The 57,671-nt window shown below is 65.2% G+C and carries 53 protein-coding genes, 4 tRNA genes and 4 pseudogenes (1 of these 61 running past the window's edge); 27 read left to right on the top strand and 34 right to left on the bottom strand.

Annotated features, from left to right (window positions below; genetic code table 11):
- Positions 1-461: the 5' portion of a MarR family winged helix-turn-helix transcriptional regulator gene (locus tag DL991_RS31885; protein WP_125788058.1), read on the bottom strand. Its footprint begins 82 nt before the window's first position; the window shows 461 of its 543 coding nt (coding positions 1-461); the start codon lies at positions 459-461; the stop codon falls past the left edge of the window.
- Between the two features lie 117 nt (positions 462-578).
- Here DL991_RS31885 and DL991_RS31880 point away from each other — a divergent pair, with 117 nt between their 5' ends.
- Positions 579-1,121 carry a YceI family protein gene (locus DL991_RS31880; protein ID WP_125788057.1) on the top strand — a complete coding sequence of 181 codons (543 nt, stop codon included), beginning with the start codon at positions 579-581 and terminating at the stop codon, positions 1,119-1,121.
- A gap of 441 nt (positions 1,122-1,562) precedes the next feature.
- Here DL991_RS31880 and DL991_RS31875 read toward each other — a convergent pair whose 3' ends face one another.
- The 5 genes from DL991_RS31875 to DL991_RS31855 form a co-directional block, all read right to left on the bottom strand.
- Positions 1,563-2,099 (bottom strand): HIT domain-containing protein, encoded by a 537-nt coding sequence (locus DL991_RS31875; protein WP_125788056.1) that lies wholly within the window; start codon positions 2,097-2,099, stop codon positions 1,563-1,565.
- Positions 2,096-4,156: a threonine--tRNA ligase gene (thrS, locus tag DL991_RS31870; RefSeq protein ID WP_125788055.1), complete on the bottom strand. Its 2,061-nt coding sequence runs from the start codon at positions 4,154-4,156 to the stop codon at positions 2,096-2,098. Before thrS ends, DL991_RS31875 begins: the two co-directional genes overlap by 4 nt.
- A gap of 139 nt (positions 4,157-4,295) precedes the next feature.
- Positions 4,296-4,910: a malonic semialdehyde reductase gene (locus DL991_RS31865; RefSeq protein ID WP_125788054.1), complete on the bottom strand. Its 615-nt coding sequence runs from the start codon at positions 4,908-4,910 to the stop codon at positions 4,296-4,298.
- A gap of 108 nt (positions 4,911-5,018) precedes the next feature.
- Entirely contained in the window at positions 5,019-6,545 is a 1,527-nt protein-coding gene (locus tag DL991_RS31860) for a sugar transferase (RefSeq protein WP_199746759.1), read from the bottom strand.
- An 892-nt stretch (positions 6,546-7,437) separates the two neighbouring features.
- Positions 7,438-7,509: transfer RNA gene (locus tag DL991_RS31855), tRNA-Val, on the bottom strand.
- A 400-nt stretch (positions 7,510-7,909) separates the two neighbouring features.
- Between DL991_RS31855 and DL991_RS31850 the strand changes: the two genes are divergently transcribed.
- The 4 genes from DL991_RS31850 (at position 7,910) to DL991_RS31835 (ending at position 8,716) form a co-directional block, all read left to right on the top strand.
- The gene (locus tag DL991_RS31850; protein ID WP_005159130.1) at positions 7,910-8,335 is read left to right on the top strand and encodes an SsgA family sporulation/cell division regulator; all 426 of its coding nucleotides are present in this window, start codon (positions 7,910-7,912) and stop codon (positions 8,333-8,335) included.
- 136 nt (positions 8,336-8,471) lie between these two features.
- Positions 8,472-8,544 (top strand) — tRNA-Gly (locus DL991_RS31845).
- A gap of 25 nt (positions 8,545-8,569) precedes the next feature.
- Positions 8,570-8,640 (top strand) — tRNA-Cys (locus DL991_RS31840).
- A 1-nt stretch (position 8,641) separates the two neighbouring features.
- Positions 8,642-8,716 (top strand) — tRNA-Val (locus tag DL991_RS31835).
- Between the two features lie 49 nt (positions 8,717-8,765).
- Here DL991_RS31835 and DL991_RS31830 read toward each other — a convergent pair.
- Both DL991_RS31830 and DL991_RS31825 read right to left on the bottom strand, forming a co-directional pair.
- Positions 8,766-10,001: a site-specific integrase gene (locus tag DL991_RS31830; RefSeq protein ID WP_233599109.1), complete on the bottom strand. Its 1,236-nt coding sequence runs from the start codon at positions 9,999-10,001 to the stop codon at positions 8,766-8,768.
- Positions 10,002-10,188: 187 nt separating this feature from the next.
- On the bottom strand, positions 10,189-10,500 hold the full coding sequence (locus DL991_RS31825) for a helix-turn-helix domain-containing protein (protein ID WP_233599107.1): 312 nt from the start codon (positions 10,498-10,500) through the stop codon (positions 10,189-10,191).
- An 85-nt stretch (positions 10,501-10,585) separates the two neighbouring features.
- Between DL991_RS31825 and DL991_RS31820 the strand changes: the two genes are divergently transcribed.
- Together DL991_RS31820 and DL991_RS31815 are read left to right on the top strand one after the other, a co-directional pair.
- Positions 10,586-11,302 carry a DUF5753 domain-containing protein gene (locus tag DL991_RS31820; protein ID WP_199754161.1) on the top strand — a complete coding sequence of 239 codons (717 nt, stop codon included), beginning with the start codon at positions 10,586-10,588 and terminating at the stop codon, positions 11,300-11,302.
- 93 nt (positions 11,303-11,395) lie between these two features.
- Positions 11,396-11,584 carry a DUF397 domain-containing protein gene (locus tag DL991_RS31815; protein ID WP_199754159.1) on the top strand — a complete coding sequence of 63 codons (189 nt, stop codon included), beginning with the start codon at positions 11,396-11,398 and terminating at the stop codon, positions 11,582-11,584.
- A gap of 62 nt (positions 11,585-11,646) precedes the next feature.
- Here the strand turns inward: DL991_RS31815 and hisS are convergent, their stop codons facing one another.
- The 10 genes and pseudogenes from hisS to DL991_RS31775 form a co-directional block, all read right to left on the bottom strand.
- Positions 11,647-12,948, bottom strand: a complete 1,302-nt coding sequence (hisS, locus tag DL991_RS31810) for a histidine--tRNA ligase (protein WP_125788052.1) — start codon at positions 12,946-12,948, stop codon at positions 11,647-11,649.
- A gap of 77 nt (positions 12,949-13,025) precedes the next feature.
- Positions 13,026-14,087 carry a hypothetical protein gene (locus tag DL991_RS31805; RefSeq protein ID WP_199754157.1) on the bottom strand — a complete coding sequence of 354 codons (1,062 nt, stop codon included), beginning with the start codon at positions 14,085-14,087 and terminating at the stop codon, positions 13,026-13,028.
- Positions 14,088-14,291: 204 nt separating this feature from the next.
- Positions 14,292-14,471: a hypothetical protein gene (locus tag DL991_RS31800; RefSeq protein WP_125788051.1), complete on the bottom strand. Its 180-nt coding sequence runs from the start codon at positions 14,469-14,471 to the stop codon at positions 14,292-14,294.
- Between the two features lie 108 nt (positions 14,472-14,579).
- Positions 14,580-15,470, bottom strand: coding sequence for an aminoglycoside phosphotransferase family protein (locus DL991_RS31795; RefSeq protein WP_125788050.1), 891 nt, complete (start codon positions 15,468-15,470; stop codon positions 14,580-14,582).
- Positions 15,471-15,475: 5 nt separating this feature from the next.
- Positions 15,476-16,048, bottom strand: coding sequence for a hypothetical protein (locus DL991_RS31790; RefSeq protein WP_199754155.1), 573 nt, complete (start codon positions 16,046-16,048; stop codon positions 15,476-15,478).
- The gene (locus tag DL991_RS43080; RefSeq protein ID WP_199754153.1) at positions 16,024-16,323 is read right to left on the bottom strand and encodes a hypothetical protein; all 300 of its coding nucleotides are present in this window, start codon (positions 16,321-16,323) and stop codon (positions 16,024-16,026) included. The genes DL991_RS31790 and DL991_RS43080 overlap by 25 nt, the downstream gene beginning before the upstream one ends.
- A protein-coding gene (locus tag DL991_RS31785; RefSeq protein ID WP_125788049.1) for an IS5 family transposase occupies positions 16,320-17,188 on the bottom strand; the annotation gives its coding sequence in 2 pieces (ribosomal slippage) (positions 16,320-16,814 and positions 16,817-17,188; 867 coding nt in all). The genes DL991_RS43080 and DL991_RS31785 overlap by 4 nt, the downstream gene beginning before the upstream one ends.
- Positions 17,189-17,279: 91 nt before the next feature.
- Positions 17,280-17,651: an AfsR/SARP family transcriptional regulator gene (locus DL991_RS43540; protein WP_233599105.1), complete on the bottom strand. Its 372-nt coding sequence runs from the start codon at positions 17,649-17,651 to the stop codon at positions 17,280-17,282.
- A 15-nt stretch (positions 17,652-17,666) separates the two neighbouring features.
- Positions 17,667-17,969, bottom strand: a pseudogene (locus DL991_RS44090) (winged helix-turn-helix domain-containing protein); the annotation flags it as partial.
- A 42-nt stretch (positions 17,970-18,011) separates the two neighbouring features.
- A complete protein-coding gene (locus tag DL991_RS31775) occupies positions 18,012-19,058 on the bottom strand; it encodes an amidohydrolase family protein (RefSeq protein ID WP_125788047.1) in 1,047 nt (348 codons plus the stop codon).
- Between the two features lie 374 nt (positions 19,059-19,432).
- Here DL991_RS31775 and DL991_RS44085 point away from each other — a divergent pair.
- Positions 19,433-20,711: pseudogene (locus tag DL991_RS44085) on the top strand (IS1380 family transposase); the annotation flags it as partial.
- 47 nt (positions 20,712-20,758) lie between these two features.
- Here DL991_RS44085 and DL991_RS31765 read toward each other — a convergent pair.
- On the bottom strand, positions 20,759-21,514 hold the full coding sequence (locus tag DL991_RS31765) for a hypothetical protein (protein ID WP_233599100.1): 756 nt from the start codon (positions 21,512-21,514) through the stop codon (positions 20,759-20,761).
- Positions 21,515-21,930: 416 nt separating this feature from the next.
- Here DL991_RS31765 and DL991_RS31760 point away from each other — a divergent pair, with 416 nt between their 5' ends.
- The 3 genes from DL991_RS31760 to DL991_RS31745 all read left to right on the top strand — a co-directional run bounded on the left by DL991_RS31760 (position 21,931) and on the right by DL991_RS31745 (position 24,315).
- Positions 21,931-22,815: a hypothetical protein gene (locus tag DL991_RS31760; protein ID WP_233599098.1), complete on the top strand. Its 885-nt coding sequence runs from the start codon at positions 21,931-21,933 to the stop codon at positions 22,813-22,815.
- A gap of 645 nt (positions 22,816-23,460) precedes the next feature.
- Entirely contained in the window at positions 23,461-23,898 is a 438-nt protein-coding gene (locus DL991_RS31750; RefSeq protein ID WP_125788046.1) for a hypothetical protein, read from the top strand.
- A gap of 222 nt (positions 23,899-24,120) precedes the next feature.
- On the top strand, positions 24,121-24,315 hold the full coding sequence (locus tag DL991_RS31745; RefSeq protein ID WP_125788045.1) for a hypothetical protein: 195 nt from the start codon (positions 24,121-24,123) through the stop codon (positions 24,313-24,315).
- A 620-nt stretch (positions 24,316-24,935) separates the two neighbouring features.
- Here the strand turns inward: DL991_RS31745 and DL991_RS31740 are convergent.
- Positions 24,936-25,229 (bottom strand): hypothetical protein, encoded by a 294-nt coding sequence (locus DL991_RS31740; protein WP_199754151.1) that lies wholly within the window; start codon positions 25,227-25,229, stop codon positions 24,936-24,938.
- 494 nt (positions 25,230-25,723) lie between these two features.
- Positions 25,724-27,667, bottom strand: coding sequence for a HEAT repeat domain-containing protein (locus DL991_RS31735; protein WP_125788044.1), 1,944 nt, complete (start codon positions 27,665-27,667; stop codon positions 25,724-25,726).
- A gap of 1,579 nt (positions 27,668-29,246) precedes the next feature.
- Between DL991_RS31735 and DL991_RS31730 the strand changes: the two genes are divergently transcribed.
- Positions 29,247-29,456 (top strand): hypothetical protein, encoded by a 210-nt coding sequence (locus DL991_RS31730; RefSeq protein ID WP_199746807.1) that lies wholly within the window; start codon positions 29,247-29,249, stop codon positions 29,454-29,456.
- A gap of 96 nt (positions 29,457-29,552) precedes the next feature.
- Here DL991_RS31730 and DL991_RS31725 read toward each other — a convergent pair whose 3' ends face one another.
- Positions 29,553-30,680 carry a helix-turn-helix transcriptional regulator gene (locus DL991_RS31725; RefSeq protein WP_125788043.1) on the bottom strand — a complete coding sequence of 376 codons (1,128 nt, stop codon included), beginning with the start codon at positions 30,678-30,680 and terminating at the stop codon, positions 29,553-29,555.
- 136 nt (positions 30,681-30,816) lie between these two features.
- Complete coding sequence (locus DL991_RS31720) at positions 30,817-31,227, bottom strand: NUDIX domain-containing protein (protein WP_125788042.1); 411 nt, start codon at positions 31,225-31,227, stop codon at positions 30,817-30,819.
- A gap of 25 nt (positions 31,228-31,252) precedes the next feature.
- Between DL991_RS31720 and DL991_RS31715 the strand changes: the two genes are divergently transcribed.
- The 3 genes from DL991_RS31715 to DL991_RS31705 all read left to right on the top strand — a co-directional run bounded on the left by DL991_RS31715 (position 31,253) and on the right by DL991_RS31705 (position 32,650).
- Positions 31,253-31,915 carry a hypothetical protein gene (locus tag DL991_RS31715; RefSeq protein ID WP_125788041.1) on the top strand — a complete coding sequence of 221 codons (663 nt, stop codon included), beginning with the start codon at positions 31,253-31,255 and terminating at the stop codon, positions 31,913-31,915.
- Entirely contained in the window at positions 31,912-32,145 is a 234-nt protein-coding gene (locus DL991_RS31710) for a hypothetical protein (protein ID WP_158634474.1), read from the top strand. The genes DL991_RS31715 and DL991_RS31710 overlap by 4 nt, the downstream gene beginning before the upstream one ends.
- A 370-nt stretch (positions 32,146-32,515) precedes the next feature.
- Entirely contained in the window at positions 32,516-32,650 is a 135-nt protein-coding gene (locus DL991_RS31705) for a hypothetical protein (RefSeq protein ID WP_125788039.1), read from the top strand.
- Here DL991_RS31705 and DL991_RS31700 read toward each other — a convergent pair.
- A complete protein-coding gene (locus DL991_RS31700) occupies positions 32,647-33,279 on the bottom strand; it encodes a hypothetical protein (protein WP_125788038.1) in 633 nt (210 codons plus the stop codon). The genes DL991_RS31705 and DL991_RS31700 overlap by 4 nt on opposite strands.
- 350 nt (positions 33,280-33,629) lie before the next feature.
- Here DL991_RS31700 and DL991_RS43075 point away from each other — a divergent pair, with 350 nt between their 5' ends.
- The 4 genes from DL991_RS43075 to DL991_RS31680 all read left to right on the top strand — a co-directional run bounded on the left by DL991_RS43075 (position 33,630) and on the right by DL991_RS31680 (position 39,028).
- Positions 33,630-33,956 carry a hypothetical protein gene (locus tag DL991_RS43075; RefSeq protein ID WP_199754149.1) on the top strand — a complete coding sequence of 109 codons (327 nt, stop codon included), beginning with the start codon at positions 33,630-33,632 and terminating at the stop codon, positions 33,954-33,956.
- A gap of 110 nt (positions 33,957-34,066) precedes the next feature.
- On the top strand, positions 34,067-35,245 hold the full coding sequence (locus tag DL991_RS31690; RefSeq protein ID WP_125788037.1) for a tetratricopeptide repeat protein: 1,179 nt from the start codon (positions 34,067-34,069) through the stop codon (positions 35,243-35,245).
- Entirely contained in the window at positions 35,187-38,462 is a 3,276-nt protein-coding gene (locus DL991_RS31685; protein ID WP_158634473.1) for a CHAT domain-containing tetratricopeptide repeat protein, read from the top strand. Before DL991_RS31690 ends, DL991_RS31685 begins: the two co-directional genes overlap by 59 nt.
- Positions 38,459-39,028 carry a hypothetical protein gene (locus tag DL991_RS31680; protein WP_125788035.1) on the top strand — a complete coding sequence of 190 codons (570 nt, stop codon included), beginning with the start codon at positions 38,459-38,461 and terminating at the stop codon, positions 39,026-39,028. The genes DL991_RS31685 and DL991_RS31680 overlap by 4 nt, the downstream gene beginning before the upstream one ends.
- A gap of 207 nt (positions 39,029-39,235) precedes the next feature.
- Here DL991_RS31680 and DL991_RS31675 read toward each other — a convergent pair whose 3' ends face one another.
- The gene (locus DL991_RS31675) at positions 39,236-39,697 is read right to left on the bottom strand and encodes a hypothetical protein (RefSeq protein WP_125788034.1); all 462 of its coding nucleotides are present in this window, start codon (positions 39,695-39,697) and stop codon (positions 39,236-39,238) included.
- A gap of 1,340 nt (positions 39,698-41,037) precedes the next feature.
- Between DL991_RS31675 and DL991_RS31670 the strand changes: the two genes are divergently transcribed.
- The 6 genes from DL991_RS31670 to DL991_RS43525 all read left to right on the top strand — a co-directional run bounded on the left by DL991_RS31670 (position 41,038) and on the right by DL991_RS43525 (position 45,560).
- Positions 41,038-41,535, top strand: coding sequence for a hypothetical protein (locus tag DL991_RS31670; protein ID WP_125788033.1), 498 nt, complete (start codon positions 41,038-41,040; stop codon positions 41,533-41,535).
- 126 nt (positions 41,536-41,661) lie between these two features.
- Entirely contained in the window at positions 41,662-41,835 is a 174-nt protein-coding gene (locus tag DL991_RS42730; protein ID WP_158634472.1) for a hypothetical protein, read from the top strand.
- A gap of 79 nt (positions 41,836-41,914) precedes the next feature.
- Positions 41,915-42,445 carry a hypothetical protein gene (locus DL991_RS31665; protein WP_125788032.1) on the top strand — a complete coding sequence of 177 codons (531 nt, stop codon included), beginning with the start codon at positions 41,915-41,917 and terminating at the stop codon, positions 42,443-42,445.
- A 311-nt stretch (positions 42,446-42,756) separates the two neighbouring features.
- Positions 42,757-42,996, top strand: a complete 240-nt coding sequence (locus tag DL991_RS31660; protein ID WP_125788031.1) for a hypothetical protein — start codon at positions 42,757-42,759, stop codon at positions 42,994-42,996.
- A 256-nt stretch (positions 42,997-43,252) separates the two neighbouring features.
- A complete protein-coding gene (locus tag DL991_RS31655; RefSeq protein ID WP_125788030.1) occupies positions 43,253-43,456 on the top strand; it encodes a hypothetical protein in 204 nt (67 codons plus the stop codon).
- Positions 43,457-44,960: 1,504 nt separating this feature from the next.
- Positions 44,961-45,560, top strand: coding sequence for a carbonic anhydrase (locus DL991_RS43525; protein WP_370308418.1), 600 nt, complete (start codon positions 44,961-44,963; stop codon positions 45,558-45,560).
- Here the strand turns inward: DL991_RS43525 and DL991_RS31645 are convergent.
- Genes DL991_RS31645 through DL991_RS31635 form a run of 3 tightly spaced genes read right to left on the bottom strand, consistent with a single transcriptional unit; the run spans position 45,444 to position 50,213 of the window.
- A complete protein-coding gene (locus tag DL991_RS31645; RefSeq protein ID WP_125788029.1) occupies positions 45,444-46,397 on the bottom strand; it encodes a hypothetical protein in 954 nt (317 codons plus the stop codon). The two genes, DL991_RS43525 and DL991_RS31645, sit on opposite strands and share 117 nt — an antisense overlap.
- Positions 46,398-46,401: 4 nt before the next feature.
- On the bottom strand, positions 46,402-46,932 hold the full coding sequence (locus DL991_RS31640; RefSeq protein WP_125788028.1) for a hypothetical protein: 531 nt from the start codon (positions 46,930-46,932) through the stop codon (positions 46,402-46,404).
- Between the two features lie 35 nt (positions 46,933-46,967).
- Positions 46,968-50,213, bottom strand: a complete 3,246-nt coding sequence (locus DL991_RS31635) for a CHAT domain-containing protein (protein ID WP_125788027.1) — start codon at positions 50,211-50,213, stop codon at positions 46,968-46,970.
- A 94-nt stretch (positions 50,214-50,307) separates the two neighbouring features.
- Between DL991_RS31635 and DL991_RS31630 the strand changes: the two genes are divergently transcribed.
- Positions 50,308-52,140, top strand: coding sequence for a hypothetical protein (locus tag DL991_RS31630; protein ID WP_125788026.1), 1,833 nt, complete (start codon positions 50,308-50,310; stop codon positions 52,138-52,140).
- A 74-nt stretch (positions 52,141-52,214) separates the two neighbouring features.
- On the opposite strand, the pseudogene DL991_RS31625 reads toward DL991_RS31630, so the two are convergent.
- From DL991_RS31625 to DL991_RS44080, 3 genes and pseudogenes are all read right to left on the bottom strand, one after another.
- Positions 52,215-52,604 (bottom strand): annotated as a pseudogene (locus DL991_RS31625) (SAM-dependent methyltransferase); the annotation flags it as partial.
- A 225-nt stretch (positions 52,605-52,829) separates the two neighbouring features.
- Positions 52,830-53,360, bottom strand: coding sequence for an RICIN domain-containing protein (locus DL991_RS31620; protein ID WP_125788024.1), 531 nt, complete (start codon positions 53,358-53,360; stop codon positions 52,830-52,832).
- Between the two features lie 574 nt (positions 53,361-53,934).
- A pseudogene (locus DL991_RS44080) lies at positions 53,935-53,988 on the bottom strand (hypothetical protein); the annotation flags it as partial.
- A 71-nt stretch (positions 53,989-54,059) separates the two neighbouring features.
- On the opposite strand from DL991_RS44080, the gene DL991_RS42725 reads away from it, so the two are divergent.
- The gene (locus DL991_RS42725; RefSeq protein WP_158632702.1) at positions 54,060-54,224 is read left to right on the top strand and encodes a hypothetical protein; all 165 of its coding nucleotides are present in this window, start codon (positions 54,060-54,062) and stop codon (positions 54,222-54,224) included.
- Between the two features lie 520 nt (positions 54,225-54,744).
- Here the strand turns inward: DL991_RS42725 and DL991_RS31610 are convergent.
- The 3 genes from DL991_RS31610 to DL991_RS31600 all read right to left on the bottom strand — a co-directional run.
- Positions 54,745-55,140 carry a hypothetical protein gene (locus DL991_RS31610; protein WP_125788022.1) on the bottom strand — a complete coding sequence of 132 codons (396 nt, stop codon included), beginning with the start codon at positions 55,138-55,140 and terminating at the stop codon, positions 54,745-54,747.
- Complete coding sequence (locus DL991_RS31605; RefSeq protein ID WP_125788021.1) at positions 55,133-56,437, bottom strand: pre-toxin TG domain-containing protein; 1,305 nt, start codon at positions 56,435-56,437, stop codon at positions 55,133-55,135. The genes DL991_RS31610 and DL991_RS31605 overlap by 8 nt, the downstream gene beginning before the upstream one ends.
- A gap of 965 nt (positions 56,438-57,402) precedes the next feature.
- On the bottom strand, positions 57,403-57,671 hold a 269-nt coding region (locus DL991_RS31600), incomplete at its 5' end, for a hypothetical protein (protein ID WP_233599097.1).

Below are 57,671 nucleotides of genomic sequence, written 5' to 3'. Positions count from 1 at the left end.
GCACATTTCGGCGACAACCGCTCCAGCACGGCGGCGCTGATCTCGCCGAGCGCCTTCACCTGTTCGGGGGTCAGCGGGTCGAAGAGGCTCTCGCGGACGGCCTCGACGTGCCCGGGCGCGGCCTCCTCCAGCGCGGCGAAACCGGCGGGGGTGAGCACCGCCCAGGAGCCGCGTTTGTCAGTGGGACAGGACTCACGGCGTACCCAGCCGTTCGCCTCGAGCCGCGCGACCGCGTGCGAAAGCCTGCTGCGCGACGCCTTGCGCGCGTCGGCGAGTTCACTCATCCGCAGCCGCCTTTCCGGCGCCTCGGACAGGGCCACGAGCACTTCGTAGTAGGTGTGGGGCATGCCCGCCTCGTGCTGGAGCTGGCCTTCCAGATGCGCTTGCAGCATCCGCGTGGCCGCGGAGAAGTCGCGCCAGACTTTTTGCTCCTCGTCGGAGAGCCATCGGGGTTCGGACATGCCACCCATTCTACCCCTGGTTGAACGCTCAACCAAATTGCGCTACAGTCACGGTTGAGCGCTCAACCAGCTGAGGGTTCACCACAGCCGCACCCAGACTTTTGGAGATCGACTTTCATGACCACCACCGAGATCCCCGGCTACGTCACCGGCAAGTGGACGATCGACACCGCCCACTCCGACATCGCCTACACCGTGAAGCACCTCGGCCTGGCGAAGTCCCGTGGCAACTTCACCGCTTTCACCGGCGAGGTCGTCACCGCCGACAACATCCTCGACTCCTCGGTCACCGTCGAGATCGACGCCTCTTCGGTCGCCAGCGGTGTCGACGGGCGTGACACGCACCTCAAGTCCGAGGACTTCTTCCACATCGACGAGCACCCGGTCATCACCTTCCGCTCGACCGGCATCCGCGAGGACGGCGGCGACTATGTCATCGACGGCGAGCTCACCTGGCGCGGCAAGACCGTCCCGGTCGCGCTCGAGGCCGAGTTCAACGGCATCGGCACCAACCCTGCCAACGACAACGCCACCACCCTCGGCGTCTCGGCCAGCGCCACCGTGAACCGCCGCGACTTCGGCATCGGCCCGGAGGGCAACACCTTCCTGTCCGAGAAGGTCAAGATCGACATCGAGCTTCAGGCCGCACTCAACGCCTGAGTCCCGCTTCGGCTTCAGTGCAGAGATGTCAAAAAGGGTCGTTCAGGACGTTTTCCGTCCTGAACGACCCTTTCATGGCACTCGCGACCCGCCCAGAGCCCAGACCTGGAGCCATTGAGAGGTACGGCAAGGGTGGCGCGATGGACCCGGCGGCGGGAGCGGGCTCGCTAAGCGACTTGGCGCGGCCTGGACTCTCCAAACGGACACATCCCGACTTGCAGTGCCCGATTTGGGGCCTCGGTACTTTTCCGCACCGGGGGTCGTGAGTGGCAATGAGGGTTAGAACCCTCATTGCCACTCACGACCTTCACGCGGAACCGCTCAGATGTGCATCAAACGGACATTCAGTCGCCATGAACTGCCCAATGTGCAGACCACGTCAGCACACACTTCGCCGTAAAGGCCCCCTGCCTGCGGTCACCTACCGCAAAAGCCGGGGAGCTACCAGGCGTCCGCCAGCAGCTGCCGCGTCTCCCCCAGCAACTGCGGCAGCACCTTCGTATGCCCGATCACCGGCATGAAGTTCGCGTCGCCGCCCCATCTCGGCACCACGTGCTGGTGCAGGTGCGCGGCGATTCCCGCGCCGGCGATCACGCCCTGGTTCATCCCGATGTTGAACCCGTGCGCCGAGGACACCTCGCGGATCACCCGCATCGCACGCTGGGTGAACTCCGCCACCTCGACGGTCTCTTCCGCCGTCAGGTCCGTGTAGTCCGCGACGTGGCGGTACGGCACGGCCATCAGGTGGCCGGGGTTGTACGGGTACAGGTTCAGCACCGCGTACACCGTCTTCCCGCGCGCGAGGATCAGCGCGTCCTCGTCACTCTTCTCGGGGAGACGGCAGAACGGGCAGCCCTCGTCGGGTTTCTTCGCCCCCTGCACGTAGGCGAGCCGATGCGGGGTCCACAGGCGCTGCAACGCGTCCTGGACTCCCACACCGTCCTGTCCGACGACTTCAGGGCCATCGGGACCCGTCACCGGAGGACCGCCTCCAAGGCCGCCACGGTCGGCGAGGAGTTCTCACGGCGCTGGACCCAGCCGGCGATCGCCTCGACGGCGTCGGCCACCGGGACACCGTTGATCTGGCCACCGTCGCGGAACCGGAACGACACCGCGCCCGCCTCGACGTCCTTCGCGCCCGCCAGGAGCATGAAGGGCACCTTCTGCGTGGTGTGGGTGCGGATCTTCTTCTGCATCCGGTCGTCGCTCGCGTCGACGTTGACCCGGATTCCCTTGGCCCGCAATGCCTTCTCGACGCCGCGCAGATGCTCGACCTGGTCCTCGGTGATCGGGATGCCGACCACCTGGACGGGCGAAAGCCACGCCGGGAACGCGCCCGCGTAGTGCTCGGTCAGCACGCCGAAGAACCGCTCGATCGAACCGAACAGCGCTCGGTGGATCATCACCGGACGCTGACGGCTGCCGTCGCCCGCGGTGTACTCCAGTTCGAACTTCTCGGGCAGCATGAAGTCCAGCTGGATGGTCGACATCTGCCAGGTGCGGCCCAGGGCGTCCTTCGCCTGCACGGAGATCTTCGGCCCGTAGAACGCGGCGCCACCCGGATCCGGCACGAGCTCCAGGCCGGAGTCCACGGCGGCGGTGCGCAGCACCTCGGTCGCCTCGGCCCAGACCTCTTCGGACCCGATGTACTTCTCTTCGTTCCGAGTGGACAGTTCGAGGTAGAAATCGTCGAGACCGTAGTCGCGCAACAGGTTCAGCACGAAGTCCAAAAGGGACTTCAGCTCACCGGGGACCTGCTCCAGGGTGCAGAAGATGTGCGCGTCGTCCTGCGTCATACCGCGCACGCGGGTCAGGCCGTGGATCACGCCGGACTTCTCGTAGCGGTACACGGAGCCGAACTCGAACATCCGCAGCGGCAGTTCCCGGTAGGAACGTCCGCGCGACCGGAAGATCAGGTCGTGGAACGGGCAGTTCATCGGCTTGAGGTAGTAGTCCTGGCCCGGCTTCCGGACCGAACCGTCCTCGTTGTGCTCGGCGTCGAGGTGCATCGCCGGGTACATGCCGTCGCGGTACCAGTCGAGGTGGCCGGAGGTCTCGAAGAGCGCGCCCTTGGTGATGTGCGGCGAGTAGACGAAGTCGTACCCGGCTTCGACGTGCCGCTGGCGCGAGTAGTTCTCCATCTCCTGCCGGATGATCCCGCCCTTGGGGTGGAACACCGGCAGCCCCGAACCGATCTCGTCGGGGAAGGAGAACAGGTCCAGCTCGACACCGAGCTTGCGGTGGTCGCGCCGCTCGGCCTCGGCGAGGCGCTCCAGGTAGACGTCCTGCGCCTCGGTGGATTCCCAAGCGGTGCCGTAGATCCGCTGCAGCTGCGGGTTCTTGTCGTCACCGCGCCAGTACGCGGCGGCGACGCGGGTGAGCTTGAACGCCGGGATGAACTTGGTGGTCGGCACGTGCGGGCCGCGGCAGAGGTCGCTCCACACGCGCTCCTTGGTGCGCGGGTCGAGGTTGTCGTAGATGGTCAGCTCGCCGCCGCCGACCTCCATCACCTCGCTGGTGTCCACATCGGACTTGAGGTCGACGAGCTCCAGCTTGAACGGCTCGTCTGCCAGTTCCTTCTTGGCCTCGTCGACCGAATCGAAGACGCGGCGGGAGAACTGCTGCGCGCCCTTCACGATCTGCTTCATGCGCTTTTCGAGCGCCTGCAGGTCTTCCGGGGTGAACGGGGTGTCGACGGCGAAGTCGTAGTAGAAGCCGTCCTTGACCGGCGGCCCGATGCCGAGTTTGGCCTGCGGGAACTGCTGCTGCACGGCCTGGGCGAGCACATGGGCGGCCGAGTGGCGGATGACGCTGCGGCCGTCCTCGGTGTGGGCGGCGACTGCCTCGACCTCGACCTCGGACTCCGGCGCCCAGGACAGATCGCGGAGATTCCCCTCGGCGTCGCGCACGACGACGATCGTGTCCGGCCCCTTGGTCGGCAGCCCGGCTTCGCGGACCGCGGTGCCCGCCGTAGTGCCCGCCGGTACCACCACGCGCGGGGCGGTTGCGGCTGCTACTGACGACGGCTGGGACACGATGGACTCCTCGCGGTGCAAGCGGATGTTTCGTGTGATGTTAGTCGTCACCCGCCGCACGGCTCACGCGCATTACCCCTAACACACGCGTTGGCCTCCTTCCCATCGGAAGAAGGCCAACGCGTATCGCGGAACGAGGTCAGACGGTCTCGACGACCTCGTCGAAGTCCAGCCGCGGCAGGCGGTCGAACCAGGGGTTGTCGCCCGGCTTGCCGACGTTGATCACGACGAGGGACTTCCACGGCTTGCCCGCGAAGAACTCCTTGTCGATGCCCTCGGCGTCGAAGCCGGTCATCGGGCCTGCGGCCAGCCCGGCGGCGCGGACGCCGATGATGAAGTAGCCGACCTGCAGCAGCGCGTTGAGCTTGGCGGTCTCGACACGGCCCGCCTCGTCGGCGAACAGGTCCTTGGCGCCAGGGAAGTGCGGGAAGGTGCGCGGCAGGTTCTCGTGGAACTCGGTGTCGGCGGCCAGCACGACGGTCACGGGCGCGGCCTCGGTCTTGGCGCGATTGCCTTCGGCCATCAGCGGGGCCAGGCGCTGCTTACCCTCTTCGGTGCGGATCACCAGCGCGCGCAGCGGCTGGTTGTTCATCGACGTCGGCGCCCACTTGACCAGCTCGTAGATCGCACGGATCTGCTCGTCGGTCACCGGCTCGTCGCTGAAGTTGTTCGCGGTGCGTGCCTCGCGGAACAACAGGTCCTGAACGTCCTGCGGGAGATTCAAGGCTTCGGTCGGCTCAACGCTGGTGGTCATGGGTGGATCTTCCTTCCGTACGCGTCCTGTACCCGCCTCAACCTAGTTGAGCGCTGAACTATTTCTCGTTCAACTATCACCGCGTGTGGTTCCGGTCACAGGAACGCGTCAGTAGGCTCCTCGCCCCTGCACCACGGCACGGAAGGTCTTCCAGAGGATCACCAGGTCGAGGGCGAGAGACCAGTCCTCGACGTAACGCAGGTCGAGACGGATGCTGTCGGCCCAGCTGAGGTCGCTGCGGCCACTGACCTGCCAGAGCCCGGTCAGCCCCGGTTTGACGAGGAGGCGACGTCGCGCGTCGGGGGCGTACTTCGCGGTCTCCTCCGGGAGCGGCGGCCGCGGGCCGACGAGCGACATCCGTCCGCCCACGACGTTGAACAACTGCGGCAGTTCGTCGAGCGAGTACCGGCGAAGCAGACCACCGACCCGTGTGATCCGCGGATCCTTGCGCATCTTGAACAGCGGGCCCGCGCCTTCGTTGTCCGCCTGGAGATCCTGCTTGAGCTTGTCGGCGTTCGTGACCATCGTGCGGAACTTCAGCATCGTGAAGGTGTGGCCGTCACGGCCGACGCGCCGCTGCCGGTAGATCACCGGCCCGCGGTCGTCGAGTTTGATCGCGACCGCGATCACCAGCAGCAGCGGGGAAACGAGAGTGAGGAGCAGGGCGGAGCCGAACCGGTCGAGCGCTTCCTTGACCAGGCGGCGGCCGCCGGTGAACATCGGCGCGGTGACCCGCAGCAGCGGCATGCCGAGCACACCGGAGACGTTCAGCCTGGGGCCGGCGACCTCCATCAGCACCGGCGCGACCACCATCTCGGCGGACGTTCCTTCGAGGTCCCAGGCGAGCCGCTGCAGGCGTTTCGGGTTCCAGTGCTGATCGGCGGTCACGGCGACCACCCGGTAGCCGCCACGGCGGACATGGCTTGCCAGGTCGTCGAGCTTCCCGACGACCGGGACGCCTTCCACCTCGCCGCTCCCCCGCTCCGCGCCGGCACCGGAGTACGTGCAGACGGCTTCGACCCGCCAGCCGACATGGGGGTCGGCCTTGGTACGGGTGATCAGATCGGCGACCGTGTCCGGACTTCCCGCCGCGAGCACCGGCAGCAGGCATTCACCGAGTCGTCTTCGCCGGTGCAGCACCTGTCTCAGCGCGTACCGCTGCAGGAACATGAAGACCGAGATCATCGGGACGACGATGAAGACCCAGGGCTGCACGGCGAGTGCGCCGAAGAGCAGGCCGCCCAGGGCGACGAGGACAGCGGTGGTCACCAGTCCCCGGCCCAGCGTCCGATACTCCTCCGCGCCTTCGCCCAGCACGCGCGGACTCCAGGCACGGCAGACCGACAGCCCGAAAAGGAAGGCCGCGGCGGTACCGAGCGCGTGCATGTCGTGCGGATCCGATCGATCGATCAAGAAGGCGCTCATCACGATGAGCACGAACGCGGTGAAAACGTCACTACCGATGACCCAGGCGCGGTAGCGCGATTCCCAAGCCGCGTACGGCGGCCGCGCCGACGTGGTGTCGACCGCGGCGACATCGCCCGCACCCCGTCGAGGGGCGGGCGGGATCGACTGAAGGTCGATGTGCTGCGGCGTCCCGTTGACAGTGGACGACGGCCGCACCGACTCTTCCATCAGACCTCCCGGAGAGGGAATTCCCGAACGCCGGATCAGCACGCTGAGTAAATGAGAGCGATTTCGAAGAGTGATCGATTCTCGAGATCCTTCAGCGGCCGATGGGGCGACACACGCCAAGGTATCGGCCACTCTCCGGCCATCGTTACAAGGATTTCCAGCCACACCCTGCGCGAGCATCCGGCAAATGAATGCCCTGTTGATAACAAGATGGTGACGATGCGTAATAGACCGTATCCGCCGAACAACTACTTAAAGTAGTCACGAATTCGCGGCCCGCACGGCCACTTGGAGCACCGCGTCCCCGATCGGCCGAGCAGCCCGGAAAACTCCACAGTGGACGGTCTCGGGAAGTCGATCTCCGGCCGGTCCATTGTGGATTTCACGGGCCCGGAGGACCACGGCCGAGCGGTCAGGTTCACCGTGCACGGACCCACCTTGTCAATCGGTCACCGGAGTGGCGTTTCGTCACATCACGTCAGCATCACGGCGGCCCCGCCGCCGGAGCCGGACGGGTGAGCCCGCCCGCCATGCCCCACATCACTTTCCTCATGGTCTGAACCTTTCGACGGCCGCTTCGTGCCGAGGATCACAAAGATGTCTCGATAGCCGGACGATGCGACACTTTCGCGGCGCGACACGAGGCTCTAGACGAATGTCCACACCGGCCGGACAGGCGGGCCTCGTCGATCTTCGAACCGGCGGCCCACCGCGACCCCCGCCGCACCCGATGGATTCAGCCGTGCCGCCCGCGATCTCCGCGACGGCAGAAGTACCGTCCCCACATAACCCGCGTCCGACCTGGGGATCGAATGCCGCCGGACGGCTCACCGCCGACGGTCCCCGGAAATGAATCAAGGCCCCGGACCGATGGTCCAGGGCCTTCATCCGGTGGGCGATACTGGGATCGAACCAGTGACCTCTTCGGTGTGAACGAAGCGCTCTCCCGCTGAGCTAATCGCCCGCTCGCGGTGTCCGGCAGACTCTACCCCAAGACTTTAGGGGGCCTGCAAATGGGTGGTTCCCGCCGACCACACTCCGCTCACCAGCAAATACGGAGCGAACAACCACGAGCTAGCCGGGGTTGTCACGGCCGGGGGGCGCCCGCGACGCGTTTCGACATTCATGCGACGGTGCTATCGCGTGACGACTAAACCGCGCAGTATGTACATGTGGACTGCCTGCAGGGCGCATGGATGGCTGCGCGTCGCGCGGGTGATGATGGGGTGACGGAGCATGGACCCGGGGTCCGATGACCCCGTCCGGGTGATCTGCGGCAAAACCGCGTTCCGATCAGCCGGCCGATACGTCACATCATCGCCACTCGGTTCGACCGGGCCGGGAAGGAGACGAAGGGTAGGACGATGCGCAACGATCACGTGACGCTCCGCTCGACGGCGGTGTTCGACCTCCTGGCGCCGCGGACGCCCGCGGTCCCTGTCAAGGTGGAACTGCGATACGACACTCGCGACCCCTACGCGGTCGTGGCCGCCTTCCGCACCGGCCGCGCCGGCTGGGTCGAGTGGGTTTACGCGCGCGACCTCCTCGCGGACGGCCTCCTGGCCGACGCGGGCGACGGCGACGTACGCATCCGCCCCTCCGTCGAAGACCCCGAGTCCGTCCTCATCGAACTGAACTCGCCCTCCGGGCACGCCATGTTCGAGGCGTCCGCTCAGGAGCTGGCCGATTTCCTCGACCGGACCTACGACGTCGTGCTCCCGGGCAACGAGCACCTGTGGGTCGACGTCGACGACGCCCTGACCCACCTGATCCCCAACGATCTGGCCTGATGACGGGCTTGCGAACAGCAAGTGGCACCCCGGTTGCAGGGGCGATTTCGGGGTTCGATAGTGTTCACACACACCACGGCGACGGGGTGAGAGACAGAACCATGAGGATCTGAGCTCCCATCCAGACCGAGGATGTGCGGATGTAGCGCAGCTGGTAGCGCATCACCTTGCCAAGGTGAGGGTCGCGGGTTCGAATCCCGTCATCCGCTCGGAAGGCCTTCTCGGGCCTGACACGGTGGAGTGGCCGAGAGGCGAGGCAACGGCCTGCAAAGCCGTGTACACGGGTTCGAATCCCGTCTCCACCTCGCGCGATTAGCTCAGCGGGAGAGCGCTTCCCTGACACGGAAGAGGTCACTGGTTCAATCCCAGTATCGCGCACCATCTGTTTTCGCAGGTCAGAAGCCCTGCTCCTCCTCGGAGGGGCGGGGCTTCAGTCGTAAAAAGGCGATGAAAAGGCGATGGCCTTCGGAGCCGTCTCCAACTGCCCGTCACGGAACGTGGCGTGCAGGTACGGGAACCACTCCCCCAGCCTCGTCCGCTCACTCGGGGTGAGCGCGACCAGCGACCCGATCCACCGGGTCTCCAGTGCTTGCAGGATCTGGCGGCGCATCAGCGGAGTCACGTGGTCGTAGACCCTCGCGATGCCCTTCATCTTCTGACCCAACCGCGCCCGACGGGCGACCTCGGGGATGCCGTCCTCTGCGAGCCAGGTGCTATGGCTGTGCCGCCCTTCGTGGAAGGTGAACGTCGGCAGGATCGGCTGAACCACTTCCGCAGACCGCGTGTGTTCTGCCTCACTGCCGTCCCACACCGGGCGCCAGTAACGGTTGCGGAAGTTCGACCGCCGCAGCGGCGCCCCCTCTGCGCTGCACAGCACGAACGGGAAGCTGTGACTGTCGATCAGCTCTTCGTAGAAGACCGCGATGCTCGGAGGCAGCTCCACGCTTCGCGTACCCGCCGGGGTCTTGGTCCGGCCCTTCTTCGCCCGGCCACCCTGCCGCCTCGGCGTCACCGGACGAGTCGGCCGCGGACCGAGATCGGCCAGCCTCGAGGTGTCGACCCGGCGACCGCCTTTGAAGAGGCGTCCGCCGATCTCCTTCAACGGCTCGCGGATCTGGATCGCCCGGGCCTCGCTGTCGTACTCGTGCCGCTGCTGCCCGACCAGCTCTCCCCACCGAGAACCGGTGTAGAAGTCGAGCAGCCCGAGCACGAAGCCGGCGAGCCCGAGCCCGCTCTCGTAGAGGCGCATCGACGCCCGCAGCGCCTGCACCGGCGTGGCGACAAGGTTCTCGATCTCGAACTCACCCGAGGTGACCCGGATCCCGGCGCATGGGTTCGCCGGGATCTTCCTCGCCTTGACCGCGGCACCAAGGATGGTGGAGAACAGCGAGAAGATCGACGCCACCGACGAGTCGGCGTAGTCCTCGTGCAACTTCGAGAGCCACTTCTCGATCTCGACGTAGCTGTTGAAGATCCCGGCCAACGGCCAGGACGACCACTGCGGCACCAGATGGTTGTCCAGAAAGGACCGGTACTTCGCCAGCGTCGTCGGCTCCAGCCGCGGGCCAACCGCGTCCATGAACTCCTCGGCGAACACTCTGAACAACGTCTCCGCCTCACGCGGGTCCAGCCACAGGTTGCGCCGGATCAACGCCTCCTGCTCCACGCCCCCACGCCTCGGCCGCCTTCTCGGTGTTGAAACCCGACCTGCTTCCCCACGTCCCGTCAGGACGTTTGAACCGAGCACGCCAGCCCGGCGGATCACCGTCGGTTGGTTGTGCGTAGGCCACGACGGATACCTCTCTTTCTTTGGCGAGCGCCCCGGCCAGTTCCGGGACGTGATGGGCCGACGCTCACGCAGCACGCATGCCACCGCGGTACGGACGCACCTCGCTCTTCGTCAACTGCACGATCTCCGCGACGTCCTCCTGGCTGAACCGGTAGTGCTTGCCGAACCGGCGATGCGGGAACGCCCCGGCCGCGGCCCGGTCCTTCAATGACCTCGGCGACAAGCCGAGCAACGCACCGACGTCCTCGGCCGTAAGCAAGGCGTCGGGATCGCGAGGCGCGTGCGCTGCCAACGCACGGATCGCGTTGGCGAGCTCCCGGATCGACGCCGCCAACACAGCACCGTCATCGACAGGCTCCGGGGCGGAAGCGCTCATCCGCAAAGACTCGTCCGTCACAACAATTCACCTCCTCCAGCGATGCGGGCAGCACGGTTCAGCCCTGCCACGTCTGCGGCACCGGATGGTTCTGGCACCCGCAGACGTGAACAAGCTGATCGAGCTCAACGTGCTACTCGACCGCTATGACGCGAACGAGTCGGACCGGGCCTACGCGCGGGACCTTCAAGCCGAGAGCAACCGCCGGACCAAGCGCGGCGCCTTCAGCACCAGGTTCCGCCAGTACCTGCGGTTGCTGGTCGACATGGAACCGAGCTGCACCAGGTACTCCTCATACCAAGCACTCGTCGTCCCCGGCCTTCTGCAGACGGAGGACTACATGCGCACCAACGCGCGTGCCTGGCGGCCTTCGCTGACTCCCGAGGAGATCGACAAGTACGCCGCCAATCGGCTGGCGCGGCAACGAGTGCTGGACAACACCGACCAGCAGTTCTGGTTCATCCTCGACGAGGCCGCGCTCCATCGGACCGAAGGTGGTCCGGTCATGAAGGCGCAGATCACGAAGCTCATCGAGACCATCGATCGCCCGAACATCGAACTGCAGATCGTGCCGTTCGCCGCCGGCTACTACATGGGCCAAGGGCACGACTACACCATCTTCGGTTACGACACGAACCCCGCGGTTGACATCATCTATCTCGAGCAACACGACGGCGGCGAGTACGTCGACAACAGCAAGCGGACGGCGCGGTACCTGACGCTCTGGGACCACCAGAAGGCAGCTGCCAGTGGGCCAGAGCAGACGCGCCGCACCTTGCTCGACATCGCCTCGTCGCTGTAGCCGGTTGCGGCCTCGTCGAGAGCAGAAAGGCACGAGCAGATAGATGGACATCCAGGACGCTCATAAAGACCACCTCGATACCGATTTCAAGGAGTGGAAGAAGTCCCCCTGAGCAATCCTCCGGACAACCAGTGCGTCGAGGTCTCGATCACCAAGGACGCCGTGGGCCTCAGGGACAGTCGGAACCCGGACGGCTTCGTGCTGGTTTTCGATCACGGCGAGTGGGAAGCGTTCGTCGGCGGCGTGGCCAACGGAAGCTTCCGCCTGCCGAGCCCGAGCTGACAGCCGGCCGCGGATCCGCGGAGAACGGGCCTCGTTCGGCCCGTTCTCCGAAGACCTCGGGCCTACGGTTTCGGCGCCATCCGTTCCGTGAGGTTCGCGGCGACGTCGTCGAACGCGACCTGGCTCTGTTCACCGGACTCCATGTCTCGCACGGTCACCGTCCCCCGTTCCTGCTCGTCCGAGCCGTAGAGCAGGACCCAGCGGGAACGCTGCTCGTTGGCCCACTTCATCTGCTTGGCCAGCTTGCCGGAGGAGCCGAGGTAGACGGCCGTGCGCAGGCCGCGGGCGCGGAGCTGGCCGGCCAAGCTCACGATCTCGCGTTCAGCTCCGAGGACGGTCAGGGCGACGTCGAGGCCCTGTTCCATAGGCGCTTCGGCCTCCTGGATCGCGAGGATGCGTTCCAGGCCGATCGAACCGCCGCAGGCCGGCATGTCCGGCCCGCCGAGCTTGGCGACCAGCTGGTCGTAGCGGCCTCCTGACGCGATCGAGCCGGGGTACCCCACTGCGGAGACTTCCCAGATGGGGCCGGTGTAGTAGTCCAGGCCGCGCACCATGCGCGGGGTGAACCGGACACGGCCAGCCGGGAGGTCCTCGGTCAAGGCGAGCAAGCGGTCGACCTCGGCCAGTCCGGCGCGGCCGCGCTCGGTGGTGCCAAGCTGCTGGCGCACCCGCTCGCTGTCCGGGGCGATCACGTCAGCGACCAAACTCTCGGCGACGGTCGTGGTCAGACCGCGCTCGACCAACTCGGCGACCACAACCTCCGGAGCGGCCTTGTCCAGCTTGTCCAGCGAGCCGAGCACGCGCGTGCCCAGCTCGTCCGGGATGCCGTAGGCCTCCAGCAGGCCGGCCAGGGCCAGCCGAGAGTTGAGCTGGAAGACGAACTCCTTGACACCGAGCGCCTCGAGTCCGCTGTTGATCGCCCACACGATCTCGGCGTCGGCCAACGGAGACGCCGAACCGAAGATGTCGATGTCGCATTGGACGAACTCGCGGAATCGCCCGCGGGCGGCGCGATCCGCCCTCCACACATTGTCGATGACGTACCGCTTGAACGGTAGCGACAACCGGCTCCCATGAGTGACCACCGCGCGGACGGCCGGGACGGTGTGGTCGTAGCGCAAGGCGAGGTCGGCTTCTCCGGTGGCCTCGTGGACACCGCGCTTGAGGATCTTGAAGATGAGGCTGCTCGCCTCCTCCCCGAGTTTCCCGGCGAAGACCTCGAGCCGCTCGAACACAGGTGTGGTCAAGGGCTGGAAACCATGATGCTCGAAGATCGTGCTCACCCGGTCGAACGCGAGCTTCCGGCGACGAACCTCGTCGCCCACGAAGTCGCGGGTACCTGATGGTGGCTCGACCTTCGCCATGAACCAGCCCTTCACACGTAGTGGGTTGAATGGTCATTCTGGCCGAACACCCGACCTGGTGACGGAACCGGCCCCAGTCAGGATGCTTCGTTCCAGTCCCCGAAGAACTCCTGCAGCAGACCGAGCACCTGCCGCTCGCTGTCCTCGTCGCTGAGACCGGTCCGCATCAGCGGCGTGCCTTCGATCGGGTTCAGCGGTTCCCAGCCCCCGACGTCGTTCATGAGCTTCGAGACTCCCTTGAGCAGGGACAACGATAGTTGCGGGTTGAGCGCGTCCAGGGCGTGCGCCAGGACGTAGATCGCCGACCGCTGCGGCGTCGTGGAGTCCACCCGCTCTCGGTAGTTGCTCGCGCTGTAGCGCGGATAGCAGGCGTCCAGCAGGTACTTCGGGATCTCCCACAGCGGGAACAAGCAGCCCACCGTGCCCATCCGCCGGACCGGATAAGGGAGAGGCTTACGGCCGTTGAACAGACAGAACAGGAGCTCGGCCGTCAGGTCCTCCCGGTTGTAGCCGACCGCCAGCGAGCGGGCTCCTCTATCCGTGCACAGGCGCCGTCCGACCAAGTTCACGAAGAACGTTCCGAAAAAGTGCACGGTGTCCGGGCCGAAATCCCTCCTGAACGATTCCCACAGCTCCGCCGGGGACTTCGTCATGCCGAGGAGATCTGCCATGTCCTGCGCGTACAGGACCACGTGCTCGAACCCCGCGCTCTCGCACAGCTCTCGAGCGCGGTCGACCGCGGACTCAGGCCACAAAGGCTCCATCGCCAGCGTGAAGCAGACGACGTTCCCGGCGGGCTGCCCGGTCGCGGAAACGAACTGCTTGAGTCCGTTGACCAAGGTATTGCTGTCCCCGCCGCCGGAGATCCCGGCCAGGATCGGTCCGGTGACTTCGTATTGGGCAAGGAAGTGCCCAATCCTGCTCGCCACCATCTCCCGCAACGTGGTCTCGTCGACAAGATGCACCCGCGCCATCGGCTCGTGGCTGCCCACGTCGAGGTCGGGCAGGTCGACGACCGGACTCTCGTCGTGGGCGACGAGTTCGACATGAGGGGCTCGAAGTGTCGTGATGTCGGTGTTCCGGATGCACCGCAGCACTACCCGGTGAGCCGCCGGCATGTCGTTCAGCACCGTTGTCATCTGCGTCGGCCGCAATCCATCTTGATCGTCGACGACATAGGCTTGAAACAACGACGGCGGCAACTGGTTCGCCAACAGCATGTCCGCCAGCGACCAGGCCTCAGGTGGCTTGAGGGACCTCGGGCCGGCAGTGAACTCCAAGCTGACACGTTGCTGATCACTAGTCATCAGAAGAACGTCCTTCCAGCTCGCGGTCCCATCGCCTTACAGGTGCGCTGTCAGCGCGACCGGCGTCATGAACTCCTCGAGGCGCGACGGCGTCATCCGATCCAGTCCGTTCCGGACGGAAATCGTCTCGGCGACCAGGGCCGCCAGCTCGGTCACCTCAAGCCGCTCATCCGGCGCGGCGATCTCCTTCGACTGGGTACCAAGGGATACAGACACAGCAGACCTCCAATGGGCTCGGGAAAAGCTCGGCTCCATCGAAGGTAATGAGGCGATCACCACCTGTGAACGCCGCACAGTTGAAGCGAAATCAGTACTTCGCGAGACTCACGGCAGAGCATGCCAGCCGGGCCAGGGGCGCTCTCCGTGCTTGCCCTGGAGACATTCGAGACGCCATACCGCCTGTTCCTGTGCCGTGCGGTTTCGCGCTGCGACTTGCACTGCCATGCACGTCATCCGGAACTCACGGATGTCTCTGAACAGATCGAAGCCGTCCCACTGACTCACGTCGTGTCCGTAGGTGGCGCAGAAGCCGTCGTATTCTTCCCGGCTTATCCAAGCGAAGGATCGGTACTTGATCGCCGTGTGCACGAGGTCCCATTCGGGCGGACCGATCGCGGCCCGCTCGAGGTCGAGGAAGACGACGCGATCATCAGCGGTCGACACGACGTTGCCCACCCAGGCGTCGCCGTGTACGACACACCATGGCAAGCCGTCTGGACGACGGACCCAGCGGTCCTTGAGATCTCCGAGCAAGTCCCGCATCCAGTCCCGGTCCGACGAGTTGAGCGTCGTTGCCAGATCGATCCGCTCGGCGAGCCTCACGAAGGGCTGAATCTCTGAGAGCTTGAAGGTTCGGGGCGGGTCGGCATCATGGAGCCGCCGGAGCGCCTTGGCGACTTCTACGGGTGTCCCGTGCTTGTGCGGCGGCAGTTCTCGCCAGAACGTCACCGCGTGGCCATCCACGACAACGGGCTGGTCTACCGGGCCGGCGAGCTCGACTGCGGGGATGTGCGCCTGCTCCAGCCATCGAGCCACTTCAACCTCCTTGCGAGCTGAAGCGACCTGGCCCGTACGGGCGATTCGGGCGATCAGGCCCTGCGCGATGCTGATGATCGCGTTCTCGCCAAGGCGGATGACCGAGGCGTTCGACGAATCGAGCCCTGCGGCCGCACAGGCGCGCTCCAGGAGGTTCAGGACGTCCTGTTCGTCAGTCACCTCGGTCACGCGACCCCGAGCCGATCACCGATTCCATTTTGCCGCTCAGCCACTTCGGTCACTCGGCGGTGGTCATTCGCGAATGTACGCAGCTCCCGCAGATCGTCGGCAGCTCGTCTCGAAGTAATCGTGCCCGCCTCCCGCAAGGCCCACGCCCCGATCTGGGCCGCTTCGACCGAATCCCCCGCGCGCATCGTCAGCGACGCCAACTTGATCCCGGAGATGGTGCGTGACCGCGCGTACGGCTGAGAATGGCCAGCGACCGCTAGGGCGAGGCGATCGCGTGCTTCACCGACGAAGCGCCCGTCGACAGCGAGATCGAACAGAGCGTGGCCGGTGTCGCCGGCATGCTGCGCTTCGTCGTAGTACCGCACCCAGACAGGGTCGTTGTCAGGTGAGACTGTGGCGAACTGCTCATCCGCGAGGCCCACAGTCGTTACCGCATCGGAGACCCGGTGGAGCTTGGCGAGCGCTCGCGCGCGTGCGGTCAACAGCATGGCCCGTTCGGACGCAGTGAGCCTGTCGGCGCGGACCATCGCCAGCTCGACCAGCGTCAACCCGGCGTCGGGTTCCCACACCAAATCTCCTGCCTGGCCATACTGGACAACACCTTCGCGCGAAGGTGCCAGTCGTTGGCCTCCTCGGCACAGCCCAGAGCGAACTCGAACATCCGGCGCGCATCGTCGTGTGCGTAGGCATCGAACGCCATGAAGGCCGCGGTGTGTCCCAGGAATCCGACGGCCGAGTGCAGGTCGACGTGGAGCCGATCGCTGCATCGCGCGTTCAGAAGTCCGGCGGAGTACCGCAGCTGAGCCGCGACGGCTTCACGGACTAGGCGTGTCCTGTAAGTCATTGGAGCCAGAGCACGATCGCGGCGATGGTGAGTTCGGCCTGGTAGTAGGCGGCGCGTTTGGCGTAGCGGGTGGCCAGGTCGCGGAACTGTTTGAGCCGGTTGAAGCACCGTTCGACCACGTTGCGCTGTTTATAGGCCACAGCGTCGAACGCTGGTGGTCGCCCGCCGCTGCGGCCTTTGGCTGTGCGGCGGGCGATCTGGTCATCCCGTTCCGGACTGACGAACCTGATCCGCCGGTCTCGCATCGCCCGGCGGGTTGACGGATGCGAATACGCCTTGTCCGCGATCACCGTCTCCGGTCGACAGCGTGGCCGGCCGGGACCGATCCGGGCGACGGTGATGCCGTCCAGCAGCGGAACCAGCTGCGGGTTGTCCCCAGCCTGGCCCGGGGTGAGCAGGAACCGCATCGGCAGGCCCCGCCCGTCCACAACCAAGTGGATCTTGGTGCTCAGCCCGCCACGGGACCGCCCGAGTCCTTCCCCATCGAGGGCGAGGGCTTCGATTCCGTCGCTGCATCCCTCTTTTTCCGGGCACCGGCGGCATGCTGGTGCGCCCGGACCACACTCGAATCGACGGAAACGATCCACTCGAGGTCGCCGACGGCGTCGTCTTTGACGATCACCCGGTCAAGAATCCGGTCCCAGGTGCCGTCTTTGGTCCACAACCGCAGCCGTTCATGCGCCGTCTTCCAAGGCCCGTAACGATCAGGCAGGTCACGCCAGGGCGCACCAGTGCGCAACTTCCACAGGATCGCGTTGATGACCTGGCGATGATCCCGCCACCGCCGTCCACCACCCTGCCGCGGTGGCAGCAACGGCTCGATCACCGCCCAGGCCTTATCCGTCAACTCACCACGACCAACCACACCCGCAATCCAACCGAACCGCAGCTAGATCACTTACAGGACACGCCCTAGCCACGCGTGCTCGCCGGAACGTTTTCCGGGCGCACAAGAGCTACCAGAGCCCGTGATGTCCGTCCGAGCGATGCAAAGCCAATATCAATTGTCTCCAGAAGTGTTCTCGAAGCTGGTTCTCCTCGGTGAGGGTGTAGAGGTCGCCGACCAATTCGGTATGCTTGCCGAGGATGAGTTGGACATCGATCAAACGTTCCTGGGCCTGCAGTCTCGCCTCGGTCAGGCGAGGCGCATCTTGGAGGTGCAGAGATTCTGACGGTACATCCGAGAGCGGCGCACTCCGCCAGTTGCTCAGCGCCGCCTGCAGTTCCTTGGCCTCTTCATGTTTGTTCGCAGCGGAGCGGGCGGCGTCTGCGGCCGCGATGCGATCTTGAAACCGACTTACGTCGAGCATGTTGGTCGTGACTTCCATGAGGTAACCGGCCGGTTGGGTTCGGATGAGAGCCCCAGCTTCGCCCAAGCTGTTTCGTAGTCGCATAACGTACGATTGCGCTGCGTTGCGTGCTCCATTAGGAGGAGCTGTACCCCATAGATGATCGGTCAATTCTTCGATGGACACCATCCGGTTCAGCCGGAGAAGAAGACTGGCGAGAATTATTCGAGCTTTGGCCGATCGTAATGGAATTAGCACGTCGCCAACGGTCACTTGCAGCGGTCCGAGTAGGCAAAAGTCTGCGGACGCTTGCCGATGAATTAGCAAATCGATCCCCAAGCTCTCGGGGTGTGACATTCGTTCGGAGAGGCGCGAGGATGACTCCTGCGCCGGCAGGACTCAGCGGACCAGCCGTCCTCGGAGGATGATTCGGCTTGGATGTGCCAGGACATCTGGATTGACAGTCGGGTCTTCGTCGTAAATTACGAGGTCCGCTGGTGCGCTATCGGTCTGGTTGGGCAGTCCGAGCCACGACCGCGCTGTCCAGGATGCGGCCCCTATGGCTGTTTCAACCGGCAGGCCGGCTTTGATAAGCCAGCCGATTTCGGTGGTGACGTTGCCGAAGGGGCCGATGTCGGTTCCGGCGAGCACCGTTACGCCAGCCTGGTAGGCAGCGTAGACAGTCGGTAGCATGCCGTCCCAGCCGGCGAGTAGCCATGCCTGAAATGCGTCAGGCTGTTCGCTGCGATCGACTTCGGCCAGGTCGCTGAAGGCGCTCAGGGTTGGGACCAGTGCAGTGCCCTGCGCGGCCATCTGGCCAAGTAGTGCGTGGTCAAGGTGCATGCCGTGCTCGAGGCTGTCGGCACCCGCGTGTACGGCATTGTGGCATCCATCGGCAGTTTGGCAGTGCACGGCGACGCGACCTCCTACGTCGTGTACCGCTGCCACCACCTCCTTGAGGACGCCAAGCGGAACGGCCTTCTGATCGGGTTTCCAATCGCCGATTACCTTGCACCATCCGGATGACGCAAGCGATTCCTCGACAGCGGCCGCTGCCAGTTCGTCCTCGGTAACGTCTCGCCCGAAGCCTGGGAAGAAATGACCAGGAGTTGCCAACCAGCGACCGGCGGACCGAACCCACGGAAGCTCCGGGTCGTCGTAGACCGATTTCGGGAGCGGAACCGGGAAACCTGGCATACGCACTGCCAGCACCCCAGCGTCGCGGTGCAGCAGAAGGTGCCGGCGCATGGCCTGCTCCTCGAACGGCTTATCCGGTTCATCGGCACCAGGATGTGTGTGCACATCGACCAGACCAGGAAGTATCCAACCGCCATCGGAAAGAAGCTCGGCATCCGGCTCCGAATGAGTGTGGAGCTTGCCGCCATCTATTACGAACGTCTGCTCCTGCCGGGCGGGCAAAGTAACTCCGCGCACAATGAAGACCACGGTTTCCTCCCCTTACCTTCGGTCATCATCGAACACTACCCAAAAGTGGGTATCTCTCGATAGCGTTCCAGCTGTGCACGTACCGATCAAGGTGGCGGCGCTCCGGTGCGGCGAGCTGAGCTGGGGCGTGCCAGTTCCAGGTTGGGCGGTTTCGACCTAGGTCCTCCCTACTTGGACCAGGCGCAACCGTGTGCTCACGCACCGTCGCGGCCGCACCAGCACAACTAGCCTGGGTCTTTCGCGCAGTGTGATGTAAAACTGGCCCAAGTACGGAGGAAGTGCCTGTCCTGTAAGGGAAAATTGGGCTTGCGAAGGTCCAAGATTCACTTCACGGGAAGGCACTTCCTTGGTGCAAGGGTAGCAAGGCGTCGTCGGTGCGGGTTGTGGCGGATGGCGAGGGGCTGGTGTCGCGGGCCAGGGTGGCGTTGCTGCGGGAGTTGACGGTCAGCACCGGTCTGGGAACTGGCTGGTCGGAGGCACTTCTGGACACCTAGGCGGGGGTTCCGGTGCATGTTCCGGGGCGGGTTCTGGCTGATCTGGCGGTGATGATCGCCGACGGGGGTGACGCGCTGGCGCATCTGGCGGCGTTGCGGGATCAGGACAAACTGTTCGGCCCGGTGGCCAGCGACGCCACTGCGTGGCGGGTGATGGATCGGGTCGACGAGGAGCGCCTTGCTCGCCTGCGATCGGTCCGGGCGGCGGCGCGGGAACGGGTCTGGGCCGCCGGAGCAGGACCCGATGCGACCAAGGGGTTGGTGATCGATATCGATGCGACGATCACGATCGCGCACAGCGAGAAGGAGAACGCGGCGAAAACGTAGCAGAAAACGTTCGGGTTCCATCCGCTGCTGGCCTACCTCGACCGCCCGGACGTCGCCGGTGGGGAAGCTTTGGCCGGGATCCTGAGGCCGGGGAAGCCGGGGCGAACACCGCCGCGGACCACGTCGAGATCCTGACGATGGCCCTGTCGGCGCTGCCCGAACATGCCAGGCCCACCCCGATGATCCTGACGCGCCACAGGTGATGGTGCGGACCGACGCCGCCGGCGCGACCCACGCCTTTGCCGCCGCGATACGCGCCGCGGGATGTGGTTTCTCCCTCGGGTTCTCCATCGCCGCCGAGGTCCAGGCCGCGGTCCTCGCCATTCCCGACGACGCCTGGGTCCCGGCCTACGACCTCGACAGCCGGCCACGGAAAGGGGCGTGGGTCGCCGAGATCACCGAGATGCTCGACGTGTCGAAATGGCCGGACCGGGCCCGGGTCATCATCCGCCGGGAACGGCCACGCCCAGGTGCGCAACTGCGGTTCACCGACACCGAAGGCGGGCAACTCGCCGACCTCGAGGTCCACCACCGATCCCACGCCCGCGTCGAAGACCGCATCCGCTGCGGCAAAACCACCGGCCTGCGCAACCTGCCCTGCCGCGGCTACCCGCAGAACAAAGCCTGGCTCGAACTCGCCCTGGCCGCCGCCGATCTGCTCACCTGGACCCAAGCCCTGTGTTTCACCGGCGACCTCGCCCGAGCCGAACCCGCGACCTTCCGCTACCGCATCTGCGCCATCGCCGCGAAACTCACCCGCACCGCCCGCGTCCCCACCCTGCACCTCGACCGCGGCGGGCCCTGGGCCAAGCACTTGTCCGACATCACTCGACACCATCCGATACACCAGGGTTCCGACTCCTACTGCAACCAGCGGGTTCAGATTCCCCGGTACTCATCTGCCCGTCGGAAGAGTGGCAGATCGGGCGTTTGCCTGAGCGTTCTCAAGGCGAACGACCGATACGAGGCCCGCGACATTTTCGCTCCGACATGAAGCTGCTTCCGGAGCGTCTCCGCGGAGATCGGTCGCCGGTAACGTCGCCAGTGCTTGGCGTCCGCGAGCCGGGCTCGCTCCACGAGCTCCTCGTCGAGAGCAGTTACCTGGCGGCGTGCCGCTCCCACCTGCCGGTCGCGTCGAAGGGGCGTGTACCCAGACACCTCCTCTTCAGCGTCATCGTACTTCGGCTCTGCCGCCGAAGGGCTGGACAGGTTTCCTGAACCGGGATCGGCTCGAGCAGTGCTCAAGGCGCGGAGACGGCCCGGTCCCGCCTCAGCCCATCCGATCAGCAAGAGCGGGCCAACGGAGTCGAACGCGGCCTTACCCCATTGGCCAGCGAAGACCGGGTCGGCGACATTCAACAGAAGCGTCACCACACTCGCCGCCAGCAGCAACTGCCGCGCTGGGCGCAGAACGTCATCATTAGCCCCGGTCAGCGCCAAGTGCCGCGTCCCGACGAGCAACCCCAGCACCGTCAAATCTACAGCCGGCGCCACCAGCGGCGCCACGAACACTGGCACCTGCAGCTTCAACGCCAGGTTCAACACGTTCCCAAACCCGAAGAGAAACGTCAGCCCGATGACCAACCCCATCGTGACCGTGACAAACCGAGCAACCGTCTGCGAGTTGGCGCTCATGACGGACTCCCACCCGAGCCCGAAAGCTCGAAGCTCGCCTCAACTACCAACATGCCGCTGAAAAGTCCCAGGTCAGCCCCGTTCCCATCCTTTGGTAGCCCTGCCGAGGGCACGAACCTGCGACGGCGCCATGTGGCTCGTTTGAAGCGTGCTTGTTCTTGTCGTAGCTGGCAGGATCGTCGCCGTGACGGTTTACGCTTTCGATGAGACGCGGCGACTTCTGATCAGGACGTGGGACACCGGGCTCGGCTGCGTCGCAGCTACCGTCGCCGAACTTCCCAAAACAGCAACGCAGGACGACGTGTTGCGACTCGCCGACACTCTGACCGGTTTGTCCCGTCAGCTGTGGCGCACGTATACGCATCCAGCCAGCGCCGCAGACACGTCGGCAGGGTGAGCGCGACGCGTTCGGCACCGTGATCGACGCCCTGAAGAAGCCCAATCTGCCGCAGGACGGCTACATGATCCAGTCCTACATTCGTGTCGAGGAAGCAGCGCACCGCGTAGGCCGTACGCTCCACAAGCTAGACAACACGACTCTGGGCGACCACGTGATCGCAGACGTCGAGGCCGAGCTCGCTGCTGTCGAACACGCCGAACGCGGCGACCTGTCAGGCCGGGCCAAACAAAGCTGTACTCCTCTCCCGCGCCGACGCCTCCCCACTGCAGTGAACGCCGCGAATGACCTGTTTCGAGAGCAGCCGCTTGGTTCGGCAAAGCTTCTTCACGAGGTCGATCCGGCTGCTGCGGCTGTAGCCGCCGCTCACTGGCTCCAAGCCGCCGCCGATATTACTGCCGATATCGCGGAGTGCGATCCCTCAGAGGTCGTAGTCGAAGCAGACGACATTGAAGCGCTCGCCGTCGAAACACCCACGCGCGTTCTAGAACGACTCGAGTCGGGCGAAACACCCCGCGAAGTTGTCCTTGACCTGATCCGAACCGCGATGACCGCCGCCGAAGGCCGAATCGCCGACCCCGATTCCCTCCCCGATGTCATCGCGGACGCGCGGCGATGGGCAGCACAGAGCCGCCCAGGCGAAGAAGACCCGCTCGCCACCATCCAGCCTCGCATCAGCCTCCTAGACCCCTTGCGACCTGCACACGATCTGCTCGAAGACCTTCTCGATGGAATCCACGGCTGTCGCCTCCTCTACCACGAATATGCCGAGCACGACGACGATGACGAAACGGATGAGGACATCGACGAAGCTGAGTCCGACGAGCTCACCGAACGCCTTGACACCGAATTCGACGCTGCCGTCCGCGCAGAAGCCGAGGCCAAACAAGACCGGCTGCTCTGAACAACACGGACACGGAGACGACCGTTCACGAGGCGACCTTCATAACTGGAGGCGACGCTCCAGGCCATCCCGCGCGGACCACACGCGTCGAGACGCGTGATCGCTCCGCACCGACGCCTAGTGGGATTCCATAATTCTGTCGCCAGCCCTGACCAGGAGGTCTACGCGGCCCGTTCATACTCGTTGATCAGGCCACCGAGCACCTGCTGTCGCTTGATCCGTTGGGAGTTGGGGTTCGCCACAGAGCGGGTCGGCCGTGGTGGGCGAAGCTCACGGGAACGATGTGGCCCGTCGACCGTAGTCATGCCGGACGTACTCAGCGAGCACGGCGCGCAGATGCCGCTCGCTCAGAATCAACATCCGATCGGTGAGCTCGGATCCGGCAGTGAGCACGAACCGTTCGGCGTAGCAGTTCGCCCGCGGGCAACCCGGAGGACCCTTGACCGCCTCGATACCGACGTCGGCCGGAACGGCGTCGAACGAGGCCGAGAACTGGCCAGCTCGATCACGGATGAGGAACCTGTATCGGGTACTTGTTCACTGCCTGGGCTGATGGTGGTGACGTCACAGTCCGGTCACGTGCGCAACGGAAACCGTGATCCACACGACCAGGCACAGGTACCCACAGCGCGCAGGGAGACCACGATGGACCAGACCGCCGCACTCCCCAGACCCCGTCGGCTGAAACTCATCGCCGGGGCAGCCGCAGCAGTTCTCGTCGCGATCGTAGTCACCGTCATCGTTCTGCTCACTGGTTCGGAACCGGTCGTCGCCAGGGGCTACCTGAACTTCAACTGCTACCCGTGCAGCTCCTCGATCAACGACGATTTGAAGGACGGCGCGCAGATCACTGTCGTCGACGGTAGCGGCGACGTCATCGGTAACGGCACGGTGAAGCTGGTCGTCATCGACGATCCCTCGCTGTCGATCCTGTCGAGCTACAACCGAACTTTCACGTTCGAGATCACAGGGGTTGAGGGCGGGCATGACCGGTACGGTTTCCATGCTGGCGGCCCGGACAGAGAAACGATGTGGGTCGAGTCGGACAAGATGAGCGAGGAGATCCAGCTCAAGATCGGCTGATTCCGGATATGACGAAAAGGCCAATCCTCGCGGACGGCTCGGATTCCGGCTCTCAGCCATAGGTCTCGCTGGCACGACCCTCGTCGCTGTGGTCAGGAGCGTGGTCACCATAGTCCGCCGGACAGGGCATCCCGGTGCCGGTGGCCGGTTGGTCGAGTTGGGTTAATCAGCTTGTCTCTCCTGCGATCTACCTGTTCGTCGCCGGCGTCTGCTATGTCGGACATGTTCTACGCCCTGGGCTCATTCCTGATGCAGCGGACCTCCGAACACTGCTTCTGGGTCACCGACCACTACGACTTCGACCCGAGCTTCAGGTCCGCCGCCGCAGGAGCATGGTCCATGGTCGAACTGCCCAACTGGGCCTTTCAGCTGACTGGCGCCAGGGAGTTCGACGAGTACGCCGGAGGACAGCTCTAATGCGCGTCTCATGGATATCGTGCACAATGAGTGTGCTCGCAGCCTGGCTCTTGACAGCCGGGTGCACGGCACAGCCAAGCACCCAGGACACGGCTGAAGGCGCAGCCTGCGGCAGCACTGCTCGGGTTATCAACGACTTGAAAACGCTCGGCGAGAGCAGCTCGACCACTCTGGACGACGCGGCGCTGGTGCCACGCAGCTCGCGGGAATGTCGGTCGCCGAACTGGCCAGACAGTCCGGGCAGGCGTCGTCATCGGTGGGAGACCTACTACGTGGCGGTTGGGTGAGAGCGCCATCGTGGGACCAGGTGTCCGGCCTGGTCGCGGCGTGCGTCACGACCCTCCCGTCACATGCCCAGACGGGGGAAGCCCGCAGGCTGGGCGATCTCGAGTGGTGGCGAGGGCAACATGCCGACCTGGTACGGCGGTTGAGCGCGGCACCCCCCAAACGCGCCAAGAGCTCCCCGGCGGCGGACACGAAGACATACCCGACGCAACACTCGTTTCGCCGGCCGAAGGCCTTCATGGGCCGCTCGAGCGAACTGAGACAACTGGAAACAGCCCTGGCCAACTCCCAGCAGGTCGCGGCGGTCGTTCTACACGGTCTCGCGCAGCAGGACCCTAGTGGGCCGACTCCGAAGGCGACGTTTCGTACGGGGAGGACACCGTCGAGTCCCTGTCGAGTTGCCCGCGCTTGATGGCGGTATCGACCGCGGTGCCGATCCGGCGCAGCGCCGCCAGCTCGTGCGGCTCGAGCTCGTCCATCAGGTACTCCCGGACGGCCGCGACATGCCCTGGCGCCGCTTCCACCACTGTCTCGTAGCCCGCCTCGGTCAGTGTGGCGTTGAGTGTCAGCTTCCTCGAGACAGTTCGACAGAAATGCCGATGCTTGCGGGAACCGTCGCGCGCTAACACCGCATTGACGGTCGTGCGCTCTCGTGTCGTCTGCAACGTCCAAAGGGCGCCCTGAGCGGGCGGATTTCTTCGGGAATTACAGACCCGTCGAAATCGGTCGCCTCGACCCAGACGACGGCTTTCCAGTCGATCGTCGCGGATTTGGCGCCGATCAGCTGGGCTGCTTCCTGCACATGGTGGAGGTCGGGTGCATGACCGAGGCGGCTTCCGCACCAGCGACGAACACCCCCCACCGGATGGACCCAGACCTTCCAGCACGGCACCATCACCTGGAACCGCGGAGCAACCGCACCCATCCTCACCACCTCATGACCTCATGACCGGACGCCGGTCGGCCGCGGCCGCCGAAGTCCGACCGGGTCGGTGCCCAGCATCCGTACGAGCGGCCACGGGGTGAGAGGGCGGACACTCGTGGGCCGCCAGCACCGTCGGCACAGACCGACGACAGCTATCGCCATCGGTGAGGTTGCTCTTGCATCTCAAGGGCCGGGTGTTTAGCCGACCAGCAGTGCGGTCGCGGCGGTGTAGGCCTGTTCGTCTTCGGTGAAGGTGTGCAATCCGCCGAAATAAGCGAGCCGCCGTTCGCTGTCGACTACGGCCTGTGCCAGCTCGCGCACTCGATCATCGGCCGGGTTGAGGTCAGCGAGGTGGCGCAACGCGGCGATTCGGACAGGCAGGCAGTCGCCGTGCGCGAGCGGGTAGGCCAAGTCGGTCAGAATGGTCACCGGCTCGGTCGGATCGCCGGTGATCCGTGCCAAGGCGTAGGCGGCTTCGGTGCGAGTCCAGTCGTCGGCGGAACGGCTCAAGGAACGGAGCTCGTCGACGCACGACACGGCTTGTGGGCCGAGGTCAGCCAGAAGTGCGATCGTCGTGTGCCACAGGCCCGGCCGGGCCACATGATCCGTCAGCACCGCGACGGCCGTTTCGGGATCGGCGCCGGTGCGCCACAGTGCCCATGCCACCGCCGGTTCGCTCGCGTGGCGACGCAACGCGTCCGCCGCACCGACAGCGGCGGGCCCCATGGCACCGATGGCTTTCGCGGCCGCGGGCCGGACCTTCTCGTCGTCAAGGAATCGGATGACGACGGGTAAGGCGGCAGCCGCGCTCGGCCCCCAGGCCGCGATCACCTGGCACAGGTTCAGCGCGAGTACGGCGTCGCGGCGGGCTCTGGCCAGCCTGGCGATGACGGCGTCTAGAAGGGCATCGACGTGTCCACGCAACGGGATCAGTACCTCGCCGATCGCCGGCTGCTCCAATATCGGAATGGTCCTGTCGTAGTAGGAGCCCGCAGGGCTGAACCCGAGGCTGCTGCCGGACAGCCGTTTCACCAGACCCGGTACGCAGCCTGGATGATCCTGCCTGGCCAGTGCCCACACTGCGGCATCGCCCACGGTCGTCGCGGTACGAGAGTCCCGCACCGAGTGATCGGTGGTGCGGGCGATCAACTGCTCGGCGTACGGTGCTCCTCTCTCGCCCACGCAGGCGAGCAGGGCGGCCGCCCGGTAACGCGCTTCGGGTGATTCGTCGTCGAGGTGCGCGGCCAGGAGGGGAAGCAACTCTTCGGTGGTGATGCGCCACAGGGACAGCACCTGTTGAACATGCCTGAGCGCGGCGACTCGCTTCGCCGCGTCACCGGAACGAGCGACGCCGCGTGCGAACACGGTGGCCGCGCCCGGGTCGCCGAGCAGCAAACTCCCGGTCTTGTGGACGAGAGACGCCGGGCTACGGCCGACCCATTCGGAATCCTGGTATTGCGCGGTATCGGCGTTCAACACCCCGGAGATGAGCAGGCCGACCTTGTCCGTCGCGACAGCGCGATCGGACACGGCCAGAGCGTGCACGGCGGCCAGTCCGGTCAGTGGGTCGTCATCGGTCACCAGCGCGCGCAGGCACTCTCCTAATGCCCGGTCCTGCGACCAAGCGAACACCACGCCCAACGCGCCCACGAGATCGATCCGGATCGTGCGATCGGTCTCCACCGTCCACCGGCGACGCAGCATCGCGATCGACTCCGGATGACGAATACCGTCAGCGACGAGCGAGATCGCCGCCCGCCGAACGGCCGGATCCGCGTCGTCCAGCAACGCGAACAGTCGTGGTCTCACCCTGTCCAGCGCAGGCCGCCAACCAGCGTCGACGAACCGCTCGGAAACTTCGACCGCCTCACCCGCCAGCCAGCTGATCAGCTCAACCACCTCGTGCCGCCCATGGACGGCCGGATCACCGGCGAGATCGACCAGACCGGGCAGCGCGGCCGACGCCGCCGAGCACACCCATCCGCCCTGATGGAAAAGCTTGTTCGACAGGTCGGAAAGCGAGTCCGACGCCGTCTTCACATCCGGGCTCGCACAGCCGCGGAGCAATGCCGGGACATCCGCCGCGCTGCCGTAATTGTGCTCGAGCCGCGACCAGTCAACATCGTCCACCGTGTCCCCCATACCTCAACCCTAGACAAACGGAAATCGCCGGATCGGCTGGCATACCTTGGAGCGTGCAGGATGAGACGTGACGACGATTGAGATCCGCTCCGCCCGTCCAGCCGCGTTGGAGAGCGTCGCCTGGCTGCGGTGGCGATGGTTGGCCGAGCAGGACCATCCGGATGGCACCGGTCGCGACGAATTCGTACGCGAATTCGTCGCGTGGGCACGCGCGACCAGGACCACAATCCCTACTGCCCGCGATCGCCCTAGCCAGGCTTGCTCCGCGTCACCTCATCGGTCCAGAATGCGGCGCCCGCGCCGACGGCCACATCCAGAGCATCGCTGCGACGAGCCCGTACGGTCGTACAGTGCCCAGAGCGCACCCAGCGGATCCGCGCCACAGGAGCTCGAGCACGTCTGGTTTGCGATGTGGTGACGACGCCGCGGTACGAGCCCTCCAACGCGCTCGGACGGGCCGTCGTCGAGGGCGATCAGTCGAACGGCCCCTCGAGCCCGAAACGAACGTGACCTGGATAGCTATCGATGACGAGGTACCAGGAGTCGTCGCGGGGCAGAATCAGCTCGATCGGGCTGGTTGGCAGCAGGAGAGCCACGGCACGGTGAGATCCCTACATGCAGGCGCCAGCGGCCGCACCAGGCGACGACCACACCGTCCAAAGCGAGATCCCAGAGTATGAAGCCCGCTTCCTCGGCGACCGCCATTAGGCACCCTGAGACGCTCGCTCCGGCGTCCAGGCGGCGGGAACGTACCCCACCGTGACAGGTACTTTCACTTATCAGATCGGGGTGGACTAATAAACTCGCGCCACAGTATCCGCAACATTACTGATCACTTTAACAACTGACCTAGTGATGCTTACACGTAAACTTACATGCAAGGCCACAACTCTAAGTAGAGTCGCAACTGGATCACGGACGCGTGCAAGAATGACATCTGAGCTGGGATAACTTGCCTGGACGCCTGTCGTTGCGCGACCTGCGCAATTCCATGCAGCCCCACTGATCGTGCACACGGACGCCTTCGCTAAAGTTCTCAGCCATCGGCACATGCCGAATGAGTCGTGTGGATTCGAGCTTCGCAGCGGCCGGTTCCGGGGGAACCGGCCGCAAGGTCGGTTGCAGTGAATATCCGGGTAACCACAGGGAGCACGATGACACATGACAGAGAAGAGAAGGATGAGGGGCACCGCGCTGCTGATCAGCGGGGTTACCCCACCAGATGGCAAAAGCTCATCTGGTGGGGCCCGGTCATCATCCTGGCAAGTCAGCTGGCGGCACTCAGTAACACATTGATCCAGCTGATCGGCCGATAAGGTCGGGTGGTCGGTCATTGCAGGACCGGCCACCTGACAATCACCCGAAGGGTTTTACTGCTTTGCTGTTTTGACGCTCAGCAAAGCTGATGCTAACCCATTGACGACATGGGTACCAATCGTGTCGTCCCGTTACCGCGCTGAGACATTGCAAGTCTCCAGCGGCACCGTGCGGCAACTACACACCTGCGCGGCCGATCCCTGATCGGGCCTGATCAATCCGGCCGAGCCTCGGATCCGGAAGCAATTTCGCGAAGGGCTCGGTGGGTGCCGCGGCCGCGCTGCTCGAAGCCGAGATCTCTGCGACGGACCTGCGCGACGCGGTGGCGCCGCTGCCGACCGACCCGCACCACCAGCGCCGCACCATGGCTGCACGGGCACGCGAACTGGGGCGGCCGGACGCCGCTGAACGCCTCGTCGATGTCGTCCTGGACGCCGTACGCGGAGCGCTGAACAAGGGCGTCGAACGATGAGATCAAGGAAGTCGCGCTCGAACGCGATCTCGGGTCGCGTGGCTACGACTGCATCCGAGCCGAACTTTCCGTTATTCAGGAACCCGGTCGTCCGGTTCAACCAGTAGGGGCGAGCAAGGCACGCAACCTCTCCAGAGCGTTGTGTCCGTACGCGGAGACCGTGTCGAGGTCGTGGTGGTCAGCAGCCCGGAGAACCCGTTGGAGTTGATGCGGCAGCCGTCGTTGTTCAGCGGCGACGACCGCATCCTTGAGTACCTCGGTCGCGCCGGGCCGGTCGCCCGTGGCGGCGAGGGTCTCGCCGTGGGTGACATGTTCGATGACCTGCCATTGCGGTGCCGTGGCGTCGGACGCCGCAGGGCGGGACAGGATCTGAAGGGCGGGGGCGGGACGGTCGAGGGCCAGTAGTCCGCGGGCGTGGATCTCCCGTAGGGAGAACGGGTTCAGCAGCATTCCATCGTGGTGTGCGATGGCGTCGAGCACGCGGCGGCACTCGCTGATCGCGACAGCGAATCGTGGTTCGTTGCGTGCTTCGCCGGCCGCGCGGGCGAGGAGCGCGAAGGCGGTGCCGCGGTCTTCGGGCGTGGTGGCGATAGCGGTGGCGTGGTCGAGGCGTGCGATGGCGGCGGGGAGCCGTTCGGCCTTGCGGAGTTCGTTGCCGTGCATGCGCAGGGTGTGCCCCAGAAAGGCGGGGTCGTCGAGGTGACGTGCGAGCAAGAGTGCTTTGCCGGTCCAGACAGCGGCGCCGGTCAGGCGTTCCTCGGGAAGGACCGTACCGAGGGAAACGCCAAGGGAAAGGCGGCCGTGGGCCAGCAACCGGAGAGTGTGGGGGTCGAGGCGGCCTTCGGCGGCGCGTGCTTCGAGCCGCGCGACCAGGGGCCACAGCTCGTTCACGGCGTCGACGGCGCGGCCGGCTTGGCGGGCGATGTTGGCCAGGCGAATGACGCTGTCACCGAATTGGACGAGTGCGGCGAAGTCTGCGTCGTCAGGGTCGGTGACGCCGAGAAGATGATATGGCAGCCTGAGACGGTGCGCCAGGTGCTGTCTGGCTCGGACCCCGTCGAAGGACCGCTTCCCTGTCTCGATCATCGCAATGTAGGACTTGTCGTAGTCCAGCAGCCGGGCGAGTTCTAGTTGGGACAGGTTGTTGATGGCGCGGTAGGCGCGCAGGATGGTCGGCAGGTCTCGTGAGGCGAAGGCCGAGGCGGCGGCGGGGTCGGACCACATCCACACTGCCGGGGCGAGTCGGGGCGGGGTGGTCGTGAGGGTAGCGGCGCCGCTGCGGCAGGCGGGGCACACCGTCGCCCTGTCGAAGCCGCTGAGGCGGTGTCCGCAGCGTTCGCACCGACGGTCCACAACAGACCTATCCGACCGCGCTGTCCGCGCCGAGCCGGGTGAACCAGGCCGCGATCGAGCGTTTGTAGCCGTCGGGCATGACCAGGTCCGGGATCTCGTCGGTGGTGAATTCGCCGACGCGTTTGTGTTCATGGCTCAGCACTGGCGGGGCGTCGGTGGTGGCACGGCATCCGTAGGTCACGATGAACACGTTCTTCTTCGCCACGGTGATGTGGTAGATCCATGAATCGAGGATCTCCACTGCGTCGACGCTGATCCGCGTCTCCCCGTGGATTTCGCGGGCGACGCATTCCTCGGGGGTCTCGCCGAGTTCGAGGCGGCCGCCGGGCAGTTCCCATTCGTCGCGTTCGTTGTGCAGGAGCAGCACGCGGCCCGCGCGCACGACGACGCCTTTGATGGAGACGGGGTAGTTAGGCATCGTCGGCGGACCTCCCTGCACAGGTGTGGACGAGGTGATCAGCACCGTAGCAGGCATCACATTCACCGGACGCGTGAAACTCGTGGCGACCGAAGGCGAGATTATCCCCACAGACCGAATGGCCTTCACACTCGAGTGCAAGAACGAAGACGGCGAACGCGTCAGCACATGCGATTACGTGTCTGCGCCGGTCGAGCTGCCCATCGGGATATGGATTGGACCAGGAGGCGACGAACCATTCAGCTGGACCGCGACCACCGCGACCACCTCTGTGCCGCCTGGCGACAAGTACCGCGACGAGCACCGAGGAAGCTTCTCTTTCAAACTCGACATGACGTCAACCGGCGGAGATAATTTGCCGTACACCGTTCCCGCGATTGACCCGGAGAAGTTCCGCTGCGACTCGGCATCCTATGCCACTCGCGGCAGTCGCTGCCTGTTCACCAGAGTGACTCCAACAATGATATTCGACCTGACCAACGAAGAGTATAAAGAGTCTTCCCTGTTCATCAAGGCTACCCAAGAGCTCCAACCCGACATACTCAACATCAACCCACAGCTTCGAGGCAAGAAGGTGCCTGGCCGCTTCGGCGAGAGCAAGCTGAGCTATCTATACTCCGGATATGACGTGGACAACTCGAAAAAGGTTCACGATCAAAAATCCGGCGCGTCTGCAAAGCAAGCGTGACCACTGGCCCATACACCAGAGATGCGAACGGCAACCCTCGGCAATGCGACGAGTGCCCCTTCGCGAGCACCTATCAAAATGCGGCGAAAGTCGTCGAGAACAGTGGCTGGAGTTTTGCGGCCAAACCAATCGCGAAGGACGCCAACGAGAAAGGCGGCGGCATGATATCGAACTGGTACGGCCGGGAGCATATGCTCGACGGTGACGAGTTCTACGTCGTCGTACGCTGAGGCCCACGCAGCGAAACACGAGCGGTTCCTGAAGACGCCGGACTGAGCTCTACGACGACAAACCGCCTCCGCCTTCGCCACCTCAAGCGCACTGACAGGCGGTCCGCATGGTCGAGTTCAACCTCGGGCGGCATCGTCCAAGCGGGACGCCGCCACCCATTGGAATCGGAGCGTCAAACCCTGGGTTCGTGCACAGACCCGAAACCCGACCCACTCTGATGAACGGGTAGTCATCCCAACCAGCCCACGCAAGAAGCGGCAGCGATGAGCGTGGTGCGCCGGGGGGCGACCGTCCCCGGCGCACCACCATGTGCCCAGACAATGACAACGGGACGACCGCGACACAGATCAGCCGGCAGGGCACCTGGCGATGGCCGCGGTACAGGCCTGCGTCGACCAGTCAGTATCCAAGACCGTGAACCTGTCCGCGACCGCGCAGTCGATCGATGTGTACAACAACTACGCCACCGCGTTCGAGCTAGGTTGCAAGGGCATTACCGTCTAAGTCGACGGATCACGCGGCAGCCAGCCGCAAGCCCTCGCCATCGCATCCGCCAGCTGAGGAGACCCATGACCTCCCCCGCAGGGACCGTTGTCGAGAACGAGCGTCAGATCCAGCCAGCGCTCATTTCTCGACCGGGTGACAGGCGACCGCCGTCCGGTCTCCGCGGCCCGGACGGCGGTCTCCACTTCGTCCAGGATCCCATTGTTGTGTCGCAGCGAGGGTGTCTCCCGTTTCAGCTTTCTCAGTGCGCGGAAGTACTCCAGTGATTCCAGGAGTACCGCCCCACCCTGTCCCGAGCCTTCCACTGCGGGTTCGGGCAGTTCACCGGGGACGGCGTCGATCTCGACGACCCGGCTGTCACCGTCACTTGACGGGGTGACACCGGGAATTTGAGACAGCCGGGGCTCAGGAGGCGGCAGGATTTCCCCGCGTTCCGAGGGCGCGTTGCGGATCCGCACCTGATCGGACGTCGGCTTCGACTCCTTCCCGGGAGTGACCTCGTCGCCGGTGCGCCTCGGCGTGCTGGCCGCGGCCAGCCACACGATGTCCGCGACGTCGGTCGAGTCCAGGTCCTTGAACTCGAACCGTTCGACTCCCTGGGGAGTGCCTGTCCTCCACTGCTCCGTCACCGGGACGGAGCGCGAGTCGGACGCACCCCCCCCTGCCCGTCCATGTCACCGCACCGTCAGTCGTTGCCAGAGAGCGTCCACCAGCCGCGGCCATGCCTCCAGATCCGGCTGGTACGCGCCCGACGTCGCGAGATAGACGGCGTCGAGCAGCCTTGTCGGTGGGCAGACCGCCTTCCGCCTTGCTCCGTTCGGCGAACTCGCGGATGAGCCTGTCCCGGTGTTCGCCGTTCTCCGCGACCAGATGGCTGGCGACGATCGCGGCGAGCTGGTCGTGATCGGGGTTCTCGATACGCAATTGCAGGCACCTGCGCAGGAACGCGGGCGGAAACTCCCGCTCTCCGTTGCTGCTCATGATGATGATCGGAAAGGCGTGGCAGGCGATTCGGCCGTCGCGGACGACAGCGGTGCGCTGCGGGGTGGCCGTGTGCACGGTGACCTCGGGACGCCGGTTGCGTACCCGGGCCAGTTCTTCGATCGAAGTCCGGCTCCGCGACGAGATCACTAAGCTGAAGAAGACCATCGCGAACAAGAACGAGAAGCTCGCACAACTCGAAGCAGACGGCCCGGCACTGGTTCGGACTGTTCACGACCTGACTCTGGAGAACCATGAGCTACGCGAGCAGCAACCCGCCAACGTCGTCGCCTTCCGGCCTCGCCCTGTCGAGGAGAACCGATGACGGGCTCACAAGCTTGTCGGAAGTCAACGGCCGAGCGGTGGCTGATGCCAGGACCACGGGGTATGACATGAGGTCTGACTATGCCTACGATTCGACAACGGGGCGTTTCTATGATGCGTGAGCCGCGACTCGACTTGCAGTGGCTGTTAGACGATCACGACCAAAGCGGAGACTCTCCAGCCCTGCTAGATCAATTGGAGCGCGCCACCCCCGAAGAAGCCGAGCGAGGCCTGGCGGTGTTGGCCGCGAGGGCTGCGGATGGCTCCGCCACTGCCACGCACCTGTACGCGACCGGGCTGGTTACGGTCGGACGGGTCGACGAGTCCATCCCGGTGCTGCGCGAGGCCATCGCGAGAGCGCCGGAGCGGGTGGAGTTCCGCTTGAATCTCGCGGCCGCCTACGTCCGAGTCGGCGCGGTCGATCTCGCCGCAGCGACGCTGGACGCGGCGATCGCAGCAGCCGAGGCCGGGCAGCTGCGACTCGCCGATGCCGACCGCCATCAGATACGTGTGGCCGTTCAGCGCAGGCGAGATGAGCTCACCGCCTGGATCGCCTGGCGGGATGAGGATTATCGGATGCTGCGGTTGCGTGCCGATATGCTCAGGGAACGGATCAGGCTTGGCGAGGAGACGACCGCCGACCGGGTGCAGCTGGCGAACGCGTTGCTGACGCTGCGCAAAGCCGCCGACATCGAGGACCCGTTGGCCGAGGCTGCCGGCGTTCTGGAAGCCGCCTACGCGATCGAGCCCGGGAACGTCGGCGTGCTGGAAAGGCTCCTCTATGTGTACGGGGTGACGCACGACGAGCGTTTCGATGAAGTGCTGCGGCGGTTGGAGCAGGCCGACCCAAACTCGCGAGTACTGCGCGAGTTCACGAGGAGCGGCCGAGACACGGACGATGTAGAGCTGGCCGCGACGTTGCGGACAAGGACCACCGAGCTCTTTAAGACCGCTGTGGACCTGGAGCAAAGGCCGGAAGCGGACGCCGCGATGGTCGGGCTGCGGGAGATGCTGAAGTCGTTCCCGGCCAATCGTGAGTATCTCGGCATGCTGATGTTCGCCGAGCACATTCATGGCGAATCCGTGCGGGCGTCAGCGATTGCCGAGAAGTTGGAGGCGAGCCGGGACCTGACTCACTCTGAGCACTTCAACATGGCCCAGGTGTTCTGGTCTCATGACCAGCCACGCGGAGAGCGACACCTGTTGGCCGCCTACGACAAGGCCGCCGACGATGGCGAGCGCCGTGACGTCGATGAGCTCCGTGCACTTCTGGCACAGTGGCGGCGCTGACGTGGCCGAGTCACGGGAGGCTGCGCTGCTCCGCGTTCTGCTGTCGGCGCGCAGCCTTGACGAACTGGACCCGTTGATCCGTACGGCGATGCCCTTCGACGCACGCAGCCTGCTTCAGGACCTCTCCGCACGCGAGCAGGCTGCACTCATCGCCGGGCGCACAGCGGAGACGGCCTATGTGGCTTACCTGCGGCCGTTGATCGAAGAGGTGCTGAGCGACTACCGGCTGATTCCTTCTGATGACGTGTCGATCGACGGGTTTGAACCCTGGCTCGATCACGCTCTGGCACTGCCCTCGCTGTTCAGCATGTTCCTCGCGGCCAGGCGATGTCGGAGTGTGTTGGGCGCCGATGCGTTTGGTCGAGCACGAGAAGCGATCCTCGGAACTGGTTGGCAACCGGCGACGGACCAGCATGTTACCGCTCTGGTAGCGGTCGCCTTTGCGGTGGGCGGCTCCTGGGATCGCGTGATCGCGAGACTGTTCTGGGCGATCCGGTGCGGCAAAACGGGTCGTCCTGATCGCGCATGGCGTCACGTTAGTAAGGCACGTGCTGAACTGGAGTCAGTAGTCGATGACATTGGCGACGATGAACGACAGTTCGCCTACTTCCTGCTCGGGGGCTCTGCGCAAGCCTGCCGGCAGTTGGACCTGGCGATCGACGCCTATCAGACGGCCCTGGCCGGCGAACCGGAGAAGCCCAATCCGGCCACCCGGATAGCGCTGGCGACCTGCCTCGCTGACACGGGACGTGGCGAGGAGGCCACGACCGTGCTGAGCGAGATTGATTTCGCTTCTTCAGCTCCAGAGCCCGAGGTGGGTCTCCATATGCGTGCAATAAATCTGCGCGCTGAGTTGCATGAGGAGAGCGAAGAGTACGATCTGGCACTGAGCGATCACGAGACTGTGGTTGCGATGGCCCGGTATCTCGGCGACCGGCGTAGCGAGTTCCGCGCCCGCGTATCGGTCACGCGCCTGCTGAGCCAGGCGGGGCGCCATCGCGACGCGGTTCACGCGGCGGGCAACAACCTAGTCCAGGCCAGAACGTGGTCCGATCATCTGTCGCTAGCGTCCGCCCACAACAACCTCGGCGCCGCCCTTCTCGCCAAGGGGGACAAAGCTGCGGCTCGCGAACAGTACCGGGCGGCTCTCGAATGCCGCACCGGCGCGGACGGCCCGACTTTCAGCGAGGCGGTCACCCACTTCGGGCTCGGGGACACTGAACTGGACGATGAAGAAAGCGCGAATCTGTTCCACCGCGTCGGCTTCATGCACGCGGAACACGCGACCGACACGCTCACCGCCCTCACCCACTACCTCCCCAGGGTGCGGCGACCGGACAACACACTCCCGGAGGACGTCTATCGAGGCTTACTGCAGCCCGCGTTAGGGCGCGCCATCAGAGAGGGGAACTGGCCTGCGTACACCCTGCTGACGGATCTATTCGCCGACCATCTCGCGGCGACTGGTCAGTGTGACGTCGCGATCGGCGTCCGGCGTGAGGTGCTGGGGAACTGGGAGTCGAGGGGGTCGCGGCAGGCCGGCATGATCGAGTGCCGGACCAAGCTCGCCGAGCTGCTGGTTGCTGCGCCGGAGAGCCGTCAGGAGGCTTTCGACCTGCTGTGGAAATCTAGGACCCTGATTCTCGAGAAGGTCGGGCAGGCGCTCGTCGAGCAGCGACACAGCGAGATCCTGGGAGCGCACATCCGGGTCTACGACTTACTCATTCAGCTCTTGGTGCACACCGACACACGGCTGGAGCTGCCTGATGCTCGACGTCGTAACGAGCTCGCGTTCGACCTCCATGAAGAGGCTAAGTCCCGGAGCTTCCTCATCGGGATGTCACGACATCCGCCCCACACCGACGAACCGCTTCCGATCGATCTTCTGGAGCATGAGGCCGAGCTGATCCTTGCCGAACGTCGGCTTCAACGGTCGCAATGGACGGCTGGAGCGCGCAGACGTGGCGAGCGTCTCGCCCGGCTGGCCGAAGTACGCGCCGAGCTGTCGGCAATCTGGGAACGGCTGCGGCCCCTGGCCCCTGAGTACGTGCGGGTGAGGCAGGCGCTCCCGACTGATCTGCATCAAGTCAGAGAGCTGCTGGGCCAACATGCGCCGGCCGGTGGCATGGCCCTGGTCTCGTACTTCGTCGGCCGGGACGAAACGACCTGCTTCATCTTGCGATCTGACGACGAAGAACTGCGGGTCTGCCGCGTTTCGCTGACTGAGGCGAAGTTGGGTGCCGTGGCAGAGCGGTTGCGTGTGACCTTCAACGGTGACCCTGAGTCCTTTCCGCCGGTTGCGCCCCTGCGCGGAAGACATCCGCATCGTCGCAGCATCGCGTTTCTGGACGACATCGGGCCGGAGCTGCTGTCGTTCACAGCGCATACCGCGGGCCTGCCCCTCGTCTATCTCGCGCCCCACGGTCCTGTTCACCTGCTACCGCTGCACGCCCTGCCCATTGCCGACCAGACCCGCCTGGTCGAGGTCGCGGCCACCGTCTACTGCCCCAGCCTGAGTTCACTGCCTGCTGTCCTGGCCCGGCGCCAGAGCGACGACGCGCAGCAAGGCGAAGCCTTCGTCGCCGGCGTCGCCGCGCGCGAGGACCTCGTCCCGGAGAACTTCGAACGCGACCAGGACCTCCTGACCGTCGAGGGTCGACCGCCGCGCTCGGTTGTCGGCATCGATGCCACGCCCAGCACGGTGCTTGCCGGAATCGCCAACGCCCGGATCGCGCATCTGACCTGCCACGGCTCCATCGATCGCTCGGAGCCGCTGGAATCCGGTCTGCTCCTCGCTCATGACGGCGTCCGGCCGAGTAATGATCCCCGCCGATCCGGGCTTGAACAGCGACGTGGCCATGTCCTGTCCGTGGGCGAGCTGGCGGACATCGAGACGTCGCTGCGCTTGCTGGTGCTGCGTGCGTGCTCGGCGGGCAGCCTCGCACGCGAGAACAGTGGCGACGAGTTCAGCGGCCTGGTACGCACCTTCCTCCAGAGTGGCGTATCGGCAGTCATCGCACCTACCTGGAACGTCGACCAGGAGAGCTCTCGGTGGTTCCTCGCAGAGCTCTACGACGGGTGGCGCATGCATCCCACGATGCCACTGTGGTTACTGTTCCATCGGACACAGCTGCGGATGCTTCGCGGTGAGACCGATCCTTGGACGACCCACCCTTATCACTGGGCACCCTTTGTACTGGTAGGAGATTGGCGATGACAGTTACCCCTGTCGGCGAGCTCGATGACCGGGCTGTTCTGCTTTCGATCCAGTACCTTGCGGAGGATCTCCGTTCCGAGTTCCCAGAGGTGGTCCGGACTCCGGCCGAAGCCCGACTGGTCTTGTCCTCGCTGCTGGCGCAGTCTGGAATCGCTGACGTGGATCCGGAGCAAGTGCTACCGACCGAGGATGACGCACTGCCTGCCGCGCGGCGGGCGCTCGAAGGGGCAAATGCGGATCCGGACACCCACAACCGTGTCGAGCAGCTCTTGTCCGACCCCCCGCAGTACGAGCAGATGGGCGTCGAGTCTGCGTTGGGGGCCGCGGCCGTTCTTGCGTTCTTGATCTCGTGGCTGCAAACGAAGATCGAGTTCCGGATCCACCGCAAGGACAGCAAGACGGAGGTCGAGTTCTCGATCAGCCGAGAGCCCGCGGACAACCGAGTCCTTCGCGACTTCGCCGACGTCTTTCGCGGAATCCTTGGAATCTCAACGTCGTCGACTCCGATCGATGCGGGGCAGTCCGACGATGAACAGGATGCGATCGCTGGTCGTGTGGAGGAGTGAGGGGAACGGCTCGCGGAACGCGCTACGTCAGGAGTCCTCAGAACCGCTGAGCCGGCTCGACTGAAGGGTCCCGTCGCGCGGCGCTCAATACGATCGCCAAGGGAAGCCGCCCCAGGTCGCTCGACCAGATCAAGCTCGTCAGAACAGCGACGCGTACCATAATGCGAATACGACGCCGAATAGTTCGCTATACGCTAGGTACACGACCTAGCCTTTCGGCGAGGTTCCGTCGCACATCGTGTAGAAGACGGCCTCGACGAATGCCCTTTGCGCCTCCGGGGCCGTTGCCCACTCCGGGGTGTGCGTGACGATGTCCGGGATCCTCCGGCCGTCCCGCGCGCCTTCCTTCGCCCCGTAGTACGGGCACACATACGGCGCCGCGCTCCGGCCAGCGTTGAGCGCGGCAAACGACGCAGGATACTTCACCTGGTGATCGTCGAGGTATATCAGGAACCCGCGCACGACTGGGTCGGCGACCATGAGCGGCGGCACGATGCCCTGATCGTTCGAGACGACCTGGACACTCGGCGCAGTGAACTCCGGCGCCGAACTCGCGGTGGCTGACGCAGTCTCTGATGGCGCCGGTGACGGCGCGAAGATCTGGATCCCTCCGACGATCGCGGCCGCGAGTACCACCACGGCGGCTCCGACGATGATCGCCGTGCCCACGCGCCCTTGCGCCACTCCCACTCCCCCCATCGTCGCCCCCTTGGTCCATGTCGCCTCAGCGGACTGGCCTGTTACCCGAGGGTAGGTGGCAACGGATGGGCACGATCGTGCGCGTGCTGACTGAACACGGCCCACCTGGCCGCCGCCCGCCTCGTACCATGACATGCACTACCGCTGGACGTCGGCAAGCGGTCCGGTGGCGCGACTCGGCGGCCTCGACAAGGTCGAACCACCACGAAGCCCCAGGAGCGACCGCCCGGCGATCGCTCGGGTGTGATCGATGACCTGGTCGGCAAGCGGCTCGAACACCCGGCAGGACAGCACTGCAGATTCCTGTTTCCCAATGAGAACAGAATAGGGAATCCGCATTTCCCCGCTCTACGACCCTGCCGGCATGCAAAACCTTGACAGCACAACTTCGCGATTGGTAGACAAGTCACGGCAATTCTCACATCGAGGGGGTTAACGAGACACGATTAGTTCGACTTGTTCGAACCGTGCATTCGTTGCGGGCACGACTGTTGCGGAAATCGTAGCGCGGATCGCCCGTATACCTATATTCACTCGAATCGCTTCGGACAGTCAAGCACCAAGGAGGCCTCGGGCGGTACGACCGCGCGGCACGGCGACGGCCGTCCGCGTATGAAGCCTGTTGAAGTTGCGGGCCGCGCGCGAGGCGGATGGCCGTTCGGCTAGGCGACCCTTGAAGTATGTTGCCGTCGCTCGCGTAACACATTCGCAGACGAATCCGCACATTTATACGTGTGGTCATGAATACGAGCAAGCGGTCGACTGATCGACCGCCCGGGCGCGCGGCATTACAAGACTGCCTTAATCCGGTCCATAGACACAGGTCAAGCGTGACGCCGCCAGCGTTTTACAACTTCGACCAGAAGGGACATTCGTGTGACTAAACAGTATCGGTCACGAAGATTCTTCTCGCTGATCGCAGCGATATCGGCAATCGGAGCCGTCTTGAGCGGCACTGCGGCATCCGCTGACACGACCGGCGCGAGGACGAGCTTCGGTGAGGTACGGCAGAGTGCGAGTCAGGCGGCGCCGGAGTGTGCGAACCTGCAGATCGGCACCGGTCGGCGTGGGACTGTTGCCTGTCTGACGAGTCCCGAGAGTCTTCCCGATCAGACGCGGCGGAGGGAGGCGTTACAGCGGCAGCTGGCCGCGCCTGCCGCGGTGGTGTGCACCGCGAAGGACCAGTTGTTCTTCAACCGGACCGAGTCCTGCCTGTTCGAGGAGGTCGCTTACAAGCTCATCGACCTGCAGACCGGCAAAGAGGCCGGTTTCGGGGACATGGGGCCGTCCGGTCCCTGGTCACTTTGGACGTGCGGACCAGGACGTGGACACAGCGGATCAATGCGACCGTGATGATCGCGGAAGGCGCCGCCAAACTGGGAACCGTCGCCTACGCGACCGCGACGTGCTCGAGCGGGTGCACCACCACAGCGTCGGCGACCAAGAGTCTGCCGTTCAACGTCGCTGTGGACTTCGACTACCAGGTCACGTCGGCAGGCTCCAACCTGGAACAGCTGAAAGTGTTGCCCGTCTTCACCTTCCAGTCGGTGTCGCCCTCGATTGGTGGGCCGTTGCGTGAGGAGATCGGCACGGCCGTCGACGTGCGCTGCGACAGCACCCCGAACGTCGGGCCCAATACCGGCGGATGCGTGTATGCCCAGTTCACCCCGACCTACGACGTGTCGACCTTGAACAACGACACCGCCCAGGTCGCCTGGCACATCCAGTGGGCACAACGCAACCTCGCCGGCAAGTGGGGCAGGAAGGGTTCGGGCCCGAGCTCACACGCACCATGGACAGTGCGTTGATCACCGCCAACAGGAACGCCGCCTGCCCGGCGAGCATCCCGCGCCCGGTAGGGAAATCGTGCGACGAATACCCCCTTCGCCAGCACCTACCAGGGAGGTTCGCTCAACCCGGATCACTCCTGCTACATGGTGCCCGCGACCCAGAACAGCCTCGAGGGCAGCCGCTACCGCCGCCCCTGGTACACCGCCAACCGCGTGCTGGACAAAGACAAGTTCTGGGTGAACGTGGTCCTTCCCGCCGGCATCACCGACCAGGAAATCGCCGAGAAGACACAAGCGTTCGTGAAGTGCCCGGCATAACCTAGCCATCCAACTCGATGGGGTGAGGCCGCACCGCGGCCTCACCCCAGTCACGGTCCCGCACAAGGAATAGAGACCGATGCCTGCCACGATGCTCGCCCACACCACCGGCACCCTGACCATCGAGGACAACACCTTCTCCCTCGGAGACCGCAACGATCCGCAGAGCCCGCTCTACCACGTCGGCGCCCTGCCCTCCCCTCACGTCACAGGACTCCTAGCCACTGCCCCAGGTTTCGTCGCGGTCACCTGCGGCGTCCACCTCGGCGACATCACCATCACCACCGAGACCTGGGACGGACCTCCCGAACCCGACCTCGCTTCCTGGGAGGACGTCGCCGAAGTCTCGGTCACCTGGTCCATCGCCGAAATCGCCGTCTGCGGAACCGAAGCCGATGGCGCCATCGACATACCCATCACCCTGCCACCAGCCGCGAACGGCAGCTTCCGCGTCCGGGACTCCGTGCGCCACCGCGACGCCGGCGAAGACCGCAGCCCAAACGACCCGCAGGAACACCACCTGATCCAAATTTGGCCGGAAACACCACGCCAGGACGAACTCCTGAAAGCCACCGACAACACCGGCACACTCTGGCGAACGCACAGCTGACGGCGGCGCCCGGCGTGGCCTGCACCTGGACCTCGACCCCGACATAGACAGCCCACGTCCCACCTGATTCGCGCTGGTGCTGGCAGGTCCGGGTTCGCAGCCAATATGCGGAGCGTCGCGTTCATCCACCGCGGGAAGCGCGATCGTCGATGCCGCGGCGGCACGGCGCCGGGCGGCCGCCTTGGCGCCACCTCTCCCCGGGGTCCAGTCGACGCCGAAGGCGTCCGCCGGACGGCCCGGGCCGTCCGGCGAACCAGCAGGCGTGCATACACTCGCCGCGCTCACCCCCGGCGATCAGGGTCAAGGCCGGCGTGTACGTGGTGAAGGCGGCGCTCGCCGGGATCGAAGGCGCGAAGGACTTCTTCATCACCGGCCTGGTCGGGTTTGTCCCTCACGACCGCGCCATAGCCATCACAGTGCCAATCATTTTCACCGTAGTCCTGTGCTTTGACCAGGGTTGGCCGACGCCGCAGGGTGCGTCGGCGAGCCGGACGGAACGCCACAGCCGCCTGTCCTCCGATCCGATCCGCCGGATAGTCATCACGTCATAACTGACGCCAGAACCGTAGAAGCACCTGCGACGCCACTGCCGCCCTCGTTCCTCGAACGCGAGCGTGTCCAGGCAAGGGGGCTGCGGCGAGTCGCCTACATCATTCCTCGGGCGCGTTCCACTGCACTGTCTAGCATCACGATCACATCTTGCAGCCCAGACGCATTACTGGCTGCCCGATCCAGTATTGCCGCGCTATCACGAAGATGCGATAGGTCACGTGCCGCCATATATAGTTGTGAAGCACTGTCCGGAAGGTGGATGAGATCATGCGCCGCAGCGCCAAGCATATTGACTGCGTCTGGATCGAGGACCGATCCAGACCTGCGAAGCTCCCTTATCTCGTCATTCAACTCGCGAATCAAGGCAGCCGCTTCAGCGTCGGTCTTTTCAAGGCGGTTCAAAGTTGCGCGAATGTCGCGGTTCTGCTCATCAACCGCCTCAGCTATTCGGTCGACTAGCTCATCTTCGTCTATGTCTCGCAAGCCCCGCAGGCCGTCGTAAAGTCCAAATTCACGCTCATTTTTCCACTCTTCAAGAACTTTGATCGTGCACCAGCTCCAGACTCGTCGATCGTGTCATGATGCGGCTTGCAGAGGAAGAGCAGATTCTCGAAGGCGTCGACCGTCGCCTTCGATATACCGGAAACGTACCGTTCCGCTGCCACCTCATCTGATCGAATGTGCGCAATTTGTAGGTTCATTCGATATCGATCTTCGACTTTCCGGAGCAGCGGCTCCGTGCAGCCGGGACCCCAGTAGCACCTGCCCTGTCCGAACAAAATAAGCGCGGCGCGGTCGCCAACTGTGTAGTTGCGTGGCGACATGACTTACCCTCCCTGAATGTGCGGTCACTCAGGTAATACACCTGAACACCGACAGTTCGGCCGCAGTGGGCGAGCCAGCTCAGCACACATCACTCGATCGGCCTAGCGTCCTTTGGTGGCACAGGTACAGGCACGCGAACGTCAAGCTTCACGATGTCGCCACTGTGATCGTGTCCGCTGGAGCGCCCGTGGAACCCTTGGGCGTCGGGCAGGAGGTCTCGCAGCAGCGGCTTCGGGAGGTGCGCCTTCGCGTGCCCAGCACAGGTTTCAGTCAGTAACTGCCGCTGCTCGGCTTGAACATCTTGCAGCAGCCTCAGGCCGCCGAAGCGACCGCCCAATGGCAAGCAATGCGAGACCGCGACCCAGCAGGCTAAACAAGCGTGCGACCGGGCGATGGCGGACACGCAGGCCCTAACGCGGGCCAACGCCGAACGAGGAGACCCCTTTCGAGCGCGGCGGCGTGCTTGGGCGCGTAAAGCCCTCAACGATCGACTATCGCGCCTCCTAGCCCAATCCCCCACTATTCCGTACACCCCCCACCCGCTCAGCTTTGGTACCGCAAGCTACGAACGTCTAAGGCGCACCCATCTAGGCAAACAGCGCCTGTGGCGTTCGCTTTGGAGAGAGCCAGCAGATCACAACACTTCCACCAACGGGATTTCGCAATCACACGCCACCTCTTCACATTTCGAACACCACAGAAAAAAATGCGTTTACCGATGAACAACTAATGCCAGCGCAGATCCAAACGACCACGTCGTACGTTTCATTGACAAGCGACCTTAAGCATGCACGGAACTACTCCCGACGGATACGCGGCGAGATACTTTTCGTTTCGATGCTTACACGAGAAGCTCACGTCAAGATCGACAGCACGTCGATGCGATCTATGAACACGACTAAGGGTTCACAACCTCGAACTTGAGCACGAAATCCTCGAAAGGTTTCGAACCACTAGACCATCGAGGCTACTGACACCACCCAACAGCAAGTGGATCGGGTTTCCTGATTATATTCGTCCCGCTATAGCGATTAGCGCTACGCGGCACACAAGTCGCGCACGGTACCGTCGTTCCCGCTGCAGCAGAGTCATTGTCACGAACAATTAAGATGGTCGTTCTCGCGCATGCCTATACGGCATCAGCATCCTCGACTGCCCGCTGGTCGTCGTCCTCGGCCACGACTCCTGCGGCGCCGTCGCCGCGACCCGCGAGGCGCTGACCGACGGGCTCGGCACCAACGGCTTCGTCCGCGACGTCATCGAACGGGTCACCCCGAGCGTCCTCGCCGCCCGCGCGGCCGGGCTCACCAGCAACGACGACATCATCGACGAGCACATCCGCCACACCGTCGACCTGCTGGTCGACCGCTCCCGGCTGCTCTCCGAGCAGCCGGGAGGACCGCCGTGGTCGGGCTGTCCTACCACCTGTCCGACGGCAACGCGCGCATCGTCACCATCCGCGGAATCGACACGGCGGCCGGTAAGAGCTGATCACACATTCGAGGTCGACTTGTTCGACAACGCCCTCCACGCTCCACTGCCGATTACGGTGAACGGACCGTACCGACACGCCGCTCGGGGCCGCCGAACTCGAAGTCGTGCGGTTGCGCGGCCAGGTAGGTCACCGGAGCCACACCACCAACAACCCACTCCCGATGAGCAGGAACCACGCGAGCACGCTCAGGGAAACGGATGGCAGCGCCTTCACCGCAGGACGATCGTCGGACTTGGGCAATAGCGGTGTGCCGAGCGGGATGTTCCGGTGCCAGAACTGATTCAGCCGCGCCCACTGTTCGTCACCGTCCATACCGAGGCGATCGAGGAGTTCGTGGCGGTAGAGGTCGAACGCGACGCGCACCTGGTCGCCGTACAGGCGGGCTGGCGCCAGCGCCCCGCGGTAGGTGGCCCAGGCGAGCGCAGCAGCGCTCCAGTAGCAGGTGAGGAACAGCCAGGGCGGCCCGCCGGTGACCGCGAGCCATCCTCCCGCCGCCACTGCGAAGAACGCCGCGTGTGCGGAGATCATCACTTGGAATTCGAGTTCTGCGCGGGCGGAGGCCAGGGAGGCCGTGAGCTTGTCCGGTAGCAAGGGGAACAGGCGCGGCCAGGTCAGCACGGCGTCGGCACCGTAGCGGTCGGCCGGGTAGCTTTCGGCGGCGCGCAGGATGTTGCCCAGCCGGGTCGGCAGAACGTCGGCCGGGTCGACCGGGTAGTCGGCCGCGCCGCGTTCGAATCCGAGCCGCCGGGCGCGCCTGCGGTGGCGGTGCGTGCCGGGCAGCAGCAGGATGTGCCCCAGACGCCCCGGCCACAGTCCTTCGTAGCATCGGGTGATCGTCTGCGCCGCCCCGGATACGATGGCGGCGATCAGCACGGCGACGACCACGACACCGGTTCCTGCCAACACTTTGATCGTGCCATCGAGTGCGTTCCACGCGCGCAAGGCCGTGGCCGGGTCGGTGAGTGTGCCGGCGACGACCGTCCCGAGCAGGCCGAGAGTGATCAGGGTCGGCAGCAGCGCGTTTAGCAGGAAGCGCCGGTCGAGCAGACCGGTGGTCTCCCGCACGACATCGGTGAGCACCGGGTCACCCGTCCAGCTCGAGTTCATGCGGTGCACGGTCGGGGTTGGCGCACCGCGGCGGCCTGCGCGGGTTCCAATGCTCGAGGACGTTGCGATAGCCGCAGTGCGAGCACGCGACGTGCGCTGCCGCGAGCCGCACCCGGCCCGGCAGCGCTCCGTCGGACGAGGCGCCGGCCGGACCCATCTCGTTGCCAGGCAAGGGATGCGCGCCGGATGCGAGGTAGTCCGTCACTCGCGCCACCGGGAGCAGCCCTACTGGAGTGCCGTCACGTGTCAGCACGAGTCGGGTGATTCCGAGCAGCAGCAAGGTGACCGCGGAAGAGTCGGCGAACTGCGCGAAGGTCTGGTCCGCGTGGACCTCGACCGCGGGCGGCAGCGCCCGCCACGACGCCAGCGTCTCCGCGTCGGCGTATGCTAGTTCCTGCGCGGTCACGGTGCCCAGCACAGTGCCCTCATCGTCGACCACCACTCCGTCACCCTTCAGCACGGCACGTGCTTCGGCCGGAGTCAGCTCGGCTGCCAGGACCGTGAACACTTGGTCACCATGCTCGGCGACCCGATCCCCGGGCTTCACTGCCAGTCCCCGATCAGCACGAACCCGGCCCAGTGGCGGGGATGGGCATAGATCCTCCTGAGGTAGTCGGGCTGTACAGCGGTGCCGCGGGAGGCCAGGGTGGCCCTGGCGTGGGCGGTGCACAGCCCGCGATCGTCGCCGCTCGCCGAATCGAGCAGTGTCGCATATATTTCGGCCGCCGTGACGAAATCGCCCGCATGGAACCTGATGTCGGCCACGCTCCGCGCGACTGTCCGCTCGCCGCCGCCGACCATGGTGCAGTACTCGATCACGCCTTCACAGGTCGACGTGCGCACCGCGAGCTGTGCTGTCCGCAAGGCCTCGGCCTTTCCCTCGCCTTCCCTCCGTGCCAGGTAGAACGAGTACATCAACAGACCGGTGGCCACCTCGTCCACCGGCCACAGGCTGACCAGAACGGCCGACGCACCCGCGTAGATCAAGGCTCTGGGCAGGCCGAACAGCTCGTCGCCTTGACGACGGTGCGTGACGCCGCTTTGGCAGGCGCTGAGCGTGACCAGGTCAGCCGGTAGCCGGATCCCGAGGATCTTCTCGGCGGTCAGTGCGCCATCGGCGCCCTGGTTCGCAAGTAGCACACGGGATTGCGCGGGCCTCTCGGCATCGAACTCGCCGTGACAGGCGATGTGGAGCACCGAGACCTCCTCCTGCACCGTGGCCCTCAGCCGGGAAATCGAAGCCTGCTCGCCGACAACCCGTTCGGCATCTCCCAACAGTGAGGCGATCAACCGGCTCTGGGCCCGCGAATGCGCCAACGGCCGATCCACGAGGGAATCCGCCAGCACGACCGACCTGCCGGCGTCCGGCCGCCGTTTTGCCTGGCAATAGCGCATCACCGCGGCCGACGGGGTGTAGCAGGTCGGATTCCGTTCGGCCAGTGGCACGCCGCCGACCTCGATCGCGTGCAACGGCACACCGTGCAGCTGGTCATGCGGGACCACCCAGATCACTTGCCCCGGTTCACTGTGCTGGACCAGCGGAGCCACAAGCGGGTTCAGTGACTTCCACTGGTCCGGTTCCGCGGAACGGACGTCGTCGAACGCGGAGTCCACGATCCGGGTGAGGGCGTCCCGGCGCATCGGCACGCGCACCACGGTGGGCTCGGTGGCACCGGATCCGACCAGCAGCAACACGACGGCGTCCTCGGTGACGTGGTACTCGGCCAGCAAAGCCTGCCCCAGCAACGGACCGAGTTCGGTGAACGTGAGTGGATCACCCCGGCGCAGCTGGACATACTCCGCACCGGACATCCCGGTGTCGGTCATGTCCTGCCAGGTGACGTTCAGCCGGGTGCGAGCGGCGCGCACGGCGGCCACGGCGGCGACGCGCTGACCTGCCGTCTTCATCGCGGCGCGCTGGCGCTCGATCTCGGCCATGTCGTCACGTTCGCGTCGCACGAGCCGGCCTGGCAGGTGTTCGGCGCGGAAAGACGTACTGCCGAGTTGCTCCAGCAACAGCTGCGAACGGGACCGCTCCGCCAGGTCGAACGCTGCAATGGACGGCTGCGGCTGCCCGGACGCGTCCGCCGCCGCAGTGAGTAAGCCGATCTGATGGGAGTGCAGGATCTCGAACCAGCCGTTGACCTGGAGGCGCAGTTGCTCGTCGATGACCTCGTCACGGAAGCGCTCCTGCTGCCGGAGCGCCTCGTTGAGCGTCTCGAACGCCGCGCGAGGATCGGTCGGAGTCTGCATCCTGGCCAGCTCCGCCAGGACGCCCATCGCGATGAGCTGCTGGGAGTTGCGCTCCAGGATCACCGCGGCCGCTCGCAACTTCTGAGCACCCTCCTCACGCCTTCCCCGGCGAAACAACTTGGTGCCCTGATCGATCATCCGTTGAGCCGGGCCCGTCCCCGGCAAGCGGTTTCGGGAGATTTCGTGTTCCTCCGCCGGCGCGCCTGGCGGAGCGGCGGAGACGAGAGGCAGCCACGGAGGGAAGGGCAGACGCGGATTCCCGGGCAGCCCGGCCTGCATGGCCATCTGCGAGTACCGCTGGTCATCGCCAAGGTCATGGGCATTCGCACCCGCCCACCGTCGGACAGGTGCGACGAGATGGGTATCGGCGGCGATCGCCGCTCGTTCGGCCGTGGCCTCGGCACGGCGGTCCAACCGTTCGGCCAGCAGCCGGGCGCGGAACAGCCGAGCCAATGCGGCGATCGCGGGCAGCCCGGCCTCGTCATAACCGGTCGCGGCGGCGCGGTACCCGTCGGCGGCGGCGTCCCAGTCCGCCTCGGCTTCCCGTATCTGGCTACGGGAGAACGCGCAGTGGGCCCATGCTCGTGCGACATCGTCCGAGGCGAGATGCGGCTGCGCGATGGTGATCAGCTGCTCCGCGGTGGTCAGCCGGTGCTTTCCGGCGGCGATGGCGTGTGAGTTCGGCGGCCATTGCGTCTGCCGGAAGTCCCCACGCAGGTCGTAGACGGCTAGGTCGGCCATGGTGTGTGGAAGCGCCAGCCCGGTTGGTTCCCGCACCTCATCGTGAAGCCACGCTTCGGCGGAACGGGGGTCGTGATCGCGGAACCGCCGCGCTGACTCGACCCTGGACCACCACAGCACCCAGTCGTCCGTGCCGAGGTGCACGGCCAACGTCCCCATGGCCGTCAATGAGACCGCGATCGATGCCAGCCCTTGAGCGGTCGACGGGTACAGAAGGAACGAATAGGCCAGGACCGTGCCATTTGCGAGGACGCTGACCGGATGCGCCAGCGACCATGCCTGCGGGATCGGCCAGCGAAGCAGCCGAGTCGACACGATCTGCATGATCACGAACGCACCCCCGGTGAGGAGGATTTCCACCGTCCCGCTAGGCAGCCAGCCGGTGCCGAGGGGCGTGACCGCCACGAGCACGCCCAGGTTTCCCAGCGTCTCCAACGTCAAATGCCAGCGGCGCTCGTAGCGGCTCACCTTGCGGGTGCGGAGTCTGCTCAGTGCACAGACGACGGTCGCGAGCCCACCTACAACCATGGTCAGCACGTGGTTGCCCGAGCCGCCGGCGGTCACCAGCCCGCCCGCGATGCCCAAGGGGATCCACATCTGTGCCCACGAAATGCCGCGTATCACCCGGTCCAGCAGCGCCAATGGCCTGCCTGGTGCATTCGTCCGACGACCCATCCGTGCTCCGGCTGCGAGCACCAGTGCCAGCGCGACGAACGTCGTCGCCGTCGTGAGTACCCGCGGGTCGAGCAGGGACGGACTTGCGTCCTGTGCCAAGCCTTCGGCGAGAGACGTCACCGCATTGTCACCTCATTTCGCATCAAACCATCATCTCGGTCGGGCATCGCGATCACAATGGAATGTCCGGTCGCGCGATGACGAGGAGTTCGACTTGGAAGCCCAGATCGCCCTCGGCAACCCTTCGGTGATCGCGTATGTCCTGCTGGGCGTCGCGAGCCTGGCGCTGGCACTGTCCCGGTTGCAAGACGTAGTCGGCTCCAGCGGACGTGGCCGTGCGCTCTACCTACTCGATCTGACGGTCGCCGTCGCGTTCCTGTTCTTCGCTGGGCGATTCAGTGTTCTGGTGGCGACGGTGCCCCCTGACCTGACCCTGGTCGTGGTGGCGGCCGGGTTGGCCGCCGGGCTGACGGGCATGGCCACCACGGGCTTCGTCGCGCTCGTGATGGTCACTATCGGCGGCAACGGAGCCCAGCTGCTCGTCTGGTTCGTCACGCCACTGCTGGTCGGCGCGGCGTTACGTAACGTCCGGCTCGTACCGGAGCGGCCACCGTCGACCGGTCGTGGGCTGCCGGAGGATTTCGAGCGATGGGTCATGCGGCCGAACGCACGCGATCTGCTTTGGAGCCTCGCCGCGAGATCTACGTGCGTCCTCCCGCTGGTGTTCGTGTTCCTCGTGCCGGGAGATACGGACCTGAGAGCGCGGATCTTCGGCGCCGTCGTGTTGTGGGTGACGCTCCTGGCCGCCGATCGGGCCCGGATGCCTCTGCTGATCAGCCACCGCAGAGCCGCGCGGACGATCGACGTGAGCCTGTTCCTGGTACTGCTGGCGGTCGCCGCCGGCCCAGGTGGAGAGTTGATCTCGCAGTGGTGGGCGGCGCACGTGGCCGACGCCCAGTGGTACGTGATGCTGGCTGGGGCCGGGGTCATGATCCTCAACGACGCCGTCGGTCCACGGTTCGACCGATGGCGGATCTCCTGGTTGCTGGTGCGGGCCAAGCGGTTCCTCATCGGGCTACCGCAGGTCGCGCTTGTTTGCTCAGCTCTGCCGTTCCTCATCGCGGGGGTGTTCCACCCGGCGCAGGGACCATTGGAGTCGGCGTTGGTCGCCTTGCTCCTCGGGCTCGCGTACGCGCTATGGTCGGGGCGAAACGGTGACGGCTTCAACCGCCAGATCGCCGACGCCTGGATCCTGGCGCATGCTTCTCCCCGGGAGCGTAAGTTGCTGCTCGCCGGCTGGCGGACCGACAACTTCTACCGCCGGGCCAGGCGATTCCGGCCGTGGGCCTACACGAACTTGCCGCGGATCGCCGGGGTGCTGGCGCATCTGGGAGCCGAGTCCGCTCACGCGACCACGGCCGTGTCCATGACGCTGCCGTGGGGTGAACAGGTCCGGCTCGATCACAGCCTCAGCCACAAATTCCTCGGCCTGGCGGAACAGGCGCTGGACGGGGTGGACAAGACCTTTCCCGCGCAAATGACCACGCCGGGCACGGTCGGGCACCGAATCCAGCAGATCGCCCGCGCGGACCTGTCCGTGCGGCGCTCCACGGTCGCGCAGTACCTCGACGACTTCGAAGGCGCTATCGCAGCCTCGCGTCAGGCCGCCGATCAGTACCTCGCGGCCACGGCACCGGCGCACGCGGCCGCCACGATCATCTTCACCGCGAACAGACTGTCCGCTGTCGGGCAGCACGAGGCCGCCGCCGAGTTACTCACGGAAGTCCCCGACGACCTACCGCCCCCTGTCCGACGGCTCCTGCTTGCCGTGCGCGCCGCAGCCGCGCAACGGGCGGGCCGGGCCGCCGCCGCCCGCAGCCTGCTCGCCGCCGCGAGAGCCATCCCCGACCGCAGACTCTCCGCATTCCGCAAGGTTTTCCTGATGGAACGGGTGAAATTTCCCTCCTACGGGGAGGGTGCGCACAAGACATTGGAGGCAACTGAGCGCGAACTCGACCGAAAGCTCGGCGCGGTCACCACACAGTGACGCATACGGCGACGACCCAAACCAGCACGCGGTGCACGCTGCGGTGATGGATCGAGTACGCCGACGCCCATGCCTTATGGTTTGCTAGCGACGACCCCGGCAATGCATTGCTCGACTTCATTGAGGGGAGTGAGTTTCGGCCCGTCCGGCCACCATTGATCGCATAGTTCCAGACCGGGTTTCTCGCTGGGACCGGGCGGTACGATCTTGAGACCTTCGACAAAGGCCAGAATCTCGCTCGCCGTGCGAAACCGGCCTGAGCCCATCGGGCTGTGAATGAATAGCTCCTCCATATTCCGAGCGAGCAGGCTCAACCCGGGCGTCTCTGGATCGAAGAAGTGCGCGATGACGACGAACGAGCCGCTGGGCAGCGCTTCGATATACTCGCGCATCAGATCTGCGCCGTTGTCGGCTGTGTAGTGGTGCAGGGTACCTGCCTGCAGCAGCGCCAACGGCCGCACGAAGTCGAGGGTGCTCGTGGGTCAACTCGTTGGCGAGGATCTGCGCGGGCTGGAAGACGTCCTCGGCAACGAAGTGGTGTTCGGGTTGTTGTCAAGGATGGATCGCCCATTGTCGAGCACCGCGTGATCGTTGTCGATGTCCTGAACGCGCTCTGCCGTTGGAAGATCACCACCGAGCAGAGCTGCGGCGAGATGTCGCCGCAGCCCTCTAGTCCACCGTGTTGCAGGTCAGTTGTAGAACCACCAGTCTTGCTCCGGGCCACCGTTGCACGTCCACTGGATCGCTGTCGCGCCCGGCGTGGTGCTTCGGCCACCGATTGCCAGACATTTACCGCTGTTGTTGTTGCGGATTGGCGACGTTGCAGGACCGCCGACGTACCACAATTGCTCCGGTCCGCCATTGCAGGGCCACAAGATCGCCTTCGCGCCAGGGGTTGTGCTGCGGTTACCGATCGCTAGGCACAATTCGCTGTTGTACTTGATGGGTGACCACGCGTTCCCGTTGACGTACCACGATTGCTCCGCCCCGCCGTTGCAGTGCCACTGAATCGCCGCGACACCGGGAGAGGCATTTCCGCCGCCGATGGCAAGACACTGATCGCTGTTGTCGTTCACGATGCGGATCCAGCCAGCTTGAGCGCTGACGGAGCGCAGTCCCGATGGTGCCGCGGTCGCCGATGAAGCCTGCGCAACAGGCGCTGCTGTCAGCGCCGTCGTCGCGATGGCGGCGAGTACCAGTCTTTGAATCAACCTCTTCATCTTGGGTTCCTTCCAGGCGGAATTGCGATCGCGCCGATGCCCGCCGGACCTGTCGAAGGTCGCCGTGTCGTGACGGCTCCTCGTCGAACGGGTTCAAGCCCGGTGGTTCCCGCAGCGACACACGGGGAAGGCACCCCGGCCCCTCAGCAGCCGGGGTGCCAACCACAGGTTTAGAGCAGCCCGGCTGTCCAGCGCCGGGAACGCGGCACCGGACATCAACCTCCGGACAATCGCTGACTGGTTCAGCGGACGGATGATCTTCGCTGCCACGTTCGCAGCCGACCTTCGGGATCTAGGACCGGCACTGAAGCCGCACCAGCAAGACGACCGGCGAGCACGTTGGGTTGAAAAGGCGTCTGGCGGATGCCGCACGAACGACACTTCGGCGACCTGTGCGGCTTGTCCCGATCAAGAACTTGTCGGTGCCGCGTTCTCTCAGCTGAGGTCGAACGGGTTGCTGGTTTGCAGCCACTTCGACCGGTGGTCGTAGAAAAAGCCGTCCGGCGGGTCGTCGAGCGGCAGGCTCATCGGGTTGGTGACCGTCGACGCATTGGGCGAACGGGCCAGTGACCGGGTCCATCAGCGCTCGCACATGCGGGTCGACATGGTGCAGCCACCAGTTCGACATCCCCAATGCGGGTTCGAACCGCTGGAACTCCCAGGAACGGTGTCCGCGATCGGCAGGTCAACCTCTTCGTCGTGAAGGGGAGCCGTGAGGACTTCCCGACTCGCCAGGACGTGGTGCGGAACACGGTGCCGGTGATGCATCGAGTCGTGGAAGTGCTCGGGCTGCCGGAATCGGCCGGACACATGCTTGTGCTGACACCGGAAGTGATCGCGAGACTTGCGGATGAAGAAGCCTGAGCAGCGTTGCGACACCTCTCGAGAACCGCAAGCGGAGGTCGCGGTAGGCCGACCCGAACTCGTTGTGGGGGCAAGACGTGACCGAGCTAGTCGCGGTGGCAAATCTGCTGGCCGTCCTGGAGAGTCACGAAATCGGACCCCGGGTGTAGGGTCTCGCCGCTCGTGACGTGTCGATCTCGGGCGGCCTGGGCGTTCTCCGTTGTCTCACGGTGACGTCACCATGATCAGTCTCAGACTCGTGGCACTTCCTCGGCTGAGATGGCCATGCCCGAGCACCAGTCGGACCCCTCGCCGCTGCGGGCTCACCATCCGGAGCCGTGATCGCGACGACGGGTCCGGCACGTCGGTCTTGCTCGCTGGGGCACGATATCGGGGCTGCTTCCCGTGCTGCTGATGCCACCGGCCGCCATTGTCGCGATTCCGCTACCAGCGACTCGGCTGTGACCGGAGCGGCGCATGACCCCGAATGGGCTCTGGTCAGGCCCGGTTGCGCCATACCAGGTTGCGCGCACAATGACGCTTATTGGGCCCGCTGGTCTCCTTTCGGGGTGTTCGACAGCCAGCACAGGCTCCCCTGAGGTGACCAATCGACTGCCTGGCAGTCGCGGACGACCCGCTCCACAGTGTCCTCGATGGACGACGTCCACGGCTCAAACCCCGTCTCGCCGATGTCTCCCACGATCATCAGGCCTTCGCGGAGCAGGTAGTCGAGCACGGTGGCGAAGAATCCAGCGAAGCGGTCGCTGTCCTCGGGGACGACCTGGATGGCGTTCCAGATCAGGGTGTCGACCGGGACCCAGTCGTCGAGAGCCCTGTCGAGTGTCGGCGCCACGGCTCGTTCGATCTCGAACAGTTCCGGCGTGGGGGCCACGGCCAGTTCGATCTCACGCAGTTCCCGCGCCCGCGGGTCATCCATCGAGATGCACCCTCAATGCATTCTTGCCGCTTGGGAAGATGTCGATTGTCTCGCCACCCGTCTTGGACGTCTGGCGCCACTGCATCGTCGTGCCGTCTTGCAGCGTGAACACATCGGGAATCTTATCCCCCCGGCCCGGAAGCCGCTGCGCACCTGCGGTCCAGTGGTCGAACAGTGTCCGCAGGTCGGCGACGGTCGACACAGTTTTGACGCCACTGTTCTTGCCTTGGGGCAGCGCGTCGAACGAAGCACGCCAACCTTTGGCACCGTTTTTCGCCGCGAGTTCGATCGCGCGCGAGACCTTGGTCGCTCGTTCTGCGGCGAGGAGCTTCTTCAGTGCGCCACCGGCCACCGGGACAGCGGCCATGCCGTAGAGGGCGCGTTCGAAACCATCGAGTTCCTGCTGGGTGAACGCGTCCTTCCCGACGATTGCCTCGACCGCGCTCTTCATGCTGCCGACCCCGGGAATGAAGTCCGTCACCGTCGACAGGACCGCCGCGACGTCCGGGTTGAGCGAGCCCGACTGAGTCGGGTGGCCGAAGGCTTCGTCGAAGTCGAACTTGATGCCCTTCAGTGACAACCCGCCCACCGGCATCCACGGCGTGGAGGTGAACTTGTCCAGGGTCCGGTTCGCCTCGGCGAGGATCTTGTTCGCCGACTCCAGATCACGCTTGGCTCCGGCGAAATCGCGGTCGGCTTTGGCCATACCGGCGCGGATCTGGATGGCACTCTCGTTCAGCTGAGCCGCGGCCAGCGCGATACCCGCCGCGGTGGCTTCCAAGCCGCGATTGTTGGCTTCCAGCGCGGCCACGTCGACGTGGATGTCCAGCTCCGGGAACGCTTTGACCTGCTCAATGGCGCCCTTGGCGATCGCGACCAGCTTGGGCAGCGACTTCACCACCACCGTCGTCGCGACCGCCGTGTCGCGCACCTGCTGCAATGACTCGTCGAGCTGGTCGAGGGCCTGGTCCACCTGGGCGGCGTCTCCGGAGTCGATCGCCTTGCCGACCGTCTCCAAGGTCTCAGTGGCCTGCTCGAGCGCGTGCCCAGCGACCTGATCGATGCCCTGGCGCAGGTGCCCGAGCACCAGGGCGCCCAGTTCGGTGCGGGCGAGCGACTTGCCCACGGCGAGCGCCGCCTTGGCCCGGTCGGCGGCCTTGCACACCGACAACTCCGGATGCCGGTCGCAGATGCCGGAGGCCTGGGCAGGGCCGGGTATCGCCAGAAGCATCGTGACGATCGCGGCGATGAGGCCGACGATGCCCCCTCGATGCGTGGCCCGAGCACGAAAACGCACTGTTCTCCTTTGATTCCTGATCAGCGGAGAAGACGGTAAGACACGTCCACGGAAGCCCGGCGGCCAACTGGACGATTTGTGTCGGCGGGCACAAGCATGTAACGGAAGCCAAGCAGCGGACGTTGTGAAAGAAATGCAACAAATCTCACTTGAAGAGCGCTGGACCTGAGCTCGTTCCCCGCAATGCGAGCAATTGGAGAATGCGTAGCTCGGTCACAGATTTCGCGGGCTTTGTTCCGGCAACGGTCACCTAACCTGACACGCACGTGCCGGGACCAGAATTCATGCGTGCCAGTCGCGACGTCGTGCGTATGCTGGCGCGATGGACGGGTGGACGACGGTGGACTGGTTCGCAGTACCTGGGCCGACCTGGTACCGGCCCGAGGCGGCCGCTGGCGCTGTCCGAGATCTGGCGGCGTCGGTGTCGGCTGACGGTGCCGCCTTGGCGGTTGGCCGGTTGGTCGACGCAGTCGGCAACGACCATCGCGGGACGCTGTACCCGGCCGCCGTCCCGGCTGTGAGTGTGCTGCTCAGGGTTATCCGGGATCTGCCAGGCAAACCACGTATTGAGGCGTTGGGTGTTATTGGACTGGTGGGGCTGTTTCGCGCCCGAGCCCGGGTACGCCAGCACCCAGGACGATGATGGGCCGCCTGTTGAGGTGACAGAGGCGGCCGAGCGCCAGATCCGCACCTCGGCAGACGTGTTACGTACCGTCGCCGGCGACTGGTCGGACGGCAGCCCCGCCAGGAAGATGGCCAAGGACTTACTGGCACTGCTGGACGCGGGCAGCTGGTCGGATCTGGCGGCCAACCGCTGACCAGAGCGCAATTCCGCACGTCCGTCAGCAGCGGCATCGCAGTCTCGGGCTCGGTGGGCAAGCCGCTGAACGCCTCGACGGCGTCGCCGTCAGAGAAGCGGGCGCCCGCTGTATCCGGTCCCCGCTGCCGGTCCGGGTACACGGCCGCTACGGCTCAGCGGGGCGCGGCTGGACCGAGTTGGGTTTCGTAGTGCAGCATGATCGCGAACAGGTGCCGGGGAGTTGCTCCCGGTCGGCCCGCATTGCGATCGCCACGGCGGTGAGGTTCACCGGGATGGCATCTGCTGCGGCGGCCCGGGTGGCAGCGGTGGTCTTGTCGGCCTGATCGAGCGCGGCCCGGGCGGCGGAGACCAGGGCGTGTCTGCGGGTGACGGGCAGCCAGGTGTCGATCTCGGCCACCGCGTTCGAACCCGGGG

The organism is Amycolatopsis sp. WAC 01375, from assembly GCF_003947325.1.
Lineage (GTDB): Bacteria > Actinomycetota > Actinomycetes > Mycobacteriales > Pseudonocardiaceae > Amycolatopsis.
Note: the sequence above shows the minus strand (reverse complement) of the source record. Positions and strands in the feature narration are given on the sequence as shown.

Bases quoted from the DNA above. Each gene is read 5' to 3' on its own strand.
- DL991_RS31880 (WP_125788057.1), top strand. From the start codon at position 579: ATGACCACCACCGAGATCCCCGGCTACGTCACCGGCAAGTGGACGATC.
- DL991_RS31865 (WP_125788054.1), bottom strand. From the start codon at position 4,910: ATGACCACCAGCGTTGAGCCGACCGAAGCCTTGAATCTCCCGCAGGAC.
- DL991_RS31860 (WP_199746759.1), bottom strand. From the start codon at position 6,545: ATGGAAGAGTCGGTGCGGCCGTCGTCCACTGTCAACGGGACGCCGCAG.
- DL991_RS31850 (WP_005159130.1), top strand. From the start codon at position 7,910: ATGCGCAACGATCACGTGACGCTCCGCTCGACGGCGGTGTTCGACCTC.
- DL991_RS31825 (WP_233599107.1), bottom strand. From the start codon at position 10,500: ATGAGCGCTTCCGCCCCGGAGCCTGTCGATGACGGTGCTGTGTTGGCG.
- DL991_RS31820 (WP_199754161.1), top strand. From the start codon at position 10,586: ATGGTTCTGGCACCCGCAGACGTGAACAAGCTGATCGAGCTCAACGTG.
- hisS (WP_125788052.1), bottom strand. From the start codon at position 12,948: ATGGCGAAGGTCGAGCCACCATCAGGTACCCGCGACTTCGTGGGCGAC.
- DL991_RS31805 (WP_199754157.1), bottom strand. From the start codon at position 14,087: ATGACAACGGTGCTGAACGACATGCCGGCGGCTCACCGGGTAGTGCTG.
- DL991_RS43080 (WP_199754153.1), bottom strand. From the start codon at position 16,323: ATGACTTACAGGACACGCCTAGTCCGTGAAGCCGTCGCGGCTCAGCTG.
- DL991_RS43540 (WP_233599105.1), bottom strand. From the start codon at position 17,651: ATGGAAGTCACGACCAACATGCTCGACGTAAGTCGGTTTCAAGATCGC.
- DL991_RS31765 (WP_233599100.1), bottom strand. From the start codon at position 21,514: ATGAGCGCCAACTCGCAGACGGTTGCTCGGTTTGTCACGGTCACGATG.
- DL991_RS31750 (WP_125788046.1), top strand. From the start codon at position 23,461: ATGGACCAGACCGCCGCACTCCCCAGACCCCGTCGGCTGAAACTCATC.
- DL991_RS31745 (WP_125788045.1), top strand. From the start codon at position 24,121: ATGTTCTACGCCCTGGGCTCATTCCTGATGCAGCGGACCTCCGAACAC.
- DL991_RS31735 (WP_125788044.1), bottom strand. From the start codon at position 27,667: ATGGGGGACACGGTGGACGATGTTGACTGGTCGCGGCTCGAGCACAAT.
- DL991_RS31725 (WP_125788043.1), bottom strand. From the start codon at position 30,680: ATGTGGTCCGACCCCGCCGCCGCCTCGGCCTTCGCCTCACGAGACCTG.
- DL991_RS31720 (WP_125788042.1), bottom strand. From the start codon at position 31,227: ATGCCTAACTACCCCGTCTCCATCAAAGGCGTCGTCGTGCGCGCGGGC.
- DL991_RS31705 (WP_125788039.1), top strand. From the start codon at position 32,516: ATGGCCGCGGTACAGGCCTGCGTCGACCAGTCAGTATCCAAGACCGTG.
- DL991_RS43075 (WP_199754149.1), top strand. From the start codon at position 33,630: ATGATGATGATCGGAAAGGCGTGGCAGGCGATTCGGCCGTCGCGGACG.
- DL991_RS31690 (WP_125788037.1), top strand. From the start codon at position 34,067: ATGATGCGTGAGCCGCGACTCGACTTGCAGTGGCTGTTAGACGATCAC.
- DL991_RS31685 (WP_158634473.1), top strand. From the start codon at position 35,187: ATGGCGAGCGCCGTGACGTCGATGAGCTCCGTGCACTTCTGGCACAGT.
- DL991_RS31680 (WP_125788035.1), top strand. From the start codon at position 38,459: ATGACAGTTACCCCTGTCGGCGAGCTCGATGACCGGGCTGTTCTGCTT.
- DL991_RS42730 (WP_158634472.1), top strand. From the start codon at position 41,662: ATGGTGCCCGCGACCCAGAACAGCCTCGAGGGCAGCCGCTACCGCCGC.
- DL991_RS31665 (WP_125788032.1), top strand. From the start codon at position 41,915: ATGCCTGCCACGATGCTCGCCCACACCACCGGCACCCTGACCATCGAG.
- DL991_RS31620 (WP_125788024.1), bottom strand. From the start codon at position 53,360: ATGAAGAGGTTGATTCAAAGACTGGTACTCGCCGCCATCGCGACGACG.
- DL991_RS31610 (WP_125788022.1), bottom strand. From the start codon at position 55,140: ATGGATGACCCGCGGGCGCGGGAACTGCGTGAGATCGAACTGGCCGTG.